53 protein-coding genes (2 of these 53 running past the window's edge) are annotated in these 57671 nt (G+C 53.4%); 31 read left to right on the plus strand and 22 right to left on the minus strand.

Annotated features, from left to right (window positions below):
- The 11 genes from AB1724_06910 to AB1724_06960 all read left to right on the plus strand — a co-directional run.
- Positions 1-1285 carry the 3' portion of a 2-hydroxyacyl-CoA dehydratase family protein gene (locus AB1724_06910; protein ID MEW6077521.1) on the plus strand. It extends 116 nt beyond the left edge of the window, so the window shows 1285 of its 1401 coding nt (coding positions 117-1401); the start codon falls outside the window, past its left edge; it ends in the stop codon at positions 1283-1285.
- A complete protein-coding gene (locus tag AB1724_06915; GenBank protein MEW6077522.1) occupies positions 1282-2124 on the plus strand; it encodes an acyl-CoA dehydratase activase in 843 nt (280 codons plus the stop codon). The genes AB1724_06910 and AB1724_06915 overlap by 4 nt, the downstream gene beginning before the upstream one ends.
- Positions 2121-2903, plus strand: a complete 783-nt coding sequence (locus AB1724_06920) for an acyl-CoA dehydratase activase (protein ID MEW6077523.1) — start codon at positions 2121-2123, stop codon at positions 2901-2903. The genes AB1724_06915 and AB1724_06920 overlap by 4 nt, the downstream gene beginning before the upstream one ends.
- Positions 2904-2912: 9 nt before the next feature.
- Positions 2913-3653 (plus strand): hypothetical protein, encoded by a 741-nt coding sequence (locus tag AB1724_06925; protein ID MEW6077524.1) that lies wholly within the window; start codon positions 2913-2915, stop codon positions 3651-3653.
- Between the two features lie 9 nt (positions 3654-3662).
- Entirely contained in the window at positions 3663-4781 is a 1119-nt protein-coding gene (locus AB1724_06930) for a 2-hydroxyacyl-CoA dehydratase family protein (GenBank protein MEW6077525.1), read from the plus strand.
- Between the two features lie 2 nt (positions 4782-4783).
- On the plus strand, positions 4784-6184 hold the full coding sequence (locus tag AB1724_06935) for a 2-hydroxyacyl-CoA dehydratase family protein (protein MEW6077526.1): 1401 nt from the start codon (positions 4784-4786) through the stop codon (positions 6182-6184).
- Positions 6185-6195: 11 nt separating this feature from the next.
- Complete coding sequence (locus AB1724_06940; protein ID MEW6077527.1) at positions 6196-7002, plus strand: acyl-CoA dehydratase activase; 807 nt, start codon at positions 6196-6198, stop codon at positions 7000-7002.
- A 240-nt stretch (positions 7003-7242) separates the two neighbouring features.
- Positions 7243-9189, plus strand: a complete 1947-nt coding sequence (locus tag AB1724_06945; GenBank protein ID MEW6077528.1) for a DUF1302 domain-containing protein — start codon at positions 7243-7245, stop codon at positions 9187-9189.
- Positions 9190-9211: 22 nt separating this feature from the next.
- Positions 9212-10573, plus strand: coding sequence for a DUF1329 domain-containing protein (locus AB1724_06950; GenBank protein ID MEW6077529.1), 1362 nt, complete (start codon positions 9212-9214; stop codon positions 10571-10573).
- A 96-nt stretch (positions 10574-10669) separates the two neighbouring features.
- On the plus strand, positions 10670-11665 hold the full coding sequence (locus tag AB1724_06955; protein ID MEW6077530.1) for a YCF48-related protein: 996 nt from the start codon (positions 10670-10672) through the stop codon (positions 11663-11665).
- 66 nt (positions 11666-11731) lie between these two features.
- Positions 11732-14071 (plus strand): MMPL family transporter, encoded by a 2340-nt coding sequence (locus AB1724_06960; protein ID MEW6077531.1) that lies wholly within the window; start codon positions 11732-11734, stop codon positions 14069-14071.
- A gap of 94 nt (positions 14072-14165) precedes the next feature.
- Here AB1724_06960 and AB1724_06965 read toward each other — a convergent pair whose 3' ends face one another.
- From AB1724_06965 to carB, 3 genes are all read right to left on the minus strand, one after another.
- On the minus strand, positions 14166-15179 hold the full coding sequence (locus tag AB1724_06965) for a radical SAM protein (protein MEW6077532.1): 1014 nt from the start codon (positions 15177-15179) through the stop codon (positions 14166-14168).
- A 7-nt stretch (positions 15180-15186) separates the two neighbouring features.
- On the minus strand, positions 15187-15705 hold the full coding sequence (locus tag AB1724_06970; protein MEW6077533.1) for a cyclic nucleotide-binding domain-containing protein: 519 nt from the start codon (positions 15703-15705) through the stop codon (positions 15187-15189).
- A gap of 156 nt (positions 15706-15861) precedes the next feature.
- Positions 15862-19071: a carbamoyl-phosphate synthase large subunit gene (gene carB, locus AB1724_06975; GenBank protein MEW6077534.1), complete on the minus strand. Its 3210-nt coding sequence runs from the start codon at positions 19069-19071 to the stop codon at positions 15862-15864.
- A gap of 297 nt (positions 19072-19368) precedes the next feature.
- On the opposite strand from carB, the gene dnaN reads away from it, so the two are divergent.
- The 14 genes from dnaN (at position 19369) to AB1724_07045 (ending at position 34993) form a co-directional block, all read left to right on the plus strand.
- Positions 19369-20505 carry a DNA polymerase III subunit beta gene (dnaN, locus tag AB1724_06980; protein MEW6077535.1) on the plus strand — a complete coding sequence of 379 codons (1137 nt, stop codon included), beginning with the start codon at positions 19369-19371 and terminating at the stop codon, positions 20503-20505.
- Between the two features lie 3 nt (positions 20506-20508).
- Positions 20509-22932 (plus strand): DNA topoisomerase (ATP-hydrolyzing) subunit B, encoded by a 2424-nt coding sequence (gyrB, locus tag AB1724_06985; protein ID MEW6077536.1) that lies wholly within the window; start codon positions 20509-20511, stop codon positions 22930-22932.
- 142 nt (positions 22933-23074) lie between these two features.
- Entirely contained in the window at positions 23075-25600 is a 2526-nt protein-coding gene (locus AB1724_06990; protein ID MEW6077537.1) for a TIGR03960 family B12-binding radical SAM protein, read from the plus strand.
- A 45-nt stretch (positions 25601-25645) separates the two neighbouring features.
- Positions 25646-27205: an Rne/Rng family ribonuclease gene (locus tag AB1724_06995; protein MEW6077538.1), complete on the plus strand. Its 1560-nt coding sequence runs from the start codon at positions 25646-25648 to the stop codon at positions 27203-27205.
- Between the two features lie 112 nt (positions 27206-27317).
- Positions 27318-27452 (plus strand): 50S ribosomal protein L34, encoded by a 135-nt coding sequence (gene rpmH / locus AB1724_07000; protein ID MEW6077539.1) that lies wholly within the window; start codon positions 27318-27320, stop codon positions 27450-27452.
- Positions 27453-27533: 81 nt separating this feature from the next.
- A complete protein-coding gene (rnpA, locus tag AB1724_07005; protein MEW6077540.1) occupies positions 27534-27926 on the plus strand; it encodes a ribonuclease P protein component in 393 nt (130 codons plus the stop codon).
- The gene (gene yidD, locus AB1724_07010) at positions 27922-28131 is read left to right on the plus strand and encodes a membrane protein insertion efficiency factor YidD (protein MEW6077541.1); all 210 of its coding nucleotides are present in this window, start codon (positions 27922-27924) and stop codon (positions 28129-28131) included. The genes rnpA and yidD overlap by 5 nt, the downstream gene beginning before the upstream one ends.
- A gap of 179 nt (positions 28132-28310) precedes the next feature.
- Positions 28311-29972, plus strand: coding sequence for a membrane protein insertase YidC (gene yidC, locus AB1724_07015; protein MEW6077542.1), 1662 nt, complete (start codon positions 28311-28313; stop codon positions 29970-29972).
- Between the two features lie 15 nt (positions 29973-29987).
- Positions 29988-30962: an RNA-binding cell elongation regulator Jag/EloR gene (jag, locus tag AB1724_07020; protein ID MEW6077543.1), complete on the plus strand. Its 975-nt coding sequence runs from the start codon at positions 29988-29990 to the stop codon at positions 30960-30962.
- 16 nt (positions 30963-30978) lie between these two features.
- Complete coding sequence (gene mnmE, locus AB1724_07025) at positions 30979-32397, plus strand: tRNA uridine-5-carboxymethylaminomethyl(34) synthesis GTPase MnmE (protein ID MEW6077544.1); 1419 nt, start codon at positions 30979-30981, stop codon at positions 32395-32397.
- 61 nt (positions 32398-32458) lie between these two features.
- Entirely contained in the window at positions 32459-33139 is a 681-nt protein-coding gene (locus tag AB1724_07030; protein MEW6077545.1) for a YkgJ family cysteine cluster protein, read from the plus strand.
- A gap of 13 nt (positions 33140-33152) precedes the next feature.
- Positions 33153-33509: a hypothetical protein gene (locus AB1724_07035; protein ID MEW6077546.1), complete on the plus strand. Its 357-nt coding sequence runs from the start codon at positions 33153-33155 to the stop codon at positions 33507-33509.
- Positions 33493-34326 carry a 50S ribosomal protein L11 methyltransferase gene (locus tag AB1724_07040; GenBank protein MEW6077547.1) on the plus strand — a complete coding sequence of 278 codons (834 nt, stop codon included), beginning with the start codon at positions 33493-33495 and terminating at the stop codon, positions 34324-34326. The genes AB1724_07035 and AB1724_07040 overlap by 17 nt, the downstream gene beginning before the upstream one ends.
- Positions 34316-34993 carry a zinc ribbon domain-containing protein gene (locus AB1724_07045; protein MEW6077548.1) on the plus strand — a complete coding sequence of 226 codons (678 nt, stop codon included), beginning with the start codon at positions 34316-34318 and terminating at the stop codon, positions 34991-34993. The genes AB1724_07040 and AB1724_07045 overlap by 11 nt, the downstream gene beginning before the upstream one ends.
- Before the next feature lie 12 nt (positions 34994-35005).
- Here the strand turns inward: AB1724_07045 and gpmI are convergent, their stop codons facing one another.
- From gpmI to AB1724_07090, 9 genes are all read right to left on the minus strand, one after another.
- Positions 35006-36547, minus strand: coding sequence for a 2,3-bisphosphoglycerate-independent phosphoglycerate mutase (gpmI, locus tag AB1724_07050; GenBank protein ID MEW6077549.1), 1542 nt, complete (start codon positions 36545-36547; stop codon positions 35006-35008).
- Positions 36548-36577: 30 nt separating this feature from the next.
- Positions 36578-36928: a ribosome silencing factor gene (gene rsfS, locus AB1724_07055; protein MEW6077550.1), complete on the minus strand. Its 351-nt coding sequence runs from the start codon at positions 36926-36928 to the stop codon at positions 36578-36580.
- Positions 36925-37578 carry a nicotinate-nucleotide adenylyltransferase gene (nadD, locus tag AB1724_07060; GenBank protein MEW6077551.1) on the minus strand — a complete coding sequence of 218 codons (654 nt, stop codon included), beginning with the start codon at positions 37576-37578 and terminating at the stop codon, positions 36925-36927. The genes rsfS and nadD overlap by 4 nt, the downstream gene beginning before the upstream one ends.
- A 9-nt stretch (positions 37579-37587) precedes the next feature.
- Entirely contained in the window at positions 37588-38844 is a 1257-nt protein-coding gene (locus AB1724_07065) for a glutamate-5-semialdehyde dehydrogenase (protein ID MEW6077552.1), read from the minus strand.
- Between the two features lie 20 nt (positions 38845-38864).
- A complete protein-coding gene (gene proB, locus AB1724_07070) occupies positions 38865-40010 on the minus strand; it encodes a glutamate 5-kinase (GenBank protein MEW6077553.1) in 1146 nt (381 codons plus the stop codon).
- Complete coding sequence (gene obgE, locus AB1724_07075) at positions 39979-41004, minus strand: GTPase ObgE (protein ID MEW6077554.1); 1026 nt, start codon at positions 41002-41004, stop codon at positions 39979-39981. Before obgE ends, proB begins: the two co-directional genes overlap by 32 nt.
- The gene (gene rpmA, locus AB1724_07080; protein ID MEW6077555.1) at positions 41001-41252 is read right to left on the minus strand and encodes a 50S ribosomal protein L27; all 252 of its coding nucleotides are present in this window, start codon (positions 41250-41252) and stop codon (positions 41001-41003) included. The genes obgE and rpmA overlap by 4 nt, the downstream gene beginning before the upstream one ends.
- A gap of 53 nt (positions 41253-41305) precedes the next feature.
- Positions 41306-41620, minus strand: coding sequence for a 50S ribosomal protein L21 (gene rplU, locus AB1724_07085; protein MEW6077556.1), 315 nt, complete (start codon positions 41618-41620; stop codon positions 41306-41308).
- Positions 41621-41735: 115 nt separating this feature from the next.
- Positions 41736-42356, minus strand: coding sequence for a TetR family transcriptional regulator (locus AB1724_07090; protein ID MEW6077557.1), 621 nt, complete (start codon positions 42354-42356; stop codon positions 41736-41738).
- A 418-nt stretch (positions 42357-42774) separates the two neighbouring features.
- Between AB1724_07090 and AB1724_07095 the strand changes: the two genes are divergently transcribed.
- The 4 genes from AB1724_07095 to AB1724_07110 all read left to right on the plus strand — a co-directional run bounded on the left by AB1724_07095 (position 42775) and on the right by AB1724_07110 (position 48434).
- Positions 42775-43335, plus strand: a complete 561-nt coding sequence (locus AB1724_07095; protein ID MEW6077558.1) for an SCP2 sterol-binding domain-containing protein — start codon at positions 42775-42777, stop codon at positions 43333-43335.
- A 93-nt stretch (positions 43336-43428) separates the two neighbouring features.
- A complete protein-coding gene (locus tag AB1724_07100; protein MEW6077559.1) occupies positions 43429-45294 on the plus strand; it encodes an AMP-binding protein in 1866 nt (621 codons plus the stop codon).
- Positions 45295-45328: 34 nt separating this feature from the next.
- The gene (locus AB1724_07105; GenBank protein MEW6077560.1) at positions 45329-46507 is read left to right on the plus strand and encodes a thiolase family protein; all 1179 of its coding nucleotides are present in this window, start codon (positions 45329-45331) and stop codon (positions 46505-46507) included.
- Between the two features lie 91 nt (positions 46508-46598).
- On the plus strand, positions 46599-48434 hold the full coding sequence (locus AB1724_07110; GenBank protein MEW6077561.1) for a TonB-dependent receptor: 1836 nt from the start codon (positions 46599-46601) through the stop codon (positions 48432-48434).
- A gap of 12 nt (positions 48435-48446) precedes the next feature.
- Here the strand turns inward: AB1724_07110 and AB1724_07115 are convergent, their stop codons facing one another.
- Genes AB1724_07115 through AB1724_07125 form a run of 3 tightly spaced genes read right to left on the minus strand, consistent with a single transcriptional unit; the run spans position 48447 to position 50364 of the window.
- Positions 48447-48980 carry a hypothetical protein gene (locus AB1724_07115; GenBank protein ID MEW6077562.1) on the minus strand — a complete coding sequence of 178 codons (534 nt, stop codon included), beginning with the start codon at positions 48978-48980 and terminating at the stop codon, positions 48447-48449.
- 16 nt (positions 48981-48996) lie between these two features.
- Positions 48997-50031 carry an ABC transporter substrate-binding protein gene (locus tag AB1724_07120; GenBank protein MEW6077563.1) on the minus strand — a complete coding sequence of 345 codons (1035 nt, stop codon included), beginning with the start codon at positions 50029-50031 and terminating at the stop codon, positions 48997-48999.
- A gap of 54 nt (positions 50032-50085) precedes the next feature.
- Entirely contained in the window at positions 50086-50364 is a 279-nt protein-coding gene (locus AB1724_07125) for a Smr/MutS family protein (protein ID MEW6077564.1), read from the minus strand.
- A gap of 88 nt (positions 50365-50452) precedes the next feature.
- On the opposite strand from AB1724_07125, the gene plsY reads away from it, so the two are divergent.
- Positions 50453-51094: a glycerol-3-phosphate 1-O-acyltransferase PlsY gene (gene plsY, locus AB1724_07130; protein MEW6077565.1), complete on the plus strand. Its 642-nt coding sequence runs from the start codon at positions 50453-50455 to the stop codon at positions 51092-51094.
- Positions 51095-51152: 58 nt separating this feature from the next.
- Here plsY and AB1724_07135 read toward each other — a convergent pair whose 3' ends face one another.
- The 5 genes from AB1724_07135 to AB1724_07155 all read right to left on the minus strand — a co-directional run bounded on the left by AB1724_07135 (position 51153) and on the right by AB1724_07155 (position 54841).
- Positions 51153-51821, minus strand: a complete 669-nt coding sequence (locus AB1724_07135) for a class I SAM-dependent methyltransferase (GenBank protein MEW6077566.1) — start codon at positions 51819-51821, stop codon at positions 51153-51155.
- A 72-nt stretch (positions 51822-51893) separates the two neighbouring features.
- A complete protein-coding gene (gene ispH, locus AB1724_07140; GenBank protein ID MEW6077567.1) occupies positions 51894-53621 on the minus strand; it encodes a 4-hydroxy-3-methylbut-2-enyl diphosphate reductase in 1728 nt (575 codons plus the stop codon).
- 23 nt (positions 53622-53644) lie between these two features.
- A complete protein-coding gene (locus AB1724_07145) occupies positions 53645-53836 on the minus strand; it encodes a CooT family nickel-binding protein (protein MEW6077568.1) in 192 nt (63 codons plus the stop codon).
- Between the two features lie 5 nt (positions 53837-53841).
- Positions 53842-54264 (minus strand): DUF3842 family protein, encoded by a 423-nt coding sequence (locus AB1724_07150; protein ID MEW6077569.1) that lies wholly within the window; start codon positions 54262-54264, stop codon positions 53842-53844.
- A gap of 55 nt (positions 54265-54319) precedes the next feature.
- Positions 54320-54841 (minus strand): DUF3795 domain-containing protein, encoded by a 522-nt coding sequence (locus AB1724_07155; protein ID MEW6077570.1) that lies wholly within the window; start codon positions 54839-54841, stop codon positions 54320-54322.
- A gap of 390 nt (positions 54842-55231) precedes the next feature.
- Here AB1724_07155 and AB1724_07160 point away from each other — a divergent pair, with 390 nt between their 5' ends.
- On the plus strand, positions 55232-55459 hold the full coding sequence (locus tag AB1724_07160; GenBank protein MEW6077571.1) for a hypothetical protein: 228 nt from the start codon (positions 55232-55234) through the stop codon (positions 55457-55459).
- Positions 55460-56100: 641 nt separating this feature from the next.
- On the opposite strand, the gene AB1724_07165 is transcribed toward AB1724_07160, so the two are convergent.
- Positions 56101-56751: a cobalamin-dependent protein gene (locus tag AB1724_07165; GenBank protein ID MEW6077572.1), complete on the minus strand. Its 651-nt coding sequence runs from the start codon at positions 56749-56751 to the stop codon at positions 56101-56103.
- 139 nt (positions 56752-56890) lie between these two features.
- Positions 56891-57671, minus strand: partial view of a uroporphyrinogen decarboxylase family protein gene (locus AB1724_07170; protein MEW6077573.1) — the 3' portion only. 383 nt of this gene lie beyond the right edge of the window; only the last 781 of its 1164 coding nucleotides appear in the window; its start codon lies off the right edge, out of view — the gene reads right to left on this strand; it ends in the stop codon at positions 56891-56893.

Genomic DNA, 57671 nt, shown 5'->3' on the forward strand with positions numbered 1-57671 from the left:
GCCCTACTTCAAAGGCCCCCTGGAGGCCATTCTGGGGGAAGGCGAGCCGGGCGCGGAGTTTCTGAAAATGATGGCCAAATTCTTCGATAACCTGCTGACGGCCCACCAGAAAGGGAAAAAAATCGCCGCCACCACCTTTTGCTTTTCCCCGGCGATCCTTTATGCCGTGGACGCCGTGCCGGTGACCTTTGAAATCCTCACCGCCCTGGCCAGCATGATGTGGAAACGCGGCGCCTTCGACTACCTGGATTTCGCCTGCGAGGCCGGCCTGACGGAAACCTCCTGTTCCTCGCAGAGAGGCGCCATCGGCGCCTATTTCGCGGGGCTGGGAGAAGAACCCGACTTCATGGTCTGCGACACGCCCGGCGTCTGCGACACCAACGCCAATGCCTTTGCCTTTGCCTCCAACTACCTCAACAAACCCTTCTTCCAGCTCAACTATCCCCAGCGACTCAATGACGGCCGCACCAGCCAGTATCATATCGACGATTTCAAGGCGCTGATCACGTTCCTGGAGGAGCAGACCGGCAACAAGATGGATTACGACCGGCTCAAACGCGTTCTCCTGGAAGTGGAAAAGCAGGACACCATCATCGCCGACATGGAAGACATGCAGATGGCCGTTCCCAGTCCGGTGCCGCCCCTGTACAACATGTTCATCTACGCCGGCCGCTTCATCTGCTCCGGCCTGCCCGAGTACACCACGGCCCTTGAAAAAATGCGGACTGCCGTCCGGCGGAACCTGGAGAACGGAATCTGCGGCCTGAAATCAGGGGTCGAGAAAAAGCGGTTGTTCATGTGTTATATCGATCACTACACCGTGGACATGACCTTCTGGAAATGGCTCGACTACAAAGGACTCTCTCACCTGGGTTCCATCCTGTCCAAAACCTTCATGGAAGGCACGGGCTATACCAAAGACATCGACGGGTCGGCCTATAAAATGGACACCAGTTCCGAGGAGGCCATGCTCAACAGCATCGCCCAGCTCAACGCCCGCCTGCCCATGGTCCGTTCCATCCGCGGTCCTTATGACCAGCCCAACATGTGGCTGGACGAAACCCTGGCCGTGGCCCGGGCCTACAAGGCGGATTGCATCATCTACAACGGCACGCCGGGCTGCCGCAACACCTGGGGCATGGTCAAACCGTTTGCCCGGGATCTTGAAAAAATGGGATATCCGACTTTTATCATGTATGACGACGCTTTTGACGATCGGGTGGAATCGTGGGAAAACACCAGAGCCCGGCTGGAAGAATTTTTTACCGTAAGGGGGTTGCTATGAGTATTGTCGCCGGATGCGATGTCGGTTCGCTGACATCCAAGGCCGTTATCATGAACGGCCAGAAAATTATCGGATCAGCTATCATCCGCTCCAAGGCCCGGCCCGAGGAGTCGGCCATGGCGGCCATGGATGAGGCCCTGGGGTCGGCCGCAAAGGCGGCGGCCATGGACAAACCCCTGGCGGCGGCCGGGACAACACTGAACCAGATCGCCTATTCCGTCGGTACCGGATACGGCCGGGATAAAATACCCTTCATCAACGAAACCCGCTCGGAAATCGCCTGCCACGGCAAAGGCGCCCGCTGGATGGTGCCGACGGTGAGAACCGTGATCGACATCGGCGGTCAGGACTGCAAGGCCATCAAGTTAAATGACGCCGGCGAAGTGGAAAATTTCATCACCAACGACAAATGCGCCTCGGGCACCGGCCGCTTTCTGGAGGTCATGGCCGATGTCCTGAATGTGGGCATCCATGAGCTGGGAGAAATGTCCGCCCGGGCGCGTTCCCCGATCATGCTGGCCTCCACCTGTACGGTCTGGGCCCAGGCGGATGTCATCAAGTACCTGAACTCGGGGTACCTGCTGGAAGATATCGGCGCCGGCATCAACAGCGCCATGGCCAAGCGGGTGGCCATCCTGGCCAACACCATCAAGGTGGAAAAAGAGATCTGCATGACCGGCGGCGTGGCCAAAAACAGCGGCGTGGTCGCCACCCTGGAAAAGATTCTCGGGCACCGCATCCGGAAAATCAGGCGGGCCGATCCCCAACTGGCGGGCGCCATTGGAGCGGCGGTATTCGCGTTTGAAAAACTCAATGGGCAGCAGGGAGAAAAGATATGATTACAGCAGGCTGTGATATCGGTTCGCTGACCGCCAAGGCCGTTATATTAAAAGACAATAAAATAATCGGCCAGGAAGTGATCCGCGTCAAAACCAATCCGGCGGAATCCGCCAACGAGGTCCTGCGGCTGGCCCTTGAAAAGGCCGGGGTTTCCCAGTCGGATATCCGGGCCGCGGTCGGTACCGGTTACGGCAAGGATCATATCTCCTTTGCCGCTTCGACCCAGTCCGAAATCTCCTGCCACGCCAAGGGCGCCTGGTGGAACCTGCCGTCAGTCCGCACCATCATCGACATCGGCGGTCAGGACGCCAAGGCCATCCGCATCGATGAAAAAGGCAACGTCGCCCGCTATATTTATAATGACAAATGCGCTGCCGGCACCGGCCGTTTTCTTGAGGTCATGGCCAGGGCGATGGAAGTGAAGCTGGAAGAGATGGGCGCTCTTTCCGCGCAGGCAAAGGAAAAAATCCGGATTTCCAACCAGTGCGTCATCTTCGCCGAAACCGAGGTGGTCTCGCTGATCAACGAAGGACGGGATGTCCGCGATATCATCAACGGCCTGCACCATGCCATGGCCAACCGGGTGGCATCCCTGGCCAAAAGCATCGAGGTTCACGAAGACGTGGTCATGACCGGCGGCGTGGCCAAAAACAGCGGCATGTTCAACGCCCTGTCCGAAGGACTGGGGGTTCCGGTCAAGGCCCTGCCCATCGATCCGCAGATCAACGGCGCCCTGGGCGCCGCCCTGTTCGCCGCGGAACTGGCGGCCGGAAAGTGACGTCCGCACATGGGCCTGTTTGATCATCACCTGGAGCAGATCAGGGCGTTTCTTGGCACCCGGACCGGACAATCGCCGGAAATGGTGTTTACCGCCGCGCCCGACCCGGACTGGCCTTCCGGCGGTAACAGCAATCTGGTGCTGTCGGCCGACACGGCCGTGGAGCTGGGCAGCCCTAAAACCGCCGCCACCTCGTTTCTGCTGTGGACGGACCGCCCCGCCGCCGTCGATCACGGCAAAATCCACCTGATCGGACCGGACATCTTCCGGGAAACCCGGCCGCTGACCCCTTTTGGTAAAGCGGTTCTGGTGGAGGTTTCCGGTTTTGACGAAACCAACAGCTACGATCGCTGGCGGGAGATGGAACTGGCCAAGTACGATGTCAGCCTGGCCGGCTACATGATGCGGGCGGTATCCCAGTACCAGCGGGAGTGGAGCCGGATCAGCCGGAAAGCGGTGGCTGACGGCTTTTCCCTTGCCCTGCTGGGCGGCTCCCTAATCCGGGAGTTGAGGAAAAAGCCCTATGTCCGGGGCGTGGAAATCGTTTTTGTCACCTCGACCGAAGCGGATGTGCTGGCCCTGAAGACCATCGGCGACGGCGTGGCGGAAATCACCGGCGCCATGAACAAAATGGTCGAGGAGATGGATTTTGATTGTTCGTCCTGCGAATTCAAGCCGGTCTGTGACGATGTGTCGGAACTGCGCAGCATGCGCAAGGCCATGAAGGAAAAAACAAAAACCAGCGGATGAAAGTGTCGGATGAAAACCAACCTGTTTGACCCTTTTCTGGAAGAACCCGCCGGCCCCCTGGTCCAGCAGGCCATGGAAAACGGCGGCATCGCCGTCGGCTACACGTGCAGCTACGTCCCGTCCGTGCTGCTGTCAATTCCGCCGCTGTTTCCTGTCCGAATGCGGGCTCCGGGAGCGTCCGGAACGGAACTGGCCGATATTTATCTGTCCAAGCTGACCTGCTCCTACACCCGCAGCCTGCTGGAATTTTCCATGGATTTTCGCTATGACTTTCTGGGCGGCTGGGTCCATGCCGCCAGCTGCGACCACCTGCGGCGGCTGAACGACAACATGACCTACCTGCTGTCCCCGGATTTTTCCCACATCATCGACGTGCCGCACCGGGCCGGAAAAGAAGGGTTGGACTGGTTCCTGGAGGAGCTGAAAATTCTGATCGGGCGGCTTGAAACTCACTTTGGCCTGACCATCTCCGACGACGATCTTGCCCGGGCCATTGCCGATTACAATAACTTTGTCGGGCTGCTGACCTCCGTTGCCGAGCGCCGCAAAGAAGACCTTCCGCCGCTGTCAGGAACGGAATTTCATAAAATGATGCTGGCGGCTTTCACCTCTCCCCGCCATCTGATCCGGAAACCCATCGAAACCTTTCGGGACAGCGTCCGGGAACGGAAAAACATCAAGGCCCCGCGGGCCCGGCTGATGCTGGTCGGCGGGCAGATGGACGATCCCCGCTATATCGATACCATCGAATCCACCGGCGCCGTGGTGGTGGCCGACCGGTTCTGCACCGGCTCCATCCCCGGGCTGGATCCCATTGGTCCGGCGGAATCTCCGCTTCGCGCCATCGCGGAGCACACGCTGCTGGCCCCCTCCTGCCCGCGCATGATGGAGGATTTTGACCGGCGGCTGAAACAGATCGTGGACACGGCCGCGGCCTACCGAGTGGACGGCATCCTTCTGGAGTTTATCAAATTCTGCGACACCTGGGGCGTCGAGTCAGCCTCGCTGGTGGCCGCCTTGCGGGAATCCGGTCTCCGGGTTTTATCTCTGGAACGGGAATACAGCGGCACCGGCCTGGGACAGCTTCAGACCCGGGTACAGGCCTTTCTGGAAAGCATGGGAAAATAATAATGAACCTTGTCCGCTCGACGCTATATGCCAAACACGTGATTTCGAACTGGACGGCCATCGCCGGCATGGGCTGGCGCAACGGTCCGATAAAAACCCTTCGCAATCTTGAGCGTTATCCCTGGATGAAGGTCTTGCTGCGGGCCAACCTGCTAAACGAAAAATTCGGAAAAAACCGGGATGACGCTTATTATGAAGCCACCCTGCTGGTGATTTCCTATGTGGTCAAGGGGTTTGTCGAAATTCTGGACGACATGTTCCTGCGGGGCGAACGGCTGATCATTCACGAGGACATGGTTCCGCCGGAAATTTTTCGGGCCATGGGGCTGACGCCGTTCATGGCCGAACTCCTGGGCATCGCCCTGCCCATGATCGATCCCCATGCCGTGGAACCATACATCGACCGCTCGGAAAACGCGGGCGTGCCGCCGGATGTCTGCAGTCTGCCCAAGAGCACCATGGGTTTCGTCCTGGCCGGTGAGCTACCCCCGGGCCTGGCGCTGATCTCCTCCAACCTGCCCTGCGACGGCGGCATGTCGTCCTATACCCTGATTGAGCGCACCCTTAACCTGCCAACGTTCCGACTGGACATTCCCCATCATTTCTACAACGACCGGGCGAGAGACTATTTTACGGAAGAACTGCGGCGGCTTATCCGCTGGCTGGAGACCCACACCCCGGGAAAAATGAACTGGGACAGGCTGGCCGCCATCTGCAATGAACGGAACCGCATGGTGGAGCAGGAACTGGAGCTTTGGGACATGCTCAAAACCCGGCCGGCGCCGCTGGCCGCCGAACCGATTTATTTGAGCCATCTCTGGGGCGCCAACGTGTCTCCGGGAAAGCCACAAACCACCCTGCTGTTCAAACGCCTGTGCGATCTGGCCCGGAAAAACCTTCAGTCCGGAAAAGGCGCCCTTCCCAATGAAAAGTACCGGGCTTTGCTGTGGAACCCGCCGCTGCTGCATGCCGTGGACCTGTTTAACTGGGCGGAAACCGCCTACGGCGTATCGCTGATTATCGACAGCATGTCTTACAATCGCCGGGAACCCTATATCGACACCTCCTCCGAAGAGACCATGCTGCGGGGCCTGGGCATGAACATCATGGAGGGTCCCATGGCCCGTCACACCCGCGGTCCGGCCCAGAACTATCTGGATGATATTTTCGACATGATCAAGCAGTTCGACATTGACATGCTCTGGGTGGCCGGCCACGTAGGCTGTAAAAACACGGCCGCCTTAAACGGCGTGCTGCGGGAAAAATGCCGGGAACACAAACTGCCCCTGCTGATCATCAACTACGATTTGAGCGACCCGCGCATCGTCTCCAGAGACGGCATTCTGGAGCAGGTCAACCATTTCATGGAAAACATCATGAAGGCCCGGCGCCTGGATATATGACGGGAGAAAAAATGAGTTCTGAAAACGGTTTCTACGCCGGCTGCGACGTGGGCTCCACCACCGGCAAAGCGGTCATCATTAAAGAAAACAAAATCGTCGGGTCGGCCATCATGCCCGGGGAGATCGATCCCGGGGAAACCGCCTCCCGCGTGCTGGAAATGGCCTGCCGGCAGGTTGCGGGCCTGTCGGGCATCAGCGGCCTCACCCGGCTGATCGGAACCGGATACGGCCGCAACGAAGTCCCCTTTGCCCATGATAATATCTCGGAAATCACCTGCCATGCGTCCGGCGTCTTTTTCTGCAAACCGGACGTTCGCACCGTCCTGGATATCGGCGGCCAGGACGTCAAAGCCATCGCCATGGACGAAAACGGCCGGGTCCGCGAGTTTGTCATGAACGACAAGTGCGCCGCCGGCACCGGCCGTTTTCTGGAAATGATGAGCCGAATCTTCAAAATGGACCTGGACCAGTTTTCCGATCTCTCCCTCCAGGCCCGAGCCGTCATTCCCATCACCTCCCAATGCAGCGTTTTTGCTGAAACCGAGGTCATCAGCCTGCTCAGCAAAAAAAAGCCCGCCGCCGACATCGCCGCCGGCATCCAGGCATCCATTGCCAAACGCAGCTTCACGCTTTTAAAACGGGTCGGCATCCAGCCCAAAGTGACCGTTACCGGCGGCTGCTCCAAAAGCAAGGGGCTGATCATACACCTGGCCCGCCTGTTGAGAATGGAACCGGAACCGCTGCCCGTCGATCCCCAGTTGATGGGCGCCCTGGGCGCCGCGGCCGAAGCCCGAAAGCAGGCCACCGGTAATAGATAATATCAAAGCCAAAAAGAGAATAACCGGTTTTAGCCACTCCCGAGGCGGAGGAAAAGCACCGGCATACACGCCGTTTTTTTGCGTGGTCCGGAAGGTATGTCCAAAAAATATTGACTTCTGTTGCCCCTTCAGGTGTATAATAAATCCGCTTTCATGATGTTCTTTTGTCTTTTGTCTTTATTTTTGTCTTTACCGTTGTCTTGGTTTTTGTCCCTAATTAACTCTTTTTCAGGAGGGCTTATGAAACACAAAACATCACACCAACGTTTCCCCTGGTTGTTTTCAAAAGGATTTCTTTTGGTTGCGGCGGTTCTCTTATCCGGCGCACTAAATCCGGCGTCCGCTTTCCAGTTTGAAAAAGGCGACCTGAGGGGCAGTCTGGACACGACGCTATCTTATGGCCTGCAATGGCGTGTCCAGTCTCAGGATGATTCCATTATCGGCCTGACCAACGGCGGGAAGGCTTATTCCGTCAACGGCGACAACGGCAATTTGAACTTTGATAAAGGTCTGGTCAGCAATGTACCCAAAATTTCATCCGAACTGGAGCTGAAGTATAAGAATTTCGGTGCGTTTGCCAGAGGCTGGGCCTTTTATGACTTTGCGGTGGAAAACCACCATATGGACAAAGCCGAGCTGACGAATGATGCCCTTGACCTGGTGGGCAGTGATGTCAAGCTTCTGGACGCGTATGTTTCGGGAAATTTTGACATCGCCGACAAGCCGCTTGGCATTCGCGTGGGAGACCAGGTGGTCAGCTGGGGGGAGGGAACCTTTTTTACGGGTGGCATTAACACCATCAACCCCATGGATGTCAGCGCCATCCGGCTTCCCGGCGCCGAATTGAAGGAAGCCCTTATCCCCGAAGGAATGGTTGTCGCCTCCATGGGGATTTCGAGCAACGCCTCTTTTGAAGGCCTCTATCTGTATGACTGGGACTACACCGACATTGATCCGTCCGGATCTCTTTTTTCCACTTCAGACTCCGTCGGCGAGGGCGGTGAAAAGGTGGTGCTGGCGTTTGGATCCATTTCCGATGAAGGCACCGATCTGGGCTCCATGGGATTTGATCCGGACTTTCTGATGGTATCGCGGGGCCCCTCCGACAAGGCGGATGATAACGGGCAATATGGCCTGGCCTTCCGGTATTTAGCGGAAGCCATGAACGACACGGAGTTCGGTCTTTATTATGTGAATTACCACAGCCGCCTGCCCATATTAAGTACCCGGACGGGAACCGCCACGGGCGTGGCGTCAGCGTCAGCCGCTGCCTTCAACCAGACGGTAACGGCCATAACGCAACAGCTGATGGCCGCCGGAATGGATGCCGCGACCGCGCAGGCCACGGCCGTATCAAAAAGCGCCCCTTTGCTGGTCGATGCCTACGCTCAAACCGGTTATTATTATACCGAATATCCGGAAGACATCCCCATGTGCGGCCTGAGTTTCAATACCAGCCTCGGCTCAACCGGAGTCGCCCTGCAGGGTGAAGTCTCCTATCGTAATGACATGCCGCTGCAGATCGATGACGTGGAGATGGTTCTGGCCTACCTGTCACCCATTGAATTCAATCCCTCGTACAAGGACAACCAGGTCGGCATCTTCGGCGCTGATGAGATCATTCACGGCTATATTGAAAAGGACGTTATCCAGACACAGGTAACCGCTACCCAGGTCTTCGGGCCGACCCTGGGCTCGAACAGCTTTACGCTGCTCGGTGAAGTCGGTTACACCCGCGTGCAAGACATGCCGGATAAAAGCGAACTGCGCCTGGAATCCGCCGGTACCTATACCTCCGGTAACCCCTCTCAGGCGGTTCTGCCGCAGACGGATCCCACCAAGCCCTTTGGCGGCGCCCATTACGGGAAGGCGGCCGAATCGTCCGACCATTTCGCCGACGCCGATTCGTGGGGATACCGGTTGATGGCCAAACTCAACTACGAGAACGCCATCGGCCCGGTGGGACTGTCCCCATATTGCGCCTGGCAGCATGATGTTGCGGGAAACTCGCCCGCGCCCGGCGGCAATTTCATCGAGGACCGCAAGGCGGTTACGGTAGGCCTGACGGGGCTTTATTTAAGCGCCTGGTCGGTGGATGTAAGCTATACGAACTTTTTCGGCGCCGACCGGTACAACCTGATTAACGATCGTGACTTTATTCAAACCAACATCAAGTATTCATTCTAACCAAAAGAATAGGAGATCGATTATGCTGAAAAAAACGCTTTTACCCATAGGTCTTTTGCTGTTGTTCGCCATGGTCGCTTCTTCAGCCTGGGCCGTGTTATCTTCCGAGGAAATCGCCCGGCTGGGCAAGGATCTGACGCCGCTGGGAGGCGAAAAGGCCGGGAATGCCGCCGGCACCATTCCCGCCTGGGACGGGGGCATTACCACGCCGCCGGCCGAGTATAAGCCCGGCATGCATTATCCGGACCCCTATGCCGGCGACAAAAGCCTGGTTACCATTACCAAGAGCAATATGAGCCAGTACGCCGATAAACTGACAGCCGCCCACAAAGCCATGCTGGAACAGTATGATACGTTTAAAATGAACGTCTACCCGACCCACCGGAGCGCCGCCTGCCCGGAACGGATTTACGAGGCCACCAAAAAATCCGCGGCTACGGCCGAGCTGCTGGACAATGGCTACGGCGTAAAGAATACCGCTATCGGTATTCCCTTCCCCATTCCCAAAACCGGACTGGATGTGATCTGGAACCACATCCTGCGGTATCGCTGCGATAGAGCTGCCCGCTCCATCGCTCAGGCGGTGCTGACCCGGGGGGGCGAGTACACCCTGGTCGAAATGAAAGACGAGTTTGACATGCTTTACGCCCATGAAGGGATGACCCCGGAAACACTGGGGAATGTAATCACTTATTTTAAACAGGAAGTGGTCGCGCCGGCGCGTCTGGCCGGCGGCATCCTGCTGGTACATGAAACCATGGACCAGGTCAAGGAACCCCGGTCGGCCTGGATTTACAACCCGGGCCAGCGCCGGGTCCGGAGAGCGCCCAATGTCGCCTATGACAATCCCGGGACGGCTTCCGACGGCGTCAGAACGACGGACCAGTTTGACATGTTCAGCGGGGCCACGGACCGCTATGACTGGAAACTGGTGGGAAAAAAGGAAATCTACGTTCCTTATAACGCCTACAAGCTTCACAGCGACAAGCTGACCTACAAGGAAATCCTGACCCCCCTGCACATCAATCCCGATGTCTGCCGGTACGAGCTTCACCGGGTCTGGGTCGTGGAAGCCACCTTGAAGGACGGCAGCCGTCATATTTATAAGCGCCGGACGTTCTATGTGGATGAAGACTCCTGGCAGATTGTTTTCTCCGATATCTATGATAATCGGGATCAGCTCTGGCGTTTTTCCGAAGGCCATGTCATCAACTACTATAACGTGCCGTCCTTATGGACGACCCTGGAAGTCCACGGCGATCTTCAGTCCGGCCGATATCTCGCCCTGGGTCTGTATAATGAAAGCAGTGTGTATGATTTTGACATCAAACGGACCAAGGAAGACTATATGCCGGCCGCCTTACGGCGCGAAGGCACCAGGTAGTCAAAGGAGCGCTGCTTCATTGTTGTAAATCACCGAACCGGGAGGGCAGATGCCCTCCCGGTTTTATCCTTCAATTTGACGACAGGACCTTTTTTAATGAACCGGTTATCCTTTTCCCCTCTTTTTACGAGATTTTCCAGAAAAAAGACTGCTGCCGCTGTTCTTCTTGTTGTTTCTGTTTTCTTTTCCTCTTTTCTTCCTGCTGCCGAACCTCCGCCGGAATACGCCGCCATAGAGCCACTGGCGTCCAAATCGCTTCTACTGTCCGCCTGCCTTGCTGATGGCCGGATGGTCGTTGTCGGCGAACGGGGCCACATTCTCTATTCCGACGACAAGGGGTCTTCCTGGACTCAGGCTAACGTCCAGACGATCGCCACGCTTACCGGTGTTTATTTTCATGATAAAAACCTGGGCTGGGCCGTCGGCCATGACGCGGTTATTTTAAAGACCGCCGATGGCGGAAAAACCTGGTCCCGGGTTTATTCAGCTCCCGAAGAAGAACGGCCGCTGCTTGATGTCTGGTTTAAAGACGCTGAGCAGGGTGTGGCGGTGGGCGCCTACGGCTTGTTTATGACGACGGAGGACGGCGGGCTTAACTGGTCCGAAAATCCGATCGGCGAGGAGGACTGGCATTTGAACCAGATCAGACGATCGGACAGTGGAAGACTCTATATCGCCGGAGAGGCGGGAAACATCTGCCGGTCGGATGATAATGGCCAAACCTGGACGGTGCTGCCGTCGCCGTATGCGGGCTCTTTCTTCGGCGTCCTGCCCCTTGAGGGCGATACGGTTCTGGTGTTCGGCTTGAGAGGGCACCTTTACCGTTCGGAAGATGCCGGTGACAACTGGCAGCCGATCGAGTCTCACACGCAAGCCATGCTGACCGGCGGCGCCAGGATGCCGGACGGCCGCCTTGTTGTGGTGGGGCTCAGCGGGACCGTTCTGGTCAGCGACGATAACGGAAAAAGTTTCAGTCTGCTTCAACAGCCGGATCGAATGGCGATAATGTCGGCCTTACCGGTTGAAGGCGGCAAAGTCCTACTTATCGGCGATGGAGGAACAAAAGAACTGTCAATAGCCGTTAAGGAGTAGCTCTTTCCGTATCTCCGCAACCACACCTTTTTTTCCGTTTATTAACCCTCCCAAATGGATTCTGTTATGATGAAGAATGCTTCCCTCCAGTCCCGGTTTGAAGACTTGATTTTCAACAATCGCGCGCTGGTCATCGCTTTTTTTGTCCTTGTCACGGTTTTCATGGTTTTTTCCGTTACCCGCCTGCGTATCGATGCCGGCTTCAACAAGATGCTGCCCCTGGAACATGAGTACATGAAAACCTATGTCCAGTATCGTCAGGAGTTCGGCGGCGCCAACCGGGTGCTGATCGCCGTAATGACGAAAAAGGGGGATATCTTTACGCCGGAGTTCTTTGATCTTCTCAAAAACGTTACCGACGACGTGTTCTTTCTCCCGGGGGTCGATCGTGCGCTGGTGCAGTCCATTTTTACCCCCAATGTGCGCTATACGGAGGTGGTCGAAGACGGCATCGCCGGAGGCAACGTGATCCCCGACGATTTCCGCCCGACGCCCGAGGGGCTGGCGCGTGTCAGGGAAAATATCATTAAAGCCGGCATTCTCGGCCGGCTGATTGCCAACGACTTTTCCGGCGCCATCGTCAGCGCCCAGTTAATGGAGATTGATCCCAATACCGGCCAGCGGCTGGACTATGTCGACGTGGCCCATCGCCTGGAAAAAGAGATCCGGGAAAAATACGACCAGCAAGACGTCAATGACCTTTACGATATCCACATCATCGGCTTTGCCAAGGTGATCGGCGATATCGCCGACGGGGTCGCCCGGGTGGTGCTGTTCTTCGGCGTTACCTTCCTGCTGACGGCCGTATTGATCTATCTGTATACCCTTTCGTTCAAGCTTTCGCTGATCCCCCTGTTTTCTTCTCTGATTGTGGTTCTCTGGCAGCTGGGCTTGCTGACGGTCCTGGGCTTCGGCATCGATCCCATGGGCATTCTGGTGCCGTTTCTGGTTTTCGCCATCAGCGTCAGCCATGGCGTCCAGATGGTCAGCGTGGTCAAAACCGAAATCCTGTATGGCGCCAGCGGCATGGATGCCGCGAGGGAAAGCTTCCGGCGGCTCCTTATCCCCGGAAGCACCGCCCTGCTCACCGATGTCATCGGGTTTATCACCATATACTTTATCAAGATCCGTATCATTCAGGAGCTGGCCATAACGGCCAGCATCGGTGTGGCCGTCATTCTGTTGACCAACCTGATCCTGATCCCGGTACTCATGTCCTATCTGCGGCATGATGAAAAAATTCGCCACCGTATCAACGCCCAGCACCGCTTTCTCCGCCCCCTGTGGAACGGCCTGGCCAAAGTCACCAACCCCAAAGCCGCCGGCATAACCATTCTGATTGCCGTTTTACTCCTGGTGCTGGGCTGGCAGAGAGCCATGGACGTTAAAATCGGAGACCTGCACCGGGGCGTGCCTGAACTGCGGGCCCAGTCCCGGTATAACCTTGACAGCGAAATTATCAGCCGCCGCTTTTCCATCGGTGTGGACATCCTGACGGTAATTGTGGAGACGATTTCGGAAGGGTGCATTGACTACGACGTGATGGAAACCATCGATCGTTTCGGGTGGCACATGAGAAACGTGCCGGGGGTTCAGTCCGTGATCAACCTGGCGGATATTTCCAAGATCATCAATTCCGGCTGGAATGAGGGAAGCCCGAAATGGCGGGTGTTGCCGAGAAACAAGGACGTGATGATTCAGTCGGTCGCCTATGTTCCCACCAGCAGCGGCCTTGCCAATGCCTGCGGCAGCGCCATGCCGGTCATGCTTTTCACGGAAGACCACAAGGCCGAAACCATCGACCGGATTGTCGCGGAAGTCAAAAACTTCCGTGAAAAATACGAAACCGACAAGGTAAAATTCCGCCTGGCCACCGGTAGCGTCGGGGTCATGGCGGCCACAAACGAAGAGGTCGCCGCCGAGCAGTTCCCGATCCTCCTCTATGTTTTTGCATCGGTCATCCTGCTGTGCGTGATTTCCTTCCGTTCCATCCGGGGAATGCTGTGTGTCATCCTGCCCCTGGGGCTGGTTTCGATTCTGGCCTATACGGTGATGAACCTGCTGGAAATCGGCCTCAAGGTCTCGACCCTTCCGGTGGCGGCCCTGGGAGTCGGGGTTGGCGTTGATTACGGCATTTATATTTTCAGCCGCCTTAAGGCCTTTTTATCCGAGGGTGTCTCCCTTAACGAGGCCTATAAAAACACCCTCGGTGTTAACGGTATCGGCGTTCTGTTTACCGGGATAACGCTGGCCGCGGGCGTGGGCACCTGGATCTTTTCTCCGCTTAAATTCCAGGCGGACATGGGCATCCTGCTGACCTTCCTGTTTTTTGTGAATATGCTGGGCGCGCTGTTTTTGTTGCCCGCTCTGGCCCGATTCCTGGTAAAACCGAAAACCGTGAGTTAAGCGCCTTTCTTAAAAGAAACGACTTATTAAGGCCAGCGCTGAAAAATTCGCATGTCGGGAACGCGAACCAGAAGGCTTGTTTTCAGCGCTGGCCTTAATCCTTTACGGAAAGCTCTTCTTTTAACAGGCAGCAGGCAACCCTGTATTCCGGCCGGCCCTTGTCGTCATAAGACAGATTATCCGGTTGAATCAGCTTGTTCATGACGCAGCCTTCCGGGATCGACAGACGGAAAAAATCCGTTTCGTTCAGGGGCGGGGTTTTTTTCAACCGGTCGTTTTCAAAGACCAGGCTGTGGAAGGGATAATCCTCGCACAGGGGACATCGATAGACCCGGCCGTTGGGAAAAATAAAATAGTTGTCCGCTACCAGGCCTGCGCATTCAAACGTTTCGCCGGTCGACAGATACACTCTGGGGTAAGTTACCGTAATTCCCTCCCGCGCGATCGCTTCGGCCGCGGCGGGAACCACCGCCTGCCACTGGCCTGGCGATACCTGCAGCGGCGCTTTTCCGTCAAACCCTTTTATCGCGGATTTTCCCCTGATACCGATGACCTGGATAAAAAAACGGTCTGTTTTCAGATCCGCCAGCAGCGGCCGCATTTTTTCCAGTTCATGTATGTTGGCGGCGCTGACGGTATAGATCAGACTGGTTTTAAATCCCCCGGCCACCGACCGGCGGATTCCCGAGAGACACTGGTCATAACTTCCCCGGCCGCGAATGGCGTCGTTGGTCGTCCGGGTGGCGCCGTCCAGGCTGAAGCTGACGTAGTCCACTTCATCGGGCGAGACCCGGGAAAGGATATCGTTAAAGAGATAACCGTTGGTGTCGATGGTGATGGAGTGGTAGCCGATTTGCCGGGCGTATCGTACCGCCTCGGAAAGTTCGGGGTGCAGGGTCGGCTCCCCCCCCAGAAAGATCACGTTGGCGACGGCGGCCTTTTCAATAAAGGCATCCAGCCATCGCCGAATGACGTTGATCGACAGTGTCTGCTTTCCGTGCTGGTCGGGATTGATATAGCAGTGGGTGCAGTGAAGGTTGCAGCGTGTCAGAATATGGAAAAAAACATTGACCGCATTTTTCGAAAAACAAACGGTTCGTCCGGTCATGCCCTGGTTACTTTGTCTGATCTTTTACTGCTTTTAATTTTTTCTTTGCTTTAACCAGTTCGTCGTTGGTAATCCGGAGACGGGCGCTCATGTATTCCGCGAAAATCTTGTAGAGCATCAGAACAAATTCCACGGCGTCCTCTTTTTCCCCCTTGCCGTGAGCCATGAGCCGCTGCTGGGCGGTGGTATTGACGGCCAGGCAGATGGTTCGTCCATCGGCGACCACCGAAGCGGATCGGGCCTTGTCGTCCACGATTCTCATTTCACCGAAAATCTCACCGGTGGTGGAAATACAGGTGATTTCTTCTCCGCCTTTCTGGACCCGGACCTGACCGGAAAGAAGAAAATAAAGCCAGGGATCGATATCCCCTTCTTTAATGATAATCTCTCCGTCCTCATATTCCCGGATTTTGCTCAAGCGCAGGATTTTGGAAAGGTTTCTGGTCTCAAAGGACTTTAAAGCCGGAATCGACATCAGGCGCTGAATGTTCTGGATATTATCCTTCAGATATTTTGATTCTAACATTAGCGGAATTCCTTTATCTGTTTTTCGATAATAACGAACCCTTCTTTGTTCGCCGGATTTTGGGAAAATACCCTATCATTGAACAAAAAAAATCGCAACCCTTACGTTTTTCCCGGCTTTTTTAAAAAGCGCCTTTTTCCTCTTTGCCGAAACGCATCACCCTCCCAGGGTCGCATGATACTCCTGCAGAGACCGGGTCGTATATTCACCTTCCCTCCGGGCCTTGATGCCCTTGGCCGCGGAAATGGCGGCGGCGGTGGTCGTTATATAAGGAACCTTGTAGTTAATGGCCGCTTTGCGGATATAGGAGTCATCCTCCTGACTTTCCTTGCCGCTGGGCGTATTAAAAACCAGCTGCACCTTCCCGCCCTTGATTTCATCGACGATATCCGGATGACCGTGGCCTCTTTTGGTGACCGCTATCGAAGGAATACCGTTTTCCCCCAGAAACTGTCGGGTCCCCGGCGTGGCCATGATGGTGAAGTTCATGTCGTGGAAAAGGCGCGCCGGCTCCAGCATCCGGGTTTTATCGTCTTCCGCCACCGTAATCAGAACCGTCCCCCCCAGGGGCAGCGAGGTTTTGGTGGCTTCCTGGGCCTTGAAATAAGCCAATCCGAAGGAATCGGCCATGCCCAGCACCTCTCCGGTCGACCTCATTTCCGGGCCCAGCACGGGATCTACTTCGGGGAACATATTGAAGGGGAACACCGCCTCCTTGACCCCGAAGTGGGGAATGGCCCGCTTGGACAGCCGGCAGTCGGACAGTTTCTTTCCGAGCAGGATCCGGGTAGCGATGCGGGCCATGGACACGTTACAGACCTTTGACACTATCGGTACGGTCCGGGAGGCCCGGGGGTTGGCCTCGAGAATATAAACCGTATCGCGGGCAATGGCATACTGGACGTTCATCAGACCAACCACGCCTAGCTGCAGGGCGATCTTGCGGGTGTACTCATTGATGGTGTCCACGTGCTTGACCGGAATGCTCACCGGCGGAATCACGCAGGCCGAATCGCCGGAATGAATTCCGGCCAGCTCGATATGCTCCATGACCGCCGGCACAAACGCGTCTGTCCCGTCGGAAATGGCGTCCGCTTCGGCTTCAATGGCGTCCTCCAGAAACTTGTCGATCATTATGGGGCGCTCCGGCGACACGTCAACAGCGCGGTCCATATAGAATTTCAGCATCTCTTCGTCATAGACGATCATCATGGCCCGGCCTCCCAGAACAAAGGATGGCCGCACCATCAGGGGATATCCTATCCGGGTGGCAGCGGTCAGGGCCTCCTCCACCGAGTGGGCCATATCCGACGCCGGCTGCGGGATGCCCAGGTGGCTGATGACCCGGCGGAAGCGGTCTCTGTCTTCGGCCTGCTCGATGGTTTCCGGAGACGTCCCCAGGACGTTTACTCCGGCCTCCGCCAGTTCGGCGGCGATGTTTAACGGCGTCTGTCCGCCGAACTGGACGATAACGCCTTCGGGTCTTTCCTTTTCATAAATGCTGAGCACATCTTCTACGGTCAACGGTTCAAAATAAAGCTTATCAGAGGTGTCGTAATCCGTGGATACGGTTTCCGGGTTGCAGTTGACCATGATGGATTCATAACCGGCCTCGCGGATGGCGAGGGCCGCGTGAACGCAACAATAATCAAATTCTATTCCCTGACCGATACGGTTGGGGCCACCGCCCAGCACCATAATTTTTTTCCTGTCGCTGACGGCCACCTTATCCTTCGCGTTATAAGTGGAATAGTAGTAAAAGGCATTTTTCACGCCGCTGACCGGAACCGCGTCCCAGGCCTCAACCACCCCTATTCTTTTTCGCTGATTTCGTATATCTTTTTCTGGTGTGCCGGTCAAAAGGCAAAGATATTTGTCCGAGAAGCCGTCCTGCTTGGCTCTTTTCAAAAGATCATCCGGCAGCGCTCCTTTTGTGCCCGCGGCCGCGAGAATCTCTTCTTCCAGCTCCACCAATTCTTTCATTTGCCGGATAAACCATGGTTTGATGTGCGTTTGCCGGTACAGTTCTTCAATATCCGCGCCCTTCCGTAGCGCTTCGTACATGATGAACTGGCGTTCGCTGGTGGGTGTCTGCAGAAGATTCATTAATTCCGGCAGCTTCTTTTTATTAAAGTCAGCTACAAAACCCAGACCGTAACGATCTTTTTCAAGGGATCGAATGGCTTTCTGCAGGGCTTCTTTATAATTTTTTCCAAGACTCATCACCTCGCCTACGGCGCGCATCTGAGTTCCCAGCCTGTCTTCGACCCCTTCAAATTTTTCAAAAGCCCAGCGGGCGAACTTCACCACCACGTAATCCCCTCCGGGCGTATATTTTTCTAACGAGCCCTCTTTCCAATAGGGAAGCTCGTCCAGGGTTAGCCCGCCCGCGAGTAAAGCGGAAACATAGGCTATGGGAAATCCGGTCGCTTTGGACGCCAGGGCCGAAGATCTGGATGTCCGGGGATTGATTTCAATAACCACCACTCTTCCGGTAACGGGATCATGAGCAAACTGGATGTTGGTGCCGCCGATGACTTCGATGGCCTCCACTATGGAATAAGAATAATCCTGGAGTTTTTTCTGCAGTTTTTCATCAATGGTCAGCATGGGCGCCGTGCAGTACGAATCCCCGGTATGAACGCCCATGGCATCGACATTTTCAATAAAACACACGGTGACCATCTGGTTTTTAGCGTCGCGGACGACTTCCAGCTCAAGCTCTTCCCAGCCGAGAACGGATTCTTCCACCAGCACCTGATGAACCAGACTGGCGTCCAATCCCCTGGCGGCAATAATCCTTAATTCATCCACATTATAAACCAGTCCTCCGCCTGTTCCTCCCATTGTATAGGCCGGCCTGATAACAACCGGAAAGCCTATTTCCGTGGCCACTTTTTCGGCGTCTTCAACACTGTTTACGGCTTTGCTCCTGGGCATTTCTATTCCCAGTCGGGTCATTGTTTCCTTAAAAGCCGTTCGGTCTTCTCCTTTTTTAATCGCCCCTATGTTAACGCCTATTATTTTAACTTTATACTTATCCAGAATCCCGGCTTCATATAATTCGGACGTTAAATTCAAACCGGACTGTCCTCCCAGATTAGGAAGAAGAGCGTCCGGTCTTTCTTTTTCTATTATTTTTTCCATGGCCTTTATATTTAAAGGTTCAATATATGTTATATCGGCCATCTCCGGATCCGTCATAATTGTGGCCGGGTTTGAATTAACCAGAATTATTTTATATCCAAGAGAGCGAAGGGCTTTACAGGCCTGTGTTCCGGAATAATCAAATTCACAGGCCTGACCGATAATGATGGGTCCGGATCCGATAATCATCACTTTATTTATATTTTCTATTTTGGGCATATTTCCTTCCTTTTATTTTTAATAACATGGTCCATTTCTTGTTTATATATCAAAAGTTATCGACACTTTTTTTATAATTTTTTAAATTATTCTTAAACTGTTTTTATAAAATATTTTTATAATAAAAAAAACTATAATAAAAATAAAAAGTTAAATTTTTATTAGTGTTATCAACAGCCTTTATTTATCTTTTATAATTTTATAAAAATAATAATATATTGATCTTTTCATCAAACCGGATTAATCTCATTCTTATTTCTGAATCATTAAATAAAAAAATTATATAAGGACATTATTATGAAATGTTCAATCAAAAAGACAGATATACTTACCATGCTGGCCAATATTCAAGGAATAACAGGTAAAAAATCCTCCCTGGCCATAACTGAAAATATTTTAATAAAAACAATTAATAAAGGAATTTCTGTTTCCGCAACGGATATTGAAACCGGTTTTGAAGGCATTTATCCGGCGACGGTGCAGACAGATGGAGAAATAGCTGTAAATGCAAGGGATTTTTTTGATATTGTTAAAAAATCAGGGAAAGAAAAAATTTATATAAGCGAAAATAAGAAACAATGGATAGAAATTACCGATTCGAAAGATGCCGGCAGTCTCAAATACAATATAGTAGGTGCTAATACCCTTGAATTTCCAGAACTTCCAAAAATAAAAGATGTTTCATATTTTGAGATTGAAGCGGATGTATTTAAAAAAATGATTTCCTGGGCTGTAATGGTGATGTACAGCGGTGATGAAAAGAGAGTTCATATTCTGGGCGCTGATTTGGAATGTCAGGAAACAGATGATGGCTATAAACTGATGATGATATCCACGGATGGAAAAAGACTAACAAAAACAGAAACGATAATAAAAAACAAAAACAACAAAGGAATAGAATCAGGTCAGCAGATTATCATACCGAAAAAAGCATTAAATGAAGTTCAGAAGTTCCTGTATGACAAGGGAAAAATTGGTGTTGGTGTGAAGGAAAATTATTTTATTGTTAAAAAAGATAATGAAATTATATATATAAATCTTTTCAGTGGAAATTTTCCTGATCTTAAAGGACTATTTGTCGATCAAGACAGGATGGTGCTTGAAATAGATAAAAAAGAGTTCAAGGATATGCTGGAAAGAATGTCAATATTAACGTCCGATGATTACAAGGGAGTTATTTTCAGATTTGAAAACAACAAACTGACCGTTAATGCCGCCAATCCGGAACGGGGAGAATCTTCTGAATTCATGAATATATCATTTGATAAAAAAGCAATTGAAACCATGTTTAACCCTCATTATTTTATTGACGCCTTAAATGTTATAGATGAAAGTAAAGTTTATTTAAAAATAAAAGATGAACAGACCCCCTGTATAATTTGCGGAAAAGATTCGGAAACTAATTTTAACATTATCATGCCCATGAAAATATAATCTATGGAAAATAAATATAACGAAAACAGCATCAGTGTATTGGAAGGACTTGAACCCGTCAGGCTCAGGCCATCCATGTATATTGGAAATGTATATAGTGAAGGCCTTCATCATCTGGTTTATGAAGTGGTGGACAACAGTATTGATGAAGCCATGGCAGGTTATTGCACGAGTATTCTCGTTATTATTAATAAAGATAACAGCGTCAGTGTGGAAGATAATGGACGGGGAATTCCGGTAGGAATACATGAAAAAGAAAAAGTGCCGGCAGTTGAAGTCGTATTAACCAAACTTCATGCCGGAGGAAAATTTGATAATGATTTTTACAAGGTTTCCGGCGGTCTTCACGGCGTTGGAATTTCCGTGGTTAACGCCCTGTCTGTTTTTCTTGAGGTAAATGTTTTTAATGAAGGAAAAATATATAAACAGACCTTTTCAAAAGGGAAAAAAACAAGCGAACTTGAAATAGTCGGAACAACCAAGAAAAGAGGAACAAAGGTTATTTTTAAGCCGGATACTGAAATTATGAAGGATGATAATTTCAGTTTTGAAATTTTAAGTCGCAGGTTAAGAGAACTGGCTTACTTAAATAAAGGAATAACCATCCGATTAGACGATGAAAGAACGGATGAATCGGCTTCATATTGTTATGAGGGTGGAATTGTCTCTTTTATTGAATATCTCAACAGGGCCCATAATACCCTGCATAAACCAATCTATATTTCTGGCGAGAAAAAAGACGTACAAATTGAAGTAGCCATTCAGTATAACGACAGTTATACGGAGAAAATATATTCTTTTGCCAATAATATCAACACATCTGAAGGCGGTTTTCATCTTATCGGATTCAAGGGAGCGCTGACCCGATCCGTTAACCAGTATTTAACGACTATGTCGACCGCCAAGAAAAACGGAGACAAAATAAATGGGGATGACGTCCGAGAAGGATTATCGGCGATCATCAGCGTTAAAATAAGAAACCCGCAGTTTGAAGGACAGACTAAAACCAAACTGGGAAACAGTGAAGTAAAAGGATATGTGGATTCTCTGGTTTATGAAAAATTAAATGTTTTTCTGGAAGAGAACCCCTCCATCGGAAAAACAATTGTAAACAAGGCAATGGAAGCGGCCAGAGCAAGAAACGCCGCTAAAAAAGCAAGGGATATTGCCAGAAGCCAGGGAGCGTTGCTGGACGCGACGCTTCCGGGAAAAATGGCTGAATGTCAGTCAACGGACCCGAAAGAGAGAGAGCTTTTTCTGGTAGAGGGAGATTCCGCCGGCGGCTCAGCCAAGCAGGGCAGGGACAGGCGGTTTCAGGCTATTCTTCCTTTAAAAGGAAAAATATTGAATGTTGAAAAAGCCCGGTTTGATAAAATTTTAAAAAGTGAGGAAATAAAGAATATCATTACCGTACTGGGAACAGGAGCCGGCAGCGAAGAATACCGCGCCGAAAATATCAGATATCACAAAGTTATTATCATGACAGACGCGGATGTGGATGGTGCTCATATCCGAACCCTGCTGCTGACCTTTTTTTTCAGGCAGATGCGGGAACTGATCGAAAATGGTTTTGTTTATATTGCTCAACCGCCGCTGTTTAAAGTTGGTAAGGGAAAAAATGAACAGTATATTGATAAAGAGACACAACTAAATGATTTTTTTATTAAAAACACTTGCGAAAAAAAATATATCCTGGCCGGAGACATGCGGCTGGAAGATTATGATCTGTCTGTTTTTCTGGGCCACGTGTTTGATTACCTGAAGGAAATCGCTGAATTGAAAAAAAGAGGGTATAACGCGAAACTTCTGGAACTGTTGCTTCGTCATAACGTAACGGATAAACAGGTGTTAAACGACCGGGAAAAAATGGAGGCGGTCAGAAAAACCTTGTCGGAAAACGACTTTATTGTGGATGAACTGGTTTTAAATGAAGAAAAAAATATTTATGAATTTTTTATTACCATCCCGGTTAAAGACGATGAGGAAGAATTCATAACCGGTAAGACCATGACCGACATAAAGCCGGTAAAAATAGGAAGAAGCTTAATTTATTCATCCCGATATCAGAACATGGCGGTGCTGGCCAGAAAAATAGAAAAACACAACAAACCACCCTTTAGAATATTTAATAAAGAAACGAATAAAGAAGAAGCTTCTTTTGAAACAATAAAAAAGATGTATCTTTATATGGAGGATGCGGGGAAAAAAGGCGTTGTTTTTCAACGGTACAAAGGTCTCGGAGAAATGAATCCCGAGCAGCTCTGGAAAACGACCATGGATCCGGCGACCAGAAGGCTGCTGAAAGTAAAAATTGAGGATGCCGCCGAAGCGGATGAAACCTTTACCGTGCTGATGGGCGATGATGTTGAGCCGAGAAAAAAATTTATCAATGAAAACGCGCTGGAAGTGGAAATGCTCGATTTTTGATTTTTAATAGAATAAACGTAAAAATATCTGTAAAAAAGTCCTTTCAAGAAGGCCTCCTTTTTTAACCAAATAACCGCGCGCCGTTACTGATCATAGAGCCTCCCGCCTCATTTGATCCGGAGTGTTTCTTTTTTTTGCTATTATGAAAGATAAAATTTTTTCAGAGGTTTTACCGTTTGTAAAAAAACCCAGCAGCTATATGGGCGGTGAAATCAACGCCGTCCGTCCGGACAAACCCTGCCGCGCGTCCTTTGCGCTATGCTTTCCCGACTTATACGAAGTCGGGACAGCCCATTTCGGCCAGCAGATTCTGTATCATCTGCTTAACCAAATGGATGGAATCCTGGCTGAACGCGTGTTCGCGCCGGCTCTGGACATGGCCCGGCAGCTGAAAGCCACCGGGCTGCCCCTGTTTTCTCTGGAAACCAAAAGGCCCCTGGGTGACTTCGATGTGGTCGGCTTTTCCCTTCTGTATGAATTAAACTACACCAATGTGCTGCTGATGATGGATCTTTCCGGGATTCCTTTTTACGCCACACAGCGGGACGAGTCCTATCCCCTGGTCATTGCCGGCGGCCCCTGCATGTTTAATCCCGAACCGGTAGCGGATTTTTTTGACGCCATCGTTGTGGGAGACGGGGAAGAGGCGGTGGTTGAAATGGCCGAGGCGATGATATCACTGCAGCGGGAAGGCGGAAAACCGGATAAAAAGGAGTTGTTGAAACGATGGTCAACAATAAAAGGGGTGTATATTCCGCAACTCTATGACGCGCGGTACGATGACAATGGGTTGCAGCACCTGGTTCCAAAAGAAGGTGCACCGGAAAGGGTTGAACGGGCGGTTTTGTCTTGTTTAAGGAGTGTGGACTTTCCCGACGAGCCGGTTCTTCCTTTTGGTAAACCGATACACGACCGGTTGCGGCTGGAAATTGCCCGGGGCTGCTCGCGGGGCTGCCGGTTCTGTCAGGCCGGCATGATTTACCGGCCGGTTCGAGAGCGTTCGGTGGAGGCCGTTCTGGCCCTGGCCGAAGCCGCGCTAAAGGCCACCGGGTATGAAGATCTCTCTCTGCTGTCGTTAAGCACCGGTGATTACAGCGGCTTGAATTGCCTGATGGAACAACTGGTGAACCGATACGGCGGGAAAAACATTTCGATTTCCGTACCGTCTTTCCGGGCCGGGTCGTTGAATCCGGGCGCCATGAAACTGATTCAAAGCGTCAGAAAAACGGGCTTTACCATCGCCCCGGAAGCGGGTAGCCAGCGGTTGCGGGACGTGATCAATAAAAATGTCACCGAGGAAGAGATTACCAAAACCATTCAGGACGCCTTCGGGCTGGGGTGGAACCTGGTCAAGCTTTATTTCATGATCGGCCTGCCGACGGAGACGGAACAGGACGTGGAAGAAATGATTTCGCTGGTTCGGCGTCTGTCCAGGCTTGGCGGAAGACCGGGGCGAAAAGAGAACCTTCATGTCAGCGTAGCGACCTTTGTTCCCAAAGCCCATACGCCTTTTCAGTGGGAGCGGCAAATACCTATTGAAAAAGCAAAAGAAACGCTTTTTTTTCTCAACAAGAAACTGAACGGCCGGCAGATTGGTTTTAAATGGCAGAACCCGGAAGTCAGTTTTCTCGAGGGGGTTTTTGCCCGCGGTGACCGGCGCCTGTCGAAACTGATAAAAGCCGCTTATGACAAAGGCTGCCGGTTCGACGGCTGGACGGATTGTTTTGCTTTCAAGAACTGGATGGCGGCGGCGGAAGAAGCGGCCATCAATCTTGATTTTTATACCCGGCGGGTAAGAGATGTTGGTGAACCCCTGCCGTGGGACCTTGTTTCAAGCGGTATCTCAAGGGAGTTTTTAATTAAAGAGCGGTCTCGGGCCTATAACCAGGAGCGGACGCCGGATTGTCGGGATGGTATCTGCAACCAGTGTGGCATCTGTGATTTTGCAGCGATTGCTCCCCGCCTGAATCGGCCGGGAAAAGATAGCCTGGAAGGCGGCTCTTTTTTTCAGACGGACTCAAAAAAACCCGAAACCCGGCGAAAAATGGAACTGGTGTATTCAAAAACAGGACCGGCCAGATTTTTCGGTCATCTGGAACTGATGAATATATTGATCCGGGCGATGAACCGGGCCGGTATCCCGGTCGTCTATTCACAGGGATTTCATCCCATGCCCAGGATCGCCTTTCCCGAGCCGTTGCCGGTAGGCCTTGAAAGCGAAGGGGAAACACTGGTGATGACCGTAACCGACGATGCCGGGCCGATGGAACACCTTCAGGCAGAATTGAACCGGCAGCTTCCGGAAGGGATAAGGATAAAAGCCTGCCGCTTGATATCGGATGCCGGACGGAAGCCAGGATCGGAAAAGAAAAAGATTTTATACGGGATGGACTGTACCAAGGCGGTTTTTGATAATGAAAAGGCGACTCTTTTTTCCTTGTCCGGCCGAGTCCTGCTTGAAAAAAAGAATAAAGACGGTTTGATTAAAACCGTAGACCTCAAGGAAATCGTTGACCGCCTGACCGTTATCGACTCGATGCATGCGCAGCTTGAGGTAAACGACCTGCCGGGGAAAAAAGCACGTCCGGCCGATATCATCGGTGTTATTTTCGGACTGGATGAGGTCACGGTAAAGAAAGTAAGGATTGTTAAAGTTTTAACGGCATAATAAAATAAAAGGCTATCTCTTAAAAAACCAGACAGGAGACAGCGGATGTCAAAGGAACTGATCATAAACGCCACGGAAAATGAAACCCGGGTGGCCCTTCTTGAGGACGGGACCGTGGTGGAATTTTTTATGGAGCGGGGCGATCATTTTAATATTTCCGGCAATATTTACAAGGCCCGGGTTCAGCGGGTTCTGCCGGGAATGCAGGCGGCTTTTGTTGATCTGGGCATGGAACAGGCGGCGTTTATCTATGTCAATGATGTTATCACCGGAGCCCCCTGGGATTTGGATGAGATGTTTTCCGGTACAGTATATAATGAGAACACGGAAAACAATACGGAAAACAACGGCGGCTCAACATACAACGAGACGCCGCCGCCGCCGCGGTCGGTTAATATCAGCGAATTGATCATGGATGGGCAGGAGCTTCTGGTCCAGGTGTCCAAATCGGCCATCGGCAGCAAGGGCGCGCGGATCACAACGCGCATTTCTCTTCCCGGACGTTTTCTGGTGATGATGCCGACGGTGGAGCACGTCGGGGTTTCCAAGCGGATTATCGATGAAAAAGAAAGAACACGGTTAAAGGATCTGATTCTTTCCATGCAGCAGGAAAGTTTCGGTTTTATCGTCCGAACCGCGGCGGAAAACATCGACGAACAGACATTGAAAAAGGAAATGAATTTTCTGGTAAATCTCTGGAAGAAAATTCAGGACCGTTACGGCAAGGTTTCCGCGCCCAGTCTTCTGCACCGGGAAATGTCGGTTTCCCTGCGGGCGGTCCGTGACTATTTAACCCACGAGGCGGACTGCGTGATCGTTGATTCCGACGCGGTTTACAACGAAATCATCGCTTTTCTGGATGAAGTCATGCCGCAGATGAAGGTGTCTGTTGAACGGTATTCCGGAAACGAACCGCTTTTTGATGCCTATAACATTGAAGGGGATCTTTCCCGGGCGCTGAAAAACAAGGTCTGGCTGAAGTCCGGCGGCTATATTATCATTGACCAGACGGAAGCGCTGGTGGTGATTGACGTGAATACCGGCCGATACGTGGGTAAGCACAATTTTGAAGAGACGGTGTTTAAAACCAACCTGGAAGCGGCCCGGGAGATTGCCTACCAGATCCGGCTGCGCAACCTGGGCGGCATTATCATCATCGACTTTATTGATATGGCCAAGGAGGCCAACCGGGACAAGGTATTCAGTACCCTGAAGGAATACCTGGACAAGGATAAAAACAAGACAACGGTTCTTCCCTTTTCGGAACTGGGCCTGATTCAAATGACCCGGAAAAGAACCAGAAACTCCGTTGCCAGCATGCTGTGTGAGCCCTGTTTTTATTGTGAAGGTAACGGCTACCTGCTATCCAAACAGACCATTTGCAATAACATTTATCGAGAAGCCCTCAGGGGCGCCAGTGATATTACCGGAGAGAAAGTGACCATCAAGGTTCATCCGTACATCGCCGAAGTGCTTCACGGAGAGGAGAGTCAACTGGTCAATTCCCTGGAGCGATTACTGGGCCGGCAGATCATTATTTATCCCATGCCCAAGTTTCACCTGGAGCAATTTGAAATAGAGGAAATCATGCCGGCTATCCGGTAGTTTTGTTTTGATTTTATTGGATATTTATAAGCCTTGACTTTTGGTTTTGCCGGTCATATATATGAAAAACTGTTTTTTGGGTTGATGATCATGATAGAGAGGATGTTGAACGATGAAACGTACTTATCAGCCGAGTCGCATCAAGCGGGCGAGAACGCATGGGTTTAGAAAACGACTATCCACCAAGCAGGGGAGAAATATTCTTAAAAGGAGGAGAGCAAAAGGAAGAAAACGGCTTTCTGTTTAATGAACTGGTATGGAAAAGGAAAAATACGCAACCATTAAGAATAAAAACAATAAAACACCATTTTGATTCGATTCGATATGGATGGTGGCGGTTGCAATAAAACAGTTGCTGGCTCTGTTGACAGATTTTATCTTTTCAAAACAATACAGGCTGTTAGATCAGGCCGATTTTATTCTGCTGAAGAATACCGGTAAAAAAATACATTCGGATTGTTTTGTTGCCCAAATCAGAAAAAACGATTTACCCAACAGCCGGTTGGGATTAACCATATCCAAAAAAGCAGCAGGTAAGGCCGTCACTCGCAATCGTTTGAAGCGATTGATTCGAGAGAATTTCAGAGCAAAAAGGCACATGCTTTCCGGTTTCTGGGATATAAACATAATTGCCAAAAAAAATGTCACGCAATGCTCTTCGGAACAGGTTTTTGCATCACTGGATAAAATATTTGCTTCTATTGCAAGCAAGTTTAATTAGAAAAAGCCTTCTTCTGACAATAAGGGCTTATCAAACATGCCTATCCCCTTTTTTGGGGCCAGCCTGTCGATTTTATCCTACCTGTTCGGACTATGCTTACGAAGCTGTTCGTCGTCATGGCATCATAAAGGGTGTCAGGCTTTCCGTCATCAGGCTTTTAAAGTGTCAGCCATTTCATCCCGGTGGTTATGATCCTGTCCCATAGGCCGCAAACAAGCCGTCTGTCTTTTTTCCAGTCATTTTTATTCCGGACATGATTTTAAACGGTCTTTGCCCGGAGCCTTTTGTTGCCGTTAAATGCGGATACCCCGTGATGGGGTTACCGGTTTGCCGTCGATGTGGAGACGTATTTTACACAACAGGAAAAAAGGGTCTGTTTTAAAAATGGAACAACAGTTTCGAATTATTCTTGCCGTAATATTATCGCTTATTATTTTGCTGGCCTGGCAGTATTTTTTTATACCGGAAACACCGCCGCAACCTGTTTCGCAGCAACCCCGGGAAGCTGTTGAGCCGACCAATAAGCAACCGGTTGAGGAGGCAAGGCAAGACGTGCCTCTTTCTGTTGGGCCTACGGCAACCATACAGGAGAACCTTGTCAGCGAGGAAACGGCGCCGACCTTTCTTGTGGAAACAACGTTGTATTCGGCACGGCTGTCTGGCCGGGGGGGCTGTTTCACGGAGTTTGACTTAAAAAAATATCGGGAAACACCGGAAGAGGGGGCGCCCCTTAAACGCCTGGTTTCAGAAAAAAACGGCCAGGGAACCGGATGTGTCTCGTTTGCCGGAGCCGGGGCGGCCGGGGACCGGGTTGGCGTTTATACTTCGGATCAGACTTCGGGAAGACTTGAGGTGATCGGATCCCCCCAGACGCTCTCTTTTTACCGACAGGTGAACGATTCCGTGGTGATTGAAAAAACGTATACCTTTCATCCGGATTCCTATGCCATTGACCTTGAGGTGGTGATCAGGAACGGTTCGTCCTCCCCGATAAACGGAAATATCGGCGTTTCTCTGAACCAGAATTTTTCCGAGAAAGCGAGCCAGTTTTTGTTTGAAGGACCCTGTGCCCTTAAGGACGGCCGCCTGGAAGAAGTGAAGCTGGAAGATATCAAGGAAGCGGGAACGCTTTCAGGGCGCATACCCTGGATCGCCATCCAGACCCGATATTTTATGAGCGCTGTTATCGACAAGCAGAGCCAGGAGGCGAGCATGGTGCTTGCCTATGGGGACGACGGCGTGGTAACCGCGGAATACCGGCCGGTCTTTCAGACCGTTTTACCGCAGACTATGGCCACATATCGTTTTACACTATACCTGGGCCCGAAAGATCTCGGCGTGCTTTCGTCCATCGGCAGCGATCTGGACAAAGCCGTTGATTTCGGCTGGTTTGATGTCATCGCCATTCCCTGCCTGTGGTTGATGAACCAAATATACCGCCTGATTCCCAACTACGGGATTTCCATTATGCTGGTGACGATCATCATTAAGCTTATTTTGTGGCCCCTGGGGACAAAAAGCTACAAATCCATGGGGGAGATGAAGAAGATACAACCGTTAATGGCTGAAATCAGAGATAAATATAAGAACGACCGAAAGAAAATGAACGAGGAGATGATGGGGCTGTATAAGACCTACAAGGTGAACCCCCTGGGCGGCTGCCTGCCCATGCTGGCTCAGATACCGGTCTTTATCGCCTTCTACCGGATGCTTTATCAGGCCATAGAGCTCCGGCACGCCCCGTTTTTGCTCTGGATCAAGGATCTGTCGGCGCCGGAACGGCTTTTTTCCGTCGACGTGTCCATACCGTTCATGCAACCCCCGGCGGGTATTCCCGTGCTGACCATTATCATGGGCGCGACCATGTTTTTACAGCAGAAAATGCAACCGCCGCCCGGGGATCCGGCTCAGGCAAAAATGATGATGCTGATGCCGATCTTTTTAACGGTAATTTTTATTAATTTTCCTTCCGGACTGGTGCTGTACTTTATTGTAAACAACCTTTTTTCCATCTTCCAGCAGCATTATGTTACCCGGAAGACTTAAGCGAGGAGGTAACCGATGACTTCCTGGTCGTTTTTTGAAGGAAAGACCGTTGATGTTGCTTTAAAAAATGCCGCCAGGGAACTGGGTGTTCCCATAGAAAAGCTGGAATACGAAATCGTCTTTGCGGGCGCCAGCGGAATTTTCGGGCTGGTGGGAGCCAAGAACGCCAAGATCCGCGTGGCCGCACCGCCTTCGGATGCGACAACCTCTGCCAAACACACAACGGAACGGCAGGAGATTCTTTCTTTAGTTGATGAAACCTTCGCGGAAGCCGGCAGCGCCCGGAAAGAGCACAAAGAGCACAAAGAACAGAAAGAGCACAAAGAGCCTAGAGAACCTAAACCGCATAAGGCGCATAAACCATCAAAACGCGGGGAATCGGCGAGGTCGACTAAGCCGGTGGAGGCGATAGCGGCGCAGGAGGCTGAAGAACCGCAGGAGGCTGAAGAACCGCAGGAGCCGGCTGAACCGGATGCGGTGGAAACAGAACCGGAAAGAGTTTATACCGAGGCGGATTTTGAGGCAGGAAACACAGCGCTTACCAGAATTGTCGAAAGCGTTGTCGACGACGCTGCCATCTCCGTGCAGATAAAGAAGAACCAGGTTCTTTTTAATATTGAAGGGGGTAATGCCGCCGTGCTGATAGGAAAGCACGGGCAGACCCTCAAGGCCATGCAGCATCTTGTGGAAAAAATCATTCACAAATCCTGTGGGGAGAGAATCAGGGTTCTGGTGGATGTGGAACAATATATGGAAAAAAGGCGAGCGTCATTAAAATCACTGGCCACGAAACTGGCGGACAAGGCCAAGCAGACGGGAAAACCCACCACGATCAACCGGATGGATGCTTTTGAACGAAAGATTATTCACGACACACTGAGAAAAGACCGTCATGTTAAGACCCGAAGTGCGGGAGGCGGTGAAATCCGGAATATCGTTATTCATCCCGGGAAAAAAGGCGGACGACCGAAAAAAGCGTCCGGCAAGTAAGCGAAGTTCTGGCTGAATGGAAAACACCACCATCGCCGCCATTGCCACGCCCGTCGCCGCGGGAGGCGTGGGGGTTATACGGGTGTCCGGACCGCGGGCGATGGATATTCTTGTCCATGTATTCCGCCAAATTCCAGCGACCGGTCAGAACGGAAAAAAGACGGCCGCGGTTCCTGTGATTGCCGAAAACCTGACCTCCCACCGGTTTTATCACGGCTTTATTACGGATGGTGATCAGCCGCTGGACGAAGTGCTGGTGGTTTTCATGCGGGGCCCCCGATCCTATACCGGAGAGGATGTGGTCGAAATCCATGCCCACAGCGGGCCCCTGGTGCTGCGCACTATTCTTCAGCTGCTGCTCAACTCCGGTGCCAGGCTGGCCGAGCCTGGTGAATTTACCCGCCGGGCGGTGATAAACGGCAGAATGGATCTGACCCAGGCGGAAGCAGTGGCCGATATCATTGAGGCCCGATCGATCCAGTCGCTTTCTTCCGCTGTTTATCAGGCCACCGGAATGATGCGGCGGGAGATCGAGGCCCTTTTAAATGAGTTGACCGGTATTCTGGCGGAGCTCGAGGCGGCCATTGATTTTTCGGATCAGGTACCGGTCCCGGTATGCCTGGCAGATGTTCAGCGCCGCCTGAAAACAACTGTCGCCGGCCCCATTCGGCGGTTGATCAGCCGGCATGACGAATATGTATGGCTGAAAACCGGTGTGACGGTTGCCTTGGCAGGGATTCCCAATGTCGGAAAATCCACCCTGCTAAATAGCCTTTTGGACCGGCCCCGGGCAATTGTTTCCGCCATACCGGGAACAACCCGGGACTTTATTGAAGAAACGGTTTTGCTGGAAGGGATTCCTTTTGTTTTCACGGATACGGCCGGGTTGAGACGGTCGGCGACTGATGAAGTTGAAAAAATCGGGATCCAGCGGACCCGCGATATTCTTTCACAGGCAGATACCGTTGTTTTCATGGTGGATGCGGATACAGGCGTGTTACCGGAAGAGCTGACGCTGCTGGAGACACTGAAACCGTGCAACGTCATTCTTGTGGCCAACAAGGGCGATCTTCCCGGAGCCAGAACCTTTTCGTTCCCTCCGGAATGGAAGGAGGCTTTTCCCGGTGTTATTATTTCCGCTTTGACGGGAGAAGGACTCCCTGTGCTGAAAGAAATGCTGGTGGCCAGGTATCGGAAGCGGCTTGACAGGCAGGAGGGCGATGTCTTGATTCCCAACCTTCGCCAGAAAATTGCCCTGGAGGAATCTCTTGAGGCGGTTTCTTCCGCCCTGGGCGCCATCGACAGCCATTATCCGGAAGATCTGGTCGCGATAGATTTACGAAGGGCCGTTGATGCGTTATACAAAGTAACCGGCCGCAACACCGGGTGGGACGTTCTGGATGATATTTTTAACCGGTTCTGTGTCGGAAAATAAAATGGATCCGAATGTTTCACGTGAAACATTAACAGGAAAAAATTAAAGAAGAGGGTGCCATATGGATTTTGATTTGACGCCATATTTTAAGAAATATGAAGCGCTGGCCAAACAGGCGGACCAGATTTTTGATCGAGTAAAAAACGAGTATCCCGCCTGCGTCAACTGCAAAAAAGGATGCACCGACTGTTGTTATGCCCTTTTTGACCTTACCCTGGTGGAGGCCCTCTATATTAACCACCATTTTAAAAAAACTTTCGGGGCCGACGCGGAACTGATGGAAAAGGCAAATAAAGCGGACCGGGCGATTTTTCGCCTAAAAAAAAGGGCCTACCGGGACGTGAAAGAAAACAACAAGGACGAAGTGGCGGTTTTATACGAACTGGGACGGGAGCGGATTCGCTGTCCGTTTCTCAACGAAAGAGAGCTGTGCGCTCTGTATGAACACCGGCCGATTACCTGCCGGCTGTATGGAATTCCCACCGCTATTCAGGGCATGGGGCACACGTGCGGAAAAAGCGGATTCAATGAAGGCGAAAAATATCCCATGGTCAATATGGACAGGATTTTTGATCAACTGAAGGCCATTTCCTCGGAAATCGTTGCCGATATCAAAACGCCGCACACGCGGCTGGACGAATTGCTGGTACCCTTGTCCATGGCGATTCTGACCGATTATGATGACGTTTTCTTCGGATTTGCCGAAGAAAAGGAAAAAGAAGAAGAAAAAGGGCAGTCGTAAAGGGAGTGGGGCGATGACAGCAAAAGTTTTTTCTGAAGAAGCGGAAAAACAAAAAAAGGCCATTTTTGACAGCATGGCGGAGAGAAGCCGGAAGCGAATTCTGAAAATGGGATACGCCGCCTGGAATCCCTTTGAAGAGCCCAAGGATCCCATTGATATCCGCAAGGATGTGACCAAACGCACCAGCCAGGCCTTGATCAGCGAATTTCTGCAGAGCCGGAACATGGAGACATACAGCAACCAGTACGGCCGGGGCGTGGTGGAAATCTGTCTCGGCCTGATCAACAAGGAAGACCGTTTCCTGGCCATGTTCGAGTTTTCCTGCTGGTACAAAGAACTGCTGGAAAAAGAAGGTGCGACGCTTCGCTGAACCAAATTTTTTAGAAGAAATCACCAAAGAGATCCTTTCCCTCCTGGAATCTTCCCACGGCCGTATTGCCTGTTGCCAGGCGGTGAAACTGGCGGCGGACAAATCAGGCGCAAATATCCGGACGGCCGGGGCGGTCATTAACCGCCTGGTTACCGCTGGTAATTTTCGCTATGTTTATGAATATGGCCAGAGCTACCTTGAAAAAAGCTTTGCCGGTCTGGTTCGCCTGTCCGACAAGGTTATGGTCGCTCCTCCGGGGTATGATGTTGCAATTCCGGTAGGGATGGTTATGTTACGAATCAACCCGGGCGCCGCTTTTGGTGACTGCCGCCACCCGACCACGCGCCTGTCCGTCCGGGCCGTTGATTTTGTCTTTGCGGGCGGCCGGGGCGGCCGCTACGGTCTGGATATCGGCACCGGCTCGGGTATTCTGGCCATGGCCGCGGCGGCTTTGGGAATGAGCCGGGTTCTGGCAACTGACATCGATTCCTGCGCCAGACAAGAGGCAAGAGAGAATATACGGATAAACCGGCTGGCTAACAGGATTGAAGTAAGCGACCAGCCTTTGGAAAAAATATCCGGACGGTTTGATTTAACGATAGCAAACTTAAGACCGCCGACACTGATCCGATACGCAAAGCGTATCGCCGCGAAGACGGAACCGGGCGGTGCTGCTGTGCTTTCCGGCATGAAGGAAGAAGAGGTTGCCGGGGTGCTGGCGGCGTTTCAGCCGTTTTTTGACGTTGTCTGGAACGCGACGGAAGGTGGATGGTGTGCTGTCGTTCTGCAAAGAAAAGAGGAAAATAATGGTAATTGAGACCAAAGAACAGTTTCTGGAAAAAATGCTGGCCCGCAAAAGGCCCCAATGTCCGGCCTGTCATCAGGATATGGAAATATGGGAAATCCCCCCCATGACCTTCAGCGACGGACTGGGGTGGGGCGTGCCATATCTGTTTGTCTGCTTCAATGAAGAGTGTCCTACTTATAAGCAGGGCTGGGATCATTTCGGCGGATCGTATGGACACACCGCCTCCTGCCGGAATGTCTGTTATCCGGACTCGGACACGTTTGAGTGTATGCCGGTCTTCAGCCCCCAGGGCGGGACCGGTCAGATCGTGACCGAAGACGTGCTGGCCGAGGAAGACCGCATCCGGGAGGCGACCAAACAGGGATTTTATCTGCTGGCCGGGTTTTACACGGAAAAGCGCTGGATAGAGGTGCTGCGGCTGCTGGTGGATGTGGCCCAGCCCGCCCGTGTCCGGCTCAAGGCCGCGGAAATGATGGGAGACATCGGGGATCCGGAAGCCGTTGAGCCGTTACGCAATTTTACCAGCGGCAACAACGCCATCGATACCAAGGTCGGTCAGTCCATTGACAAAATTCACGAGCGGAATTTTACCATGGACTGCCCGTATTGCGCCGAAATCATCAAAAAGCGGGCCAAGGTGTGCAAGCACTGCGGTAAGGAATTAGGGCAGAGCTGAACGCCCGTCGCTTTATTCGATCAGGGAGGCCCCGGTCATTTCCGCCGGCTTGGCGAGATCCATGAGAGACAGGATCGTCGGTGCGATATCGCCAAGCCGTCCTTTCCGTAAAACCGCTTTTTTACGGCTGTCGTCCACCAGAATCAGCGGCACCGGATTGACGGTGTGGGCCGTGTGGGGCGCGCCGTTCTCGTCCATCATCTGTTCGGCGTTGCCGTGATCGGCGGTGATCAGGGCGATGCCGTTTTTTGCGGAAAACTCGCTCATCACCATTCCCACGCATCGGTCCACTTCTTCGCAGGCGGTCACGGCGGCCTCAAAGACGCCGGTATGCCCGACCATGTCCAGGTTGGCGAAATTGACGACGATCAGGTCGTGTTTGTCCTGCCTGATCTGCTCCACCAGGGCTCCGGCCACGGCCGCGGCGCTCATCTCCGGTTTCAGATCATAGGTGGCGACGTCCCGGGGGGAGGGGATCAGAACCCGTTCTTCCCCGGCAAACGGGGTTTCCACGCCGCCGTTGAAAAAATAGGTGACATGGGCGTATTTTTCCGTTTCCGCGATGCGCAACTGGGCATAGTTTAAATGGGCCATGGTTTCACCCAGGGTGTGGGTGAGATAAACCGGCGGAAAGGCCACCGGCAGGGCCATGGTTTTATCATACTGAGTCATGCAGACCAGGTCGCAAAGCCGGGGGATAACCGCCCGAGAAAATCCGGAGAATTCTTTTTCTGTAAAGGCGCGGACAATCTGCCGGGCCCGGTCGGAACGGAAATTAAAGAAGATCAGACCGTCTTTTTCGGCCAGAACACCGGCGGGAGAACTCGAGGCGCCGGGGATGGTCACCGGGACGACAAACTCGTCGGTTTCACCCCGGTTGTAGGCGTTTGCAATGGCGGTTACCGGATCGGATTCGACTATTCCTTCTCCGGTGGTATAGAGCCGAAAGGCTTTTTCCGTGCGGTCCCAGCGGGTATCACGGTCCATGGCGTAAAAGCGGCCGCAGATGGTGGCGATCCGGGCCTGGGGGAAAGACGCCAGAAATTCCTGCAGGTTGGCCAGGTAGGTTTTGCCGCTGTCCGGCGGGGTATCCCGGCCGTCCAGGATGGCGTGGATAAGAACCGGTATTTTTCTTGCCGCGGCCATTTTCACCAGCGCCTGAAGATGGTCCACGTGGCTGTGAACCCCGCCGTCGGAAAGCAGGCCCATCAGATGGAGAGAGGTGTTCCGGGCTTTAATGGAGTCCATTAAGGAACCGAAGACCCGGTTGTTGAAAAAAGAACCGTCCCGTATGGACAGGTTGATGCGCATCAGGTCCTGGTAAACCACTCTACCCGCGCCGAGATTGAGATGACCGACCTCGGAGTTGCCCATATAACCCTCGGGCAGGCCGACCGCCTCTCCGGAACAGAGCAGTTGCGTGTGGGCGTATTCGGAAAAAAGCCGGTCCAGGTTCGGCGTTCTGGCGGCGGCTATGGCGTTTCCTTCCCGGGAGGGGTTGATGCCCCATCCGTCCAGTATCATCAGCATCAGGGGTCGTTTTGTTTTTAACATGAGCGGCAGTTCCCTTCTTAACCGTCCAGATCAGCCGGCAATGTCGATTCGCCTGGCATCCGACCAGAGACCTTCTATATCATAGAAAGCGCGGACGGACTCATAAAAAACGTGAATAATCACGTGGCCGTAATCAAGCAGCGCCCAGCGGCCGTCCTCCAGCCCTTCGCTGGAAAGGGGACGAATGCCCTGTTTTTTCAGCGTGGTAACAATGTGGTCCGCCAGGGCGGTAACTTGTCGGCTGGAGTTTCCGCAGCAGATGATGAAGGCATCGGCGATGCTGGTGAGTCCCCTCACGTCGAGCAGCACCACGTTTTCGGCTTTTTTTCCGGTAACCGCGGCGATATAGGGTTCAACCTCCGCGAGAATATCCGTCGTCATTGATATAAGCCCTTTTTCTTAATGAATTGTTCAACGGAATCCGGCACCATCCCGCGGATGGGGCGTCCCTGTTTCAGACGCTCGCGGATTTCCGTGGAAGAAATGTGAATGGCCGGCCTTTCATAAAGAAAAACCGGCCGCAATGTTTCGTGCTCATAGCAGGCCTTGTCCGGAGAAAAGGTGTACCGGTCGGAGATTTTCAAAGACAGAAACGTTTTCAGCGCTTCTTTTTCCGGCGAATCCGGCACAGGCCGCGTGATGACGATAAAAGGAATGGTTTCCATTAACGCCAGGTAGTCTTTCCAGGTGTCCAGCTCCAGGAACGCGTCCAGCCCGGCGATAAAGAACAGGTCGGTTCCGGCGGGCAGGGTTTTCCGGAAATGATTCACCGTGTCAATCGTGTAGGAGCGGCCGACGCGCCGGGTCTCGATGTCCGACACGGTGCAGCCCGGCTGACCGTTAAAGGCCAGCCGCGTCATCTCCAGCCGCAGGGAAATGTCCGCCATGAACTCGGCTGTTTTGTGGGGCGGTGAGGCGGCGGGAATAATGATGATGCCGTCCAGGGCAAAACAGGAGAGGATATCGGTTGCGATCATCACATGTCCGGAATGAACCGGATTAAAGGTTCCGCCGAAAAGGCCTGTTTTCATGGAGCGCCTTTATTCTCTAATCTGCCCGTCGCCCAGCACCACGAATTTGGCGGTCGTCAGTTCGTCCACGCCCATGGGGCCGAAGGCGTGAAGCTTGGAGGTGCTGATGCCGATTTCCGCCCCAAGACCCAGCTGACCGCCGTCGTTAAACCGCGTAGATGCATTGACCAGCACCACCGACGAGTCGGCTTCCCGTAAAAAGCGCCGGGATCTTTCATAGTTGCGGGTGACAATGGCTTCGGTGTGCGAGGAACCGTATCTGGCGATATGGGCCAGGGCTTCGTCCATGTCCCGGACGACGCGGATGGCCAGGATCAGATCCAGGTATTCCGCGTACCAGTCCTCTTCGGTGGCAATCTCGGCGGTCGGGATGATTTCCCGGGTGGCGGGACAGCCCCTCAGGACAACGCCGGCCGCGGCAAACTGATTGGCCATTTCCGGCAGAAACGCCCGGGCAACGCCTTCATGGACCAGCAGGGTTTCCATGGCGTTGCACACGCCCGGTCGCTGGACCTTGGCGTTTATGCAGATCGCCCGGGCCATGGCCAGGTCGGCGTCTTCATCCACATAGACATGACAGACGCCTTTGTAGTGTTTTAAGACCGGGATGGCCGAATGCCGGACCACGAACCGGATCAACCCTTCTCCGCCCCGGGGAATGATCAGGTCGATGTACTCCTCCAGGGACAGCAGATGGGTGACCGCTTCCCGGTCCGTTACCGGAACGACCTGGACCGCCGCCTCCGGCAGGCCGGCTTCGGCCAGGGCCAGGCGAATGCTTTCCGCCAGGGCCCGGTTGGAGTGCAGGGCTTCCGATCCGCCGCGTAAGATAACGGCATTTCCGGCCTTCAGGCAGAGTCCGGCGGCGTCCACGGTGACATTGGGCCGGGATTCGTAAATAATGCCGATGACCCCGAGAGGAATCCGCATCCGCGCCACTTCCAGTCCGTTGGGCCGGCGCCAGGAGGCGCTGAAGGACCCGACCGGATCATTCAGGGCGGCGACTTCCAGAAGGCCGGCGGCCATGGACTGGATGACCTTATCGGTGACCCGCAGGCGGTCGATCATGGCCGCCGAAAGACCGCTTTGCTCGGCCAGACGGATGTCCTTTTCATTTTCCTGTTTGATGCGGACGGCATCTTTTTCCAGTTGCCGGGCGATGTTATTCAGCGCCAGGTTTTTCTTAACGGTGGGGCATTTGGCCATGAGCCCGGCTGCCGCCCGGGCGTTTTTAGCCATGTTCAGTATCGTTTCTTCAATGGTCATCATTTTGGTCCTTTTGCCGGTTATGCGCAGGTATCCGTGTCCGCAACTACCAGATTATCCCGGTGAATCACCTCATCATAGGATTTGTGGCCCAGCTTTTTTTCAATCTGGCTTGATTTTAATCCCATGATGGCACGAATGTCATCAGCGGAATAGTTCACCAGGCCGGTGGCAATGACGGCGCCGGTGCTGTTCTTGATCACTACCGGGGCGCCTTCGGTAAATTCACCGGAGACCGCCGTGATGCCGCTGGCCAGCAGGCTCTTTCCCCGGCCGGTGACGGCTCCGGCGGCGCCGTCGTCAATGGTGATCTCGCCTCTGGCTTTGACGCTGAAGGCGATCCAGCGTTTTTTTCCGCACATTTTCCGGGTCCTGGGCTCAAAGAAGGTGCCGGTCTCCACCCCGGAAAAAAGGCGGGTCAGGATGTCGTTTTTCCGGCCGTTGGCGATGATCATGGGCACGCCGGCGGCCATGACTTTTTTGGCCGCCCTGACTTTGCTCAGCATGCCGCCCCGGCCCAGGGGGCCGGGAATATCGCCAGCCGCCTGCTCCATTTTCGGTGTAATGGCGGACACATGATCCAGCAGCCGGGCGCCGGTGTCTTTGCGCGGATCCCGGTCATACAGACCGTCGGTATCCGTCAGGTTGATGAGGATGTCCGCGTCCATGAGCAGGGTGATCATGGCCGAGAGATTGTCGTTGTCCCCCAGCTTGATCTCCTCCGTGGCTACGGTGTCGTTTTCGTTGATGATCGGCAAAACCTGCCAGGCCAGCAGGGTGTTGATGGTATTGCGGGCGTTGAGGTAGCGCTTGCGGTTGGTCAGGTCATCACTGGTCAGCAGGATCTGGGCCACCTGCCGGCCGAACCGGGCAAAGGCGTTTTCATATTCCATGATCAGGCCGGCCTGGCCCGTTGCCGCCACGGCCTGCCGTTTGGGCAGCTCCGAAGGCCGTTTGGCCAGGCCGAGCTTTTTTTCGCCGGCCGCCATGGCGCCGGAGGTCACGTAAATTATTTCAAGGCCGCGGTCCATCAGCGCGCTGATATCCTTGCTGATGGATTTGATGGTGGTCTCGTTGAGGCCGCGCTCTCCGGTCAGCACGCCGCTGCCGGCCTTGACGACGATTCTTCTGGCGCTATTCAGAAAGGTCTGTCGGGTCTGGTTCATGATGTGTTGATACTATCGTAAATAAATGTTTTTTTAAATCCTCAATGCCTTTCCGGGCGGCCGCGGAAATCCGGAAGCAGGTTTGGAGCCCGGCGGCTTCGACGAACAGATCCGCCAGCTCGGCCGCCCCGGTGATATCCATCTTGTTTAACACCACCACCTGCGGCTTTTCAAGCAGATGCTTTCCGTACATGGCCAGCTCGTTGTTTATCGTCCGGTAGCCCCGCAGCGGGTCGTCTATATCAATGGCGGCCGCGTCAATGAGATGGACCAGGCAGCGCGTCCGCTCGATGTGCTTGAGAAACTGGATACCGAGCCCGGTGCCCGCGTGGGCGCCCTCGATCAGACCCGGAATGTCCGCCACCGCGAAGGGTTCGCTGTCCCTGATCTGGACCATGCCGAGGTTGGGGGAAAGGGTGGTGAAGGGATAATCCCTGATGGCCGGGCGGGCTGCCGAAATGACGGAAAGCAGGGTGGATTTGCCGGCATTGGGAAGACCGATAATGCCGACATCGGCCAGCAGCTTAAGCTCGAGTTTTACCCTGGCCGACTGACCGGGTTCCCCGGGCTGGGCGAATTTCGGGGAGCGGTTGGTGGAGGTGGTGAAATGTTTGTTTCCTTTACCGCCCCGGCCGCCCTTAAGGAAAGTAAACGATTCGTTGGCCACGACCATGTCCGCGATAACCTGACCGGTTTCCGCGTCGGTTATGATGGTTCCGGGAGGGATGGGGACAATGGTGTCCTGGCCGTTTTTTCCGGTCTGCTGCCGGCCTTTGCCCGGGGCGCCGTTCTGGGCGGCGAAACTTCTTCTGGTTTTAAAGTAGTGAAGGGTGCGTTTGCCCGGGTCGGCTTTGAAGATGATGTCGCCGCCGTCACCGCCGTTGCCGCCGTCAGGACCTCCCAGGGGAATGTACTTTTCACGCCTGAAGCTGACGCAACCACTGCCGCCGTGACCGGAGCTGACAGAGATAATGGCTTCGTCAATAAATTTCAAGCTGCATAAACGCTGATTTTTTTCCGCTTGCCGGAGGCCTCAAAGGCAACCACGCCGTCAATTTTGGAAAACAGGGTATAGTCCTTGCCCAGCCCGACGTTGTTTCCGGGATGAAACTGGGTTCCCAGCTGGCGGACGATGATGCTGCCCGCCGTTACTTTCTGTCCGCCGAATCTTTTAACGCCCCGTCTCTGGCCCCGGCTGTCCCGGCCGTTTCTTGAGCTTCCGGCTGCTTTTTTATGAGCCATGTGTACACCTCAACAGTATGCTTAACTTTTATGACAACAATAAATCAGTCGTATCAAGCGGCTTCGATGGCATCGACCTTGACGGCCGTGAAGGACTGTCGGTGTCCCTGGGTCTTTCGAAACCGTTTTCTTCGCCTGAACTTGAAAATAAGGACTTTTTTCGCCCTGTCCTGCTCAACGATGTGCGCCCGAACGGAAACGTTTTTCAGCAGGGGTTGCCCGATGCTGACCTTGTCGGCATCGGCAAACATAAGAACCTGGTCAAAAGAAACGGAATCCCCCACATCCCCGGGGATTTTTTCAATTCGCAAAACCTCGTCTTTTTCCACCCGGTACTGTTTTCCACCGGAAGCAATTACCGCGTACATGACAACTCCTTACCCTTTTGATAACGATCTTTCGTTTTATAAAAACACCTTATATTATTTAATAAACATGGATTGTCAAGCAAAAACTGCCTGAAGAGTGATTTTGAAACAGGGATTAGAGATTCAGTGCTTCTGTCCGGAATATACCCGGCGCGAACAGATCGACAATTTCGTCGGCCAGGCTTTCGGTGTTGATTTTTAGCGCGTCCTTGTTCGCTTTTAAAAGGGCAAAATAAACCGAACTGAAAATAGCGCCGACCATCATTTCACCGACATGGGTCACGTTCAGGTTTTCTTTGATGTGGTTATTGTGCATGCCCAGCTTGAAGTCATTGTAAGCGATGATGATAATTTTTTCTTCGAGTTTCCGGGTGGCTTCAGCCAGTTCCGTCGGCAATCCAAATCCCATGGTCATGGCGATATTGAAGATGTCCGGGTCGGCCACCAGGAACGCCACCGTTGTTCTGATGCGAAGCCGCAGGTAGTTGATCGGCGTGATCGTTTTGAGGTCAACCGCCGATATATCCTTTAAAATGGATATCTCCCATTGCTGGTAGGCGTTTTCCAGCAGGGTGATAAAAATATCCTGTTTGTTTTTAAAATACTGATAGATCGTTCCCCGGGCGATCTGGGCTTCCTTGGTAATATCCGAAATCTGGGTGCGGTAATAACCGTAGGTTGAAAAAAGCCGTTTGGAGCAATCCAGAATCAGTTGTTTGCGTTCTTCCGCTTTCATTTTATATATATCCTTGATGTCTCTGTTTTTAATTCGTCAAAAACATGTTCCCGAGTTTTAGTGCCAAGTCGCCTCCAAGTCCAGAGCGAAACATAAACGAGCGTATTTTTTTTGTTGACAAGCGAACAACAAAAACATAGAACTGACATGTCAGTTCAATTTTTATGAATTGTAAACTGCCAAAAAACAAAAGTCAACATACGGAGGCATCCTTTTTTTCAAATTGCAGGATGAACTCGTAAAAAAATTAAAAATGGACGGAAGGAGGTGGTAAAGCAGGCAGTTTGACATGTCCATGCGCCGATCCGGCAGTCGGCGGGTGAACATAAGATTTTCTGGTTGACAGATACCATATGGGATGAATATAACTTAAAAATTTTAGGACATTCAACAATGTCCGGACAGGAGAAAAGGTATTATGGATATTCCGACGGGATTGAGTATTAAAGATTTACTGCTGGATTTTTCACCCAAAATGGCCAAAGAAATGATCGCCAAGAGCGGCGCTGCCGCTGAACTGGCGGACACCGAGTTTTCCATGGTGGTGGATGTTTCCGGAACCAAGTATAGCTATGTGGTTAAAAACGGAAAGGATTTTGACGTCAAGGAAGGTTCTCTGGACAAGCCCATGGTGGTTATCGGCATTGCCGAAGAAGACCTGAAGAAGATGATCGAAACCAACAGCCTGGATATGCTCCTGGGCATTCAGAGCGACCTGAACAAGAGAAAGTATCAGGCCCTCAAGAGCCTGAAGGGAAAAATGACGGCGAAACTGGCCAATGCCGATGGTAGCGTCGTTACCATCTCCACGGTCTTCAACGGATCGGAAACCCCGGCGGCGACATTCAAGATGAAGATGTCCGATTCCATCGCCCTGGTCAAAAAAGAGACCAACCCGGTCAATCTGTTCATGTCCGGCGGCATGCAGATCGAAGGCGACATGGCCTTTGCCATGCAGACCCAGCCGCTGTTTACTTAATAAGAAGTGGTTTTTGGAAGTTTTTATTTCATTCATCCCATATGGTAATTCAACAGAACGTTTTATGAACCTGCCGACAGAAGGAGATGCGCCTTGACTGCGAAAATGCCGTGGCTCAAAGAGTACAAGGTCTTTGGTATCCCCGAAACGCTGGCCCCTTATCCGGACAAACCGGTCGGCTCCATTCTGGATGAAGCCGCCCGCATGTTCAAGCGGACCGGGGTGATCCAGAACAATTTTAAAATGACCTATCCCGAGGTGAAGGATCATGCCGATCGACTGGCCTGTGCCCTGGTCGACAAAGGACTGAAAAAAGGCGACCGGGTGGCGACGATTCTGCCCACGTCCATTCAGTTCTTCATCGCGGATTATGCCATTGCCAAGGCAGGGCTGGTTCAGATACCGAGCAGCAATCTGGAGCCGCCGGCCCATCTGGAGCATAAATTTTCCAAGGGAACGCCCCGGGCCATTATCTGCCTGGACGAGGACCTGGCCGAGGTGAAGCAGGTCATGGAAAAGGTGAAAATCGAATACCTGATTGTCACCAGGCTGGATGACTACTCCCTGGCGCCGCCGGCAAAACATGCCGATCTGGGTATGGCCAACGCCTTCTGGATGACCGATCTGATCCGGGCAACCGAACCGAGGCCGCTGAATATCACCTTTGACGTGGAGAAAGACCTGGAACTGCTGCTGTTCACCGGCGGCACCACCGGGCTTCCCAAGGGTTGCATGCTGACGCACCGGAATATTTACGCCAACGCGATCCAGTCCAGCTGGGCCCAGGGTGCGGCCAGCCGGGTGGTCAGAGGGGCCATTTCGGTTCTGTTCGGCCTGCCCATGTTTCACTCTTACGGTCATATTATTCTGCATGTTCTGACTATCCTGGGAGCCGACCAGATTCTGATTACCGACGCCCGGGACACCAAGACCATGGTGGATATGATCAAAAAGTACCGGCCGCTCATGCAGATGGGCGTGCCCACGCAGTTTCTGAAAATTGCTCATGAAGAACTGCAGGGCATGGGCATGCTCGGCATTTCGGGCTCCGCGCCCCTGCCGCCGAGTACCCAGGCGGAGTTTGAGAAAAAATCCAGTGGCGCCATCATGGAAGGCTACGGCCTTTCGGAGATGTCACCCTGTACGCACCTGAACACGTCGTTTCTCGTCAGGCTGGCCGGCGGCCGGCTGCCGCAACAGCTCAACAGCGCCTTTTTGAGCTTTCCGGGCGTGGCGCCGGTCGTCAATCAGGGGCTGCGACTGGTGGGCAGCAAGACCATCGGCACCGTGGCCGGCAAGTTTATCTCCTTCAAGGTCAAGAGCACCGGCGGGGAAAAGAAGAAGAAATCCTCCGGCGAGAAAAGAGGCGCGGTGGGCATTCCCTTTCCGGACACGGAGATCATGCTGATCGACGTGGATTCGGGCGTGCCGCTGACCGACGAAGAAATTCTGGCCGGTAAAAGAGGCGAAATGTGCCTGAAAGGACCCCAGCGGATGCTGGGCTACTGGCCGGACCCCGGCAACGGGCTGGACGAGAACGGTTATGTCCGTACCGGAGACGTGGTGACCGTGGACAAGGACGGCTATTTTTATATCGTTGACCGGACCAAGGACATGGTCAATGTTTCCGGATATAAAGTATATACCAGAGAAATCGATGATATCCTGTGTTCCCATCCCAAGGTGGAAATGGCGGCAACCGTCGGCATTCCCGACCCGGACCGGGAAGGCAGCGAGCGGGTGGTCGCCTACGTGCAGCCCAAAGCCGCCTACATGGACACGCTGAAACCCGATGAAATCATAGACTTTTTAAAAGAGCAGGTGGCCAAATACGCTGTTCCCAAAGCGGTTCAGATCGTGGAAACCATGCCCCTGACGGAGGTCCAGAAGCTGGACAAAAAGCGGGTAAGGGCCCTGGCCACGGAAATGTTTGCGGACAGAATAAAAAGTCACCCATAATAAAAGAAAATATTCCAAGAGAGGAGCTGTTGTCATGCAAGAATGTGTCATTGTTGATGGCGTAAGAACACCCAACGGTAGAGCCCACGCGGAAAAAGGCTGGTTCAGGAAAAAACGTCCGGATGAGCTACTGACGGCCGCCTATGACGGTCTGTTTGCCCGTAACCAGCAGGTCAAACCCGAGGATGTGGATGCGGTTCTGGTCGGCTGCGCCAATCCATCCGGTATGCAGAACGATATCGGCCGGCTGGGCTGGCTGGCCGGAGGGTATCCGGACAGCGTTCCCAGCAACACCATTACCAACCAGTGCCCCTCCGGCATGTCCGCCACCATGCACGCCGCCCGGGCCATCATGACCGGTGAAGCCGACATCATGATTGCCGCCGGCGTCGAGGACATGGAAAAAGTGGCCATGGGCGCCAACATGGATTTCCCGCCCCGGCTGTTCAACCGCTACAACCTCATGGAATTCCCCATGGGCGCCACCGCGGAAAAAGTGGCCGAGCTGTATAAGATCGCCCGTGAGGACATGGACAACATGGCCGCCTGGTCAAACATCAAAGCCGCGGCCGCCCGCAATGCCGGCAAGTTCAAGAACGAGATCATCCCGGTCATGGGCGTTAACGATGCCGGTGAGGAATTCCTGGTGGAGCATGACCAGTGGATCCGCGACAAGGTCGACCGGGAAAAGATGAAGACCATGGCCTCCCCCTTCAAGCCGGGCGGAAACGTCACCGCGGCGACCTCCTCCCCGCTGACCCAGGGCGCCTGCTGCCTGCTGCTCATGAGCCGCAAGAAAGCCGATCAGCTGGGCTGCTCCTACACCTACAAATACAGCTACGGCGTTCTCGGCGGCTGCGATCCCTCCATCATGGGCGTGGCGCCGGTTCCGGCCGTTCAGAAACTGTTCAAGAGAACCGGCCTGTCCCCCAAGGATATCGGCGCGGTTGAATTAAACGAAGCCTTTGCCAGCCAGGCCCTGGCCTGCATCAGGGAGCTGAAGCTGGACAAGGACAACGCCCCCTTTGACAAGGTCAATGTCTGGGGCGGCGCCATCGCCCTGGGCCATCCCCTGGGAGAATCCGGGGCCCGTATCATCATCACCCTGCTTAATGTGCTGAAGACGGAATTCCCCAACGAGAAATACGGCCTGGCTTCCCTGTGCGGCGCCTTCGGCAACGGCGCGGCCCTGCTGGTCGAAAAAGTTTCGTAATCACCATCTGTAATTTGTAGGCAATAAAAGCCGGCCGGCGCGGAATCAGTACCGGCCGGCTTTTTGCTTTTCAACTTTGAGGAGAGCCCTGATGAACCGACTGGTTTTCATGCTGATACTGATCGTTGTTCCGCTGACCTGGATACAGACCGTCGCCTCCGTCCGCGCCGAGGAAACCGCTGATAACAGTTACCGGCTGGAAGACATGGTGGTCACCGCCACCCGACAGGAAACCTCCAGGCAGGACGTGGCGGCGAACATCACGGTGATCGACCGGGCGGCCATCGAGCGCATACCCGCGGCCACGGTCGGGGAAGTGCTTCAGTATATACCCGGCGTTTCCATGGAATTTGCCGGGGGGCCGGGGGCCCTGGCCACGACCCGGATCCAGGGGTCTGAAACCCGGCACGTGGCGGTCTATGTGGACGGCGTACCTCAAAACACGCTGGCCAACCCCCTGACGGACCTCAGCAGCCTGACGGTCGAGAACATCGAGCGGATCGAGGTTTACAAAGGCGCGGCCTCCTCGGCCTGGGGGTCGTCCCTGGGCGGGGTCATCAACATCATCACCAGAACGCCGGACCCGGGCAAAGCCATCGGGGCGGTTGCCCGATCCTCCTATGGCAAGGCCGACACCACCAAAAACTCGGTCCAGATCAGCGGCTCACCGGACCGGTTCGGGTATTTTCTGTCCGCGACCGGTAATCAGAGCGATGGATTCGAGGACCATTCCGCCTATGATCAGACCGCTTTCTATGGCAAGTTCAACTATGATCTCACGGATGCCAGCCGGGTGAATTTTGTCTGGAGCGACGATGACCTGCACAATGATGCGGCTTACGTCAGTTATCCGGATTTCTGGGACGACATCGACCAGGACCAGTCCTACCAGCGACTGCTTTTTGAAACCCGGTTCTCCGACCGGCTCGGCCTCTCGGTGGAAGGCCGCCATCATTATTATGACACCCACATCGAAGATGTTTACGCCGACCACCGGGAAATCTACAATGATTATGATGAAACCACCTGGGGCGGGAGCGCCAGGCTCAACTGGACCCCGAGCGAGGCCCATGACCTCAACCTGGGGTTCGACGGCGACTCCGGGCGGTTTGACTGGATCAATTACGCCGAAACATATTCCACCCGGAACTGGGCAACCTATGCCAACGACACCTTCACCCGGGACCAGTTCACGGTAAACGCCGGGCTGCGCTATGACGACAACCAGGATTTCGGGTCGGCCGTGAGCCCCGCGGCCGGGGTTGTCTATCGCCTGTTAAACGATCAGGCCCTGGTGCGGGCCCAGGTGGCCAGGGGATTTTCCGCGCCGCCCGCCGCCTGGGTCAAGGACCCCGTTTACGGCACCGAAGACCTGGACCCGGAAACCGCCACCAATTATCAGGTGGGCACGGAGTTTCGCTTCTGCCGGATCCTGCGGCTGGAAATCAACACCTTTTACGCGGACGTGGAAGACCTCATCCGGTATGTTCCGGACACCCGGAAATACGAAAATATCGATGAGGTCACCCGGAAGGGGCTGGAAAGCACCCTTTCCGCGGCCTTTGACTTCGGCCTGAGCCTGGCCGTTTCCGCAAGCTTTACCGACGTGGAGGATGAAACCACCCATAAGGAGGTGAAGGACATCCCCACGGATCAGTACCAGGTGTCCGCGCTTTACAACTGGCGGTGGATGACCCATTCCCTGCTCGGCAAATATATGGATTACAACTCCACCTTCCCGGAAACCAAAGACAGAAAATTCGTGTTCGACTATCTGTTCAAGGCCCGGCTGCCCCAAATCCGGTATCTGGATCAGGCGGAGGTGTTCTGCGCCGTCTACAACCTGTTTGACGCCACCACCATCTACCGGTACGACTGGCCCCAGCCGGACCGGTGGGCGGAGGCGGGGATCCGGCTGGCGTTGTAGTATCTGTCTGGATCACTCATTTTTCAAACGGGCATATTGCAACCAGTAAAAACCGTAATGAGAAAAGGAAAAAGGGTACTTCAAGGTAAACCGTTTGGACATGGCGTCGATATAGCGTTTCTGGAACAAAAAACTCCCCGGCTGCAGATCGGCGATCAGGCGATCAAACTCATGAGACAGGGCTTTCCGCTGTTCCAGGTCCCTGGCATCAAGGATCCGGCCGGCAAGGGCGGCCGTTTCCGGGGAATAAAAGACACGGGAATAGGACACGGCATTACCCAGGCCCCATAAATTGAGAACTACTTCCAAATTGCGAGGACTCGGGGTCAATTCCGTCTGTACGGCGTCGAAATCCGTGTTCATGAGTTGACGATGACTGAGGTCTTCCAGCGGTACGGCTTTTAAATGGACCCGAATGCCCACATCGTTCAGGCAGAGCTGGATGTACCGGGCGAGCTTAAGGTCGGTTTCGCTGCCGGAAGGCAGCAGCAGTTCAAACTCAAAAAGCGCTCCGTTTTTCATCAGGCAGCGGGCTTGCGGATCCATGGTCCAGCCCGCCTTTTTAAAGCAGCTCCAGGGCATGGGCCGGATCATAGGGCAGGGGCTTTAGATCCGGGTCGTGCCAGATAGACCCGTTGCCCATGGGGCCGGCAATCACCTCGGCCAGGCCGTTTAATATGTTTTGAACGATATAGTCCCGGTCAATGGCCTGGGTCAGGGCCCGTCGCACCATTGGGGTCTCAAACAAAGGATGGCGGGTGTTATACAGCAGGATCGTGTAATACGGGTAAAGTGCCTGCGAAAAATAAAACCGGTCGGTATACTGCTCAATGATTTTATAGTCTTTAAAGGTCAAGTTCCCGACCACATCGGTTTGGCCTTTGATCAAACGGATCCAGGACGCTTCGCGGTCGGGAATATAATACAACACCACCCGGTCAATGGCGGGACGGCCGTTGTAATAGTTCTCATTGGCCGAAAGGACCACCCGGCCGTCATCCGTCCGGCTCACAAATTTAAACGGGCCGGACCCGATGGGTGATTCATCCGGATTCAGGCTTGCCTGTCGAGCCGGAGAAGGGATAATTTCAATATCCCAGATGCTTTTTAAAAAAGACGGGTCATCCCTTTTCAAGCGGATTTCCAGCGCATAAGAATTAATTGCCTGCATGGTATCGATGATATTGCCCAGGCTTTTATCTCTATTTTCAATAGTCGACCGGATGGAAAATAAGGCGTCATCGGCTGTTACCGGTTCGCCATTGTGAAACCGGGCGTCGTCGCGCAACCGGATTCGCCAGGTAAAGGTCTTCGGATCATAGTCCCAGGCCGCGGCCAGGTCCGGTTCCAGTTCGCCTGCCGTGTTCTGGACGCAAAGGAAGCTGAAAATAAATGGAAAAACAAGCGTAGACCCGGAACAGCCGACCTTGTGTGGGTTAAATAAGCCGAAATCGCAGTCCACATCGATTCGCAGGATATTGCCGGGATCGCCGGTCGCGGGATGATTATCGGAATTTTCCTTTGAGGAGCAGGCCGTCAGGAGCAGGAGCGCCAGAAGCCATAAAAGATAAAATATCCGCCGGGGGAATGTCTTCACGATGAACCAGGGTCCTTTTTATATTAAAAGTATGCGTCCCAACGACCAAGGCGTTTACACCGCCGGCCTTTTCAAATCCACCAGGGTCGCCCCCCAGCCGCCGCCGGTCGGCTCGGCGTCCTGAAAGGCGGCCACCAGAGGGTTCCGTTTCAAGGCCGCCTGCACCTTTCGTTTCAGGGCGCCGGTGCCCTTGCCGTGAACGACCCGGACCTGATAAATGCGATGGTCAATACATTCTTTAAAATAATCCAGCAGCAGGTCTTCCACCTCTTCCGGACGGAAAGTGTGCAGGTCGATTTCATCCTGGATAGGAATTCTGACAGGACCGGTCATGACGGCTTGTTCTCCAGAAAAAGGTTTGATAAGAAAAAGAATAAGGGTACGCGACTACGGGTTCAAGGAAATTCTTTCAGGGGGCAGCATGGAAATATCGGAACTGTTCGCTTTTGCGGTCATCATTATCGGCGCTTACCTGGCCGGATCCATACCGTCCGGCGTGATTCTGACAAAAGTGTTTGCCGGCCAGGACATCCGCCAGCAGGGCAGCGGCAACATCGGCGCCACTAATGTGGCCCGGGTGGCCGGCATGCGGCTGGGTCTGCTGACCCTGGCGCTGGATATGCTCAAAGGCGGTGCGCCGGTCTATCTGGCCGGACGGTTCGGGCCGGGGACCGGCGAGGCGGCCATGACTCTGGCGGCCCTGGCGGCTGTCGGCGGCCATATGTATCCGGCGTATTCCGGATTCAAAGGCGGCGGCAAGGGCGTGGCCACGGCCGGCGGCTGCTTTCTGGTGCTGTCGCCCGCGTCCTGCCTGGCGGCTATCGGTGTGTTCGCGCTGGTTGCTTTTCTGACCCGCCGGGTGTCGGCCGGGTCTCTGGCCGCCGCTCTGTCTCTGCCGGTATGCGTCTGGTTTTTTTCCGGCCAGGCGGGTTTTGTGGCCGGCGCCGGCCTGGTCAGCCTGTTTGTCATTATCCGCCACCGGGAAAACATTGTCCGGCTGATCAGCGGGAAAGAATCGGCCTTCGCGTTCAAGCGGAATAAAAGCACGGACAAACCGTCGTAGGGGCGACCCGCCGGTCGCTTTGTATTACGCTCACCCCAGATTGCAGGGGCACATGGAATTATTGTTTTTCACCCAGAAAAGCCACCCCCCACCAGTTCACATGAGCAAACCACCAGGGAAAATATAGCCGCTGGATGTTATGAATACCGACATCAGCCATGCAGGCTTTTATGTATTCAGGTTGATAAACGGTGTTTTGCCAGGTTGCTCCGATGAACCGTCCCATCAGGCTGTCGCGCGTTGTAATGGCCAGCAGTTTGCCGCCCGGCCTCAATACGCGGCTGAACTCTTTAAACCCGTCTTCCACCCTGGGCAGGTATTCGATGGCCGCGGAAGTCATGACCAGATCAAACTCCCCGTCGGAGAAGGGCATGCCGCGCATATCCCCCATTTGCAGGGTCACTTTGTCCTCAAGGCCCAGGCGCCGCAACCGGTTACGCAGGGCACTGACCATCCCATCCGAGAAGTCCAGACCGGTAACGGTCAGGGAAACGGGGGCTTCGGTCAGAAGATTGATGGTTAAAAATCCCGTACCGATGCCGGCATCGAGAATACGCATGCCTTTCACCAGAGCCAGTCGGTGCTGATGACGCCGGACAAAATACTTCAGGGAAGACCGGTAGCCGGCAAGTTGAAAAAAGAACGAATAAAACCAGGGACCGGTTTTGTTAAAAAAAGACTGAATCGCCGGCGGTATGAGTTCTTTCGTCTGATGAGAATTGGTCATCGGTTGTTTCCTCTTAACAGATGGTAAGCGCTCATTGTTGCATGACGAGCCCGTTTTTTACCTGCCTTGGTATCAGGTCAGGGCTGACCAGATCAGACAGAGAAACCCGGCCAGGATAAACTGGCTCTCCACCAGAAATTCAAGCAGGGCGCCGCTCTGCAGCGAATGCTCCTTGTAGGCCGACAGGAGCAGAAAGCCGGTCACGGGCAGGATCAGCAGAACGTATCCCAGGCCGGAGACCACCTTGAACAGGGTGGCGAGCAGCAGCAGAACCAACAGGCCGGCCACGACATATTTCAAGAACCGCAGGGCCCGCTCCGCGCCCATGCGGATCGGGATGGTCTCCTTGCCGGCGATCCGGTCTCCCTGCATGTCGATGATGTCAAAAAAGGCCGACCGTACGAATACCAGTCCCGTGCACCACAGGGTCACCACCGCCGCGGAAAGATTGACCGATTTGGTTGCCGCCGCCGGAAAGGCGCAGACCGCGATCCCCCAGGCCGCCGATATCAGCAGGGTCTTGGATCCGGGAATGTCCTTGATGCGCCGGATCTTCAGAAAAGGGACCCCTTCCGGCACCAGGTAAATATTGTAGGAAAGCCCCAGCAGGCTCATGATCAGCAGCAGCAGAAAGGGAAACAGGCCCAGGGCCAGGGCCACCATCAGCCCCAGTCCGCCGGCGCAAATGGCCATGACCGCCAGAGTGAACATGTTTTTTTCATAAAACACCGCCCGGTAGGGATCATTGTAGCGGTCTTCCTCAATCCCGGTCAGGCGGTTCAAGGTGTGCATGGAAAAGATATACAGCATGGCGATAAATATGTGCGGCACAAAATGTTCGGCGTTTCGCAGAACCGAGGCGCAATAGCACAAAAACCCCGCGCCCACGGCCAGGTAGATGTTGGTCAACAGCAGCAGCCGCTGCAGCATGAAGAGGCGGCGGGCGACCGGGCCTTTGGACTGGTAGTGGGCGGCCTCCAGCTCCCGGTATATTTTTTTGATGATCCAGTTGGGTGTGGAGGCGCCGGCGGTGATGCCGATATGGCGCGCTCCGGACAGGGCCGGAAAATCAATGTCCTGGCTGGTTTCCACATGATAAACCGGCTTGCCGCTCTGCCTGGAAATCTGGGCCAGCCGCTGGGTATTGCCGCTGTTCTGTCCGCCCACCACGATGACGGCGTCCACGGAGTCGGCCAGTCGTTTGACTTCCGCCTGCCGGTCCCGGGTGGAGGGGCAGATGGTATTGAACACCTTGTAATGGGGCCGGATCTCGGCGGCCCAGGCCGTGACTTCCTCGAACAGGGACACGCTCTGGGTGGTCTGGGCCACGATAATGGCCTTGTCAAAGGCCGGCAGGGCTTTCAGTTTTTCCAGGGAATTGACGGCATATCCGTTGTTTCCGGCAAAACCGAGCAGGCCGATCACCTCGGGATGATCCTCATCCCCGATAATAATACTGGCATAGCCCTGATCGGCATATTTGCGGATGATGGTCTGGACCCGGATGACCCGGGGGCAGGTGGCGTCAATGACCGTGTACCCGGCTTTTTCCAGGGCCGCGATGGTTTCCGGGGGCACGCCGTGGGCCCGGATGAGCATAATGCCCGAGCCGTGTTCCGGGATGGTTTCCATTACGGAAATGCGCTTTTCGGCCAGAAGGGCGAGCACCTGGGGATTGTGAATGAGGGGACCGAAGGTCTGGATGGGGCCGCTGTATTTGTTGGCCGCGTCCAGGACCATGTCAACGGCCCGGCGAACCCCCATGCAAAAACCGGATGTTTTTGCGATTGAGACTTTCATGGATGACCGGAACAGAGATCGAATTAGGGGTTTTCTTTCAGGAAAATCTTATGATCAACCAGGGAGAGGGCGTGAATATGGGCTTTCAAAAACTTCTGTTCGCCGAAGATGCTGATCAGCTTGACGCCGCCCTCATCCGGCTCCACCAGATCGACCGACTCCATGACCAGTTCGTCTCCTGTTTCTTTTTTTATATAGGCGTTGGCTTCACACATGATGACTACTCCTCACGGCAAAAAGTCTTTAAATGTTTTTCCACCAGATCGTCCAGCAGGTGCGGCAGCGGGTCGGCGCTCAGCCCGACGATCTCCATGTTTTCCTGGGAAAGGGGGATCAGCAGTTTTTTTGCCCGGCATCCGGCCACGGCCTCGGCCATTTTCGGGGTCACCTCGCCCATCATGGCGTGAGCCATGATGATGCCGAAGGGGCCGACGACCACATCCGCCTCCAAAACGGTCCGGACGATGGCGTTCTCTCCCGAGGCCCCGCGATTGGCCCTGGCTTTGAGCATCTGGGCCGTGGCAATAGCGTTGGTGCCCAGGGCGATCACTTCCACGGATTCGCCGAAAGCGGCTTTCAACCGCTTGATAATGGCGGCGCCGATGCCGCCGCCCTGCCCGTCTATCACGCAGATTCGTTTCATGTGGCCACTGTAGCTTACCAACTGCCGGATATCAAATGAAAAAAGGCCGCGAAAACTATAGCGAACCGTCCAGCTCCTCGGCGACCGATTTCCTGCAGACCCGGCAGGTTTGGGCGCCGCGGAAGAGGGGGGTGCCGCAGCTGGAACAGTGATAGCGCTCGCATTCTCCCCGGGCCCATTCAACGCTTCCCTGTTCATCACCGTGCTCGGCGACATGAGCCCGCCAGAGCGGGATAGCCCGTTTCATAACCCGCCTTCCGGTAGCCAGACTGAAGCTGTCGATTCTCTGGCAAGGCCAGTCAGCGCATTGATGGCAGGAGTAATAACCCTTGCTTTGAACGCATTCGCGTATCGGACAGGCGGTGCAGTATTTATAAAGTTTTCCCGCGGGCTCCTTCTGCATACAGCCCAGGCACTCGGTTTCCCTGGGGTCGGTCCCGTAAAGGCCGCCCAAAGCGGCCTTGAATTTTTCATTGTTGTCGCGGGTGGCAATATAGACGCCGCACACGCCGCAATATAATCCGCAAGGCGCCATCAATTCTTTTTTCCGGATTTCCTCTTCAGTCCAACCTTCCATCTGTAAACTCCTTTTCCATTTTTAAAAGTATACCATACCATCTGATGATGAAATCGCAAAAAGTCATTACATCGTCATTCCGGCGAACGCCGGAAGCCAGAACCACCTGATTTCACTGGACCCCGGCTTTCGCCGGGGTGACGAAACGATGGAAAGGCGTTTCATCCGGATTATTATTCAGGCAGCACGGATATTTTTCTGGAAATCCAGGAAGCAGACTCGGGGCTGCAAGCTTTTCAGACATTTACGCCGTCGTTTGATGAGATTTTTGACTGGTTGTGGCGCAACTATTCAAGTGTGGGGTCACCGAAATCGGGAAGAATCGAAAACTTAACGCTGGAAGTTCCCCTGACGGCTGACCAGGCAAGACGAGGCGGTAACACCAGAATCATGGTACCGGTAATGGCGGTCTGTCCGACTTGTGGCGGAAACGGCGGGGTTGGTCCTTATGTGTGTGTCCGATGCGCCGGCGAAGGGGCGATAACCGGAGAGATGCCGGTATCCATCGCTTTTCCGGCGGGGCTGACCGGATCACACGCCGTAAGAGTCCCCCTGGAACGCTTCGGCATTAAAAACATTCATCTGACGGTAATGTTCAAAACCACGGGTACACGGTAGGGGCGGTTTCCGGCAAGAGCTATTGTCAAGCCGCCACCAAGCCGGAAAAATTCATCCGGGCGCAACGAAACGTCAGGTGGGTGGCGTTATAAACGATTTGCGGCGAAAAACGGTTTTCAGCCCTGTCGAAACATATACCGTCAGCAGCATTATTGTTGACAGCGTCAGAATGGACATCGATAAAATTATTAGTCTTAGTTGCATCATTTATTGTCTGTTTACCTCATAATCTACAAAACCAATCCGTTGAATCCCGTTCCCTGGTAACCATGGCCATAAACAAAGGCGGCCGCCGGGGTTTCCTGAAAAACATTGTTGCAATAAAAGCAAGAACCAGGCCGACAATCATGGTTTTATACAAAAACGGAACCGATTATTGAATGTTGTGTAAAAACAGACAGATGAAATTTAGCCACGGTGTTTATCGACAATAATTCTGTCTGGATTCATGTAGAATCAGGATTAAAATTACGAAAATTGTTCACAAAAAACGGACTTCGTCCTAATAAAACGGACAGAGGGGTATCTTTGCCGTCCCGCCTTTTAATCTCCATCGGAATTTACACGCGAGTTTTTCTGACCCCTTGACCCCTCGGTCCCCTGAATCCTTGGCGTCAACCAAGCTGGAAAAAACCTAAAAATTAAGCCAGCCCCAGCTCTCGTTTAAACCGATCGAATATATCCACCGCCGCCACGGCCGACTCGCCGAAAGCGTCCACGCCCATTTCATCGGCCAGTTGCTGGGAGCAGCAGGCCCCGCCGATGGCGATTTTGACTTTATTCCGGAGGCCTCTGGCGGTAAGCAGAGCGACCACTTCCTTTATGGCCGGCACCATGGTGGTCAGGAGGACGGACAGCCCCAGCAGCGGTATTCCCGTATTGCTGACGGCATCGACGATCTTGTTAGACGCGACGTCGACACCGAGATCGACGATTTCATACCCCTGGGCCGAAAGAATCATGGCCACGATGTTCTTGCCGATATCGTGAACATCGCCCTTGACGGTGGCCAGGATCACTTTGCCTTTTTTTCCCATGTCACCCGGGTCCATCTTGTCTTTGAGCATACGGGTCGCCCCGGTGACCACCTCGCCCGCCATGATGAGCTCCGCCAGATAATAGTCCCCGGCTTCGAACTTCTGCCCGACGACGTCCAGTCCTCCGCTGAGGCCTTCCTCTATTATCTGTATGGGCGTGAGCCCCTCATCGAGACATTTTTTAACGGCAGCGATGATGACATCGTCCTTCATGTTGATAACGGCATCCTGCACAACGGCGATGCATTCTTTCATTATTTATCTCCTTATCTGAAATGATTTGTTTGTTTTTCGCGGTAATGTTTATGCCTTATATCTCACGACTTGATCGGGGACGATAATGCAGGAAAAACCTTCAGGTTTCCCGATCTTGAAGGCGGCCTGAAGGCCGCCCCTACGCGAGCGGATACGAACCGTACTTTCTGGCCGCGTCCAGCATGACCCGCAGCTTGTGCGCCGGCATGCTGTCCTCACTGTGGGTGGGGCCGATGATGAAACGCCCGCCGGGGCCGAGCCGGCTGATCAGCTCCTTGACCTTGTCGACGACTTCCCCGTCTTTGGACCGCTCCGTCAGGAGGTAATCGATGCCGACGCCGCCCATAATGGTAAATCGCTCACCGTGTGATTTCTTGATGCTGAAAATATCGACGTTGGACGTGTTCTCAAAGGCATGAAGTCCGTCCACCCCCCATCCCGCGAAAACATCAAACAGCTTGGTGTTGTCCCCGCAGGAGTGAAGCACCACTTTCCTGCCCCGCTGATGGATATTCCTGAACAGGCGTTTGTAGCGCTCGCCGAAAACATCTTCCACCATTTTGGGGCTCATGAAGGGCCCGGTCTTGAAGGCAAAATCATCGGTGATGATGATGACCGGCGTGCCGGCGTCCATCATGGCGGTGTGGGTCTTGAAATTGATCTCTTCGACGATATCCAGGAACCGCTTGGTGTAATCCGGGTGCTTCTTGATCCATATCGGGACCTTGGCGATGCCAAAGGTCCAGTTCATGGATTCCTGGAGGCCGCCGAAAAACCCCTGGGTCATGACGCAGGTCTTGTCGCCGTTTTCAGCCAGGAATTTTTTATAATAAGTATAGACCCGGTGGGCCATTTCATCGGTGTCCGGCCAGTAGGGCCAGGCGTCGAACTCTTCCGGGGTATTGATGCCGGGCCCCCGG

It is taken from the genome of Thermodesulfobacteriota bacterium (assembly GCA_040753795.1).
GTDB lineage: Bacteria > Desulfobacterota > Desulfobacteria > Desulfobacterales > Desulfosudaceae > JBFMDX01.

Bases quoted from the DNA above. Each gene is read 5' to 3' on its own strand.
- AB1724_07110 (MEW6077561.1), top strand. From the start codon at position 46,599: ATGAACCGACTGGTTTTCATGCTGATACTGATCGTTGTTCCGCTGACC.
- proB (MEW6077553.1), bottom strand. From the start codon at position 40,010: ATGAACCAGACCCGACAGACCTTTCTGAATAGCGCCAGAAGAATCGTC.
- AB1724_06945 (MEW6077528.1), top strand. From the start codon at position 7,243: ATGAAACACAAAACATCACACCAACGTTTCCCCTGGTTGTTTTCAAAA.
- dnaN (MEW6077535.1), top strand. From the start codon at position 19,369: ATGAAATGTTCAATCAAAAAGACAGATATACTTACCATGCTGGCCAAT.
- AB1724_07165 (MEW6077572.1), bottom strand. From the start codon at position 56,751: ATGAAAGAATGCATCGCCGTTGTGCAGGATGCCGTTATCAACATGAAG.
- AB1724_06960 (MEW6077531.1), top strand. From the start codon at position 11,732: ATGATGAAGAATGCTTCCCTCCAGTCCCGGTTTGAAGACTTGATTTTC.
- AB1724_06970 (MEW6077533.1), bottom strand. From the start codon at position 15,705: ATGTTAGAATCAAAATATCTGAAGGATAATATCCAGAACATTCAGCGC.
- AB1724_07160 (MEW6077571.1), top strand. From the start codon at position 55,232: ATGGTACCGGTAATGGCGGTCTGTCCGACTTGTGGCGGAAACGGCGGG.
- AB1724_07135 (MEW6077566.1), bottom strand. From the start codon at position 51,821: ATGACCAATTCTCATCAGACGAAAGAACTCATACCGCCGGCGATTCAG.
- rsfS (MEW6077550.1), bottom strand. From the start codon at position 36,928: ATGACGACGGATATTCTCGCGGAGGTTGAACCCTATATCGCCGCGGTT.
- mnmE (MEW6077544.1), top strand. From the start codon at position 30,979: ATGGAAAACACCACCATCGCCGCCATTGCCACGCCCGTCGCCGCGGGA.
- AB1724_06965 (MEW6077532.1), bottom strand. From the start codon at position 15,179: ATGACCGGACGAACCGTTTGTTTTTCGAAAAATGCGGTCAATGTTTTT.
- nadD (MEW6077551.1), bottom strand. From the start codon at position 37,578: ATGAAAACAGGCCTTTTCGGCGGAACCTTTAATCCGGTTCATTCCGGA.
- AB1724_06995 (MEW6077538.1), top strand. From the start codon at position 25,646: ATGTCAAAGGAACTGATCATAAACGCCACGGAAAATGAAACCCGGGTG.
- rpmA (MEW6077555.1), bottom strand. From the start codon at position 41,252: ATGGCTCATAAAAAAGCAGCCGGAAGCTCAAGAAACGGCCGGGACAGC.
- gyrB (MEW6077536.1), top strand. From the start codon at position 20,509: ATGGAAAATAAATATAACGAAAACAGCATCAGTGTATTGGAAGGACTT.
- ispH (MEW6077567.1), bottom strand. From the start codon at position 53,621: ATGAAAGTCTCAATCGCAAAAACATCCGGTTTTTGCATGGGGGTTCGC.
- jag (MEW6077543.1), top strand. From the start codon at position 29,988: ATGACTTCCTGGTCGTTTTTTGAAGGAAAGACCGTTGATGTTGCTTTA.
- AB1724_06990 (MEW6077537.1), top strand. From the start codon at position 23,075: ATGAAAGATAAAATTTTTTCAGAGGTTTTACCGTTTGTAAAAAAACCC.
- AB1724_06925 (MEW6077524.1), top strand. From the start codon at position 2,913: ATGGGCCTGTTTGATCATCACCTGGAGCAGATCAGGGCGTTTCTTGGC.
- rnpA (MEW6077540.1), top strand. From the start codon at position 27,534: ATGGTGGCGGTTGCAATAAAACAGTTGCTGGCTCTGTTGACAGATTTT.
- AB1724_07045 (MEW6077548.1), top strand. From the start codon at position 34,316: ATGGTAATTGAGACCAAAGAACAGTTTCTGGAAAAAATGCTGGCCCGC.
- yidC (MEW6077542.1), top strand. From the start codon at position 28,311: ATGGAACAACAGTTTCGAATTATTCTTGCCGTAATATTATCGCTTATT.
- AB1724_07145 (MEW6077568.1), bottom strand. From the start codon at position 53,836: ATGTGTGAAGCCAACGCCTATATAAAAAAAGAAACAGGAGACGAACTG.
- rpmH (MEW6077539.1), top strand. From the start codon at position 27,318: ATGAAACGTACTTATCAGCCGAGTCGCATCAAGCGGGCGAGAACGCAT.
- carB (MEW6077534.1), bottom strand. From the start codon at position 19,071: ATGCCCAAAATAGAAAATATAAATAAAGTGATGATTATCGGATCCGGA.
- AB1724_07030 (MEW6077545.1), top strand. From the start codon at position 32,459: ATGGATTTTGATTTGACGCCATATTTTAAGAAATATGAAGCGCTGGCC.
- AB1724_07035 (MEW6077546.1), top strand. From the start codon at position 33,153: ATGACAGCAAAAGTTTTTTCTGAAGAAGCGGAAAAACAAAAAAAGGCC.
- AB1724_07065 (MEW6077552.1), bottom strand. From the start codon at position 38,844: ATGACCATTGAAGAAACGATACTGAACATGGCTAAAAACGCCCGGGCG.
- AB1724_06955 (MEW6077530.1), top strand. From the start codon at position 10,670: ATGAACCGGTTATCCTTTTCCCCTCTTTTTACGAGATTTTCCAGAAAA.
- AB1724_06915 (MEW6077522.1), top strand. From the start codon at position 1,282: ATGAGTATTGTCGCCGGATGCGATGTCGGTTCGCTGACATCCAAGGCC.
- gpmI (MEW6077549.1), bottom strand. From the start codon at position 36,547: ATGTTAAAAACAAAACGACCCCTGATGCTGATGATACTGGACGGATGG.
- AB1724_06935 (MEW6077526.1), top strand. From the start codon at position 4,784: ATGAACCTTGTCCGCTCGACGCTATATGCCAAACACGTGATTTCGAAC.
- AB1724_06920 (MEW6077523.1), top strand. From the start codon at position 2,121: ATGATTACAGCAGGCTGTGATATCGGTTCGCTGACCGCCAAGGCCGTT.
- AB1724_07095 (MEW6077558.1), top strand. From the start codon at position 42,775: ATGGATATTCCGACGGGATTGAGTATTAAAGATTTACTGCTGGATTTT.
- plsY (MEW6077565.1), top strand. From the start codon at position 50,453: ATGGAAATATCGGAACTGTTCGCTTTTGCGGTCATCATTATCGGCGCT.
- AB1724_07115 (MEW6077562.1), bottom strand. From the start codon at position 48,980: ATGGATCCGCAAGCCCGCTGCCTGATGAAAAACGGAGCGCTTTTTGAG.
- AB1724_07125 (MEW6077564.1), bottom strand. From the start codon at position 50,364: ATGACCGGTCCTGTCAGAATTCCTATCCAGGATGAAATCGACCTGCAC.
- AB1724_07150 (MEW6077569.1), bottom strand. From the start codon at position 54,264: ATGAAACGAATCTGCGTGATAGACGGGCAGGGCGGCGGCATCGGCGCC.
- AB1724_06930 (MEW6077525.1), top strand. From the start codon at position 3,663: ATGAAAACCAACCTGTTTGACCCTTTTCTGGAAGAACCCGCCGGCCCC.
- rplU (MEW6077556.1), bottom strand. From the start codon at position 41,620: ATGTACGCGGTAATTGCTTCCGGTGGAAAACAGTACCGGGTGGAAAAA.
- AB1724_06940 (MEW6077527.1), top strand. From the start codon at position 6,196: ATGAGTTCTGAAAACGGTTTCTACGCCGGCTGCGACGTGGGCTCCACC.
- AB1724_07105 (MEW6077560.1), top strand. From the start codon at position 45,329: ATGCAAGAATGTGTCATTGTTGATGGCGTAAGAACACCCAACGGTAGA.
- AB1724_07090 (MEW6077557.1), bottom strand. From the start codon at position 42,356: ATGAAAGCGGAAGAACGCAAACAACTGATTCTGGATTGCTCCAAACGG.
- AB1724_07155 (MEW6077570.1), bottom strand. From the start codon at position 54,841: ATGGAAGGTTGGACTGAAGAGGAAATCCGGAAAAAAGAATTGATGGCG.
- AB1724_06950 (MEW6077529.1), top strand. From the start codon at position 9,212: ATGCTGAAAAAAACGCTTTTACCCATAGGTCTTTTGCTGTTGTTCGCC.